General features: G+C 72.4%; 46 protein-coding genes and 1 pseudogene. 38 read left to right on the forward strand and 9 right to left on the reverse strand.

What is annotated here, in order from left to right; all coding sequences use genetic code 11:
- Positions 1-84 precede the first annotated feature (84 nt).
- From ACFXKZ_RS47050 to ACFXKZ_RS47065, 4 genes are all read right to left on the reverse strand, one after another.
- Positions 85-2538, reverse strand: coding sequence for a transglutaminaseTgpA domain-containing protein (locus ACFXKZ_RS47050; RefSeq protein ID WP_380012710.1), 2454 nt, complete (start codon positions 2536-2538; stop codon positions 85-87).
- Positions 2535-3944, reverse strand: coding sequence for a DUF58 domain-containing protein (locus ACFXKZ_RS47055; RefSeq protein WP_380012713.1), 1410 nt, complete (start codon positions 3942-3944; stop codon positions 2535-2537). The genes ACFXKZ_RS47050 and ACFXKZ_RS47055 overlap by 4 nt, the downstream gene beginning before the upstream one ends.
- 1 nt (position 3945) lies before the next feature.
- Positions 3946-5133, reverse strand: a complete 1188-nt coding sequence (locus ACFXKZ_RS47060; protein ID WP_380012716.1) for an AAA family ATPase — start codon at positions 5131-5133, stop codon at positions 3946-3948.
- 247 nt (positions 5134-5380) lie between these two features.
- A complete protein-coding gene (locus ACFXKZ_RS47065) occupies positions 5381-5905 on the reverse strand; it encodes a beta-class carbonic anhydrase (RefSeq protein ID WP_380012719.1) in 525 nt (174 codons plus the stop codon).
- A gap of 347 nt (positions 5906-6252) precedes the next feature.
- Between ACFXKZ_RS47065 and mraZ the strand changes: the two genes are divergently transcribed.
- The 17 genes from mraZ (at position 6253) to ACFXKZ_RS47150 (ending at position 26322) form a co-directional block, all read left to right on the forward strand.
- Entirely contained in the window at positions 6253-6693 is a 441-nt protein-coding gene (mraZ, locus tag ACFXKZ_RS47070) for a division/cell wall cluster transcriptional repressor MraZ (RefSeq protein ID WP_380012722.1), read from the forward strand.
- A 470-nt stretch (positions 6694-7163) separates the two neighbouring features.
- A complete protein-coding gene (gene rsmH, locus ACFXKZ_RS47075; protein ID WP_380012725.1) occupies positions 7164-8117 on the forward strand; it encodes a 16S rRNA (cytosine(1402)-N(4))-methyltransferase RsmH in 954 nt (317 codons plus the stop codon).
- Between the two features lie 25 nt (positions 8118-8142).
- Positions 8143-8742 carry a hypothetical protein gene (locus ACFXKZ_RS47080; protein ID WP_380012728.1) on the forward strand — a complete coding sequence of 200 codons (600 nt, stop codon included), beginning with the start codon at positions 8143-8145 and terminating at the stop codon, positions 8740-8742.
- A 1399-nt stretch (positions 8743-10141) separates the two neighbouring features.
- The gene (locus ACFXKZ_RS47085) at positions 10142-11905 is read left to right on the forward strand and encodes a peptidoglycan D,D-transpeptidase FtsI family protein (protein WP_380012731.1); all 1764 of its coding nucleotides are present in this window, start codon (positions 10142-10144) and stop codon (positions 11903-11905) included.
- A gap of 48 nt (positions 11906-11953) precedes the next feature.
- Complete coding sequence (locus ACFXKZ_RS47090) at positions 11954-13627, forward strand: UDP-N-acetylmuramoyl-L-alanyl-D-glutamate--2,6-diaminopimelate ligase (RefSeq protein ID WP_380012734.1); 1674 nt, start codon at positions 11954-11956, stop codon at positions 13625-13627.
- On the forward strand, positions 13624-15045 hold the full coding sequence (gene murF, locus ACFXKZ_RS47095) for a UDP-N-acetylmuramoyl-tripeptide--D-alanyl-D-alanine ligase (protein ID WP_380012737.1): 1422 nt from the start codon (positions 13624-13626) through the stop codon (positions 15043-15045). Before ACFXKZ_RS47090 ends, murF begins: the two co-directional genes overlap by 4 nt.
- On the forward strand, positions 15042-16100 hold the full coding sequence (gene mraY / locus ACFXKZ_RS47100; protein WP_078977595.1) for a phospho-N-acetylmuramoyl-pentapeptide-transferase: 1059 nt from the start codon (positions 15042-15044) through the stop codon (positions 16098-16100). Before murF ends, mraY begins: the two co-directional genes overlap by 4 nt.
- Positions 16101-16120: 20 nt before the next feature.
- Entirely contained in the window at positions 16121-17605 is a 1485-nt protein-coding gene (gene murD, locus ACFXKZ_RS47105) for a UDP-N-acetylmuramoyl-L-alanine--D-glutamate ligase (RefSeq protein ID WP_380012827.1), read from the forward strand.
- A gap of 9 nt (positions 17606-17614) precedes the next feature.
- Positions 17615-18934 (forward strand): putative lipid II flippase FtsW, encoded by a 1320-nt coding sequence (gene ftsW, locus ACFXKZ_RS47110; RefSeq protein WP_380012741.1) that lies wholly within the window; start codon positions 17615-17617, stop codon positions 18932-18934.
- A gap of 5 nt (positions 18935-18939) precedes the next feature.
- A complete protein-coding gene (gene murG, locus ACFXKZ_RS47115) occupies positions 18940-20034 on the forward strand; it encodes an undecaprenyldiphospho-muramoylpentapeptide beta-N-acetylglucosaminyltransferase (protein ID WP_078979537.1) in 1095 nt (364 codons plus the stop codon).
- Between the two features lie 21 nt (positions 20035-20055).
- Positions 20056-20880, forward strand: coding sequence for a cell division protein FtsQ/DivIB (locus ACFXKZ_RS47120; RefSeq protein ID WP_380012744.1), 825 nt, complete (start codon positions 20056-20058; stop codon positions 20878-20880).
- A gap of 290 nt (positions 20881-21170) precedes the next feature.
- Positions 21171-22346, forward strand: a complete 1176-nt coding sequence (gene ftsZ / locus ACFXKZ_RS47125) for a cell division protein FtsZ (RefSeq protein ID WP_380012830.1) — start codon at positions 21171-21173, stop codon at positions 22344-22346.
- A gap of 72 nt (positions 22347-22418) precedes the next feature.
- Positions 22419-23150: a peptidoglycan editing factor PgeF gene (pgeF, locus tag ACFXKZ_RS47130; RefSeq protein ID WP_380012747.1), complete on the forward strand. Its 732-nt coding sequence runs from the start codon at positions 22419-22421 to the stop codon at positions 23148-23150.
- A gap of 43 nt (positions 23151-23193) precedes the next feature.
- The gene (locus ACFXKZ_RS47135) at positions 23194-23919 is read left to right on the forward strand and encodes a YggS family pyridoxal phosphate-dependent enzyme (RefSeq protein WP_380012750.1); all 726 of its coding nucleotides are present in this window, start codon (positions 23194-23196) and stop codon (positions 23917-23919) included.
- 73 nt (positions 23920-23992) lie between these two features.
- Entirely contained in the window at positions 23993-24637 is a 645-nt protein-coding gene (locus ACFXKZ_RS47140; RefSeq protein WP_078977600.1) for a cell division protein SepF, read from the forward strand.
- 65 nt (positions 24638-24702) lie between these two features.
- Positions 24703-24987 carry a YggT family protein gene (locus ACFXKZ_RS47145; RefSeq protein ID WP_020552920.1) on the forward strand — a complete coding sequence of 95 codons (285 nt, stop codon included), beginning with the start codon at positions 24703-24705 and terminating at the stop codon, positions 24985-24987.
- Positions 24988-25032: 45 nt separating this feature from the next.
- Positions 25033-26322 (forward strand): DivIVA domain-containing protein, encoded by a 1290-nt coding sequence (locus tag ACFXKZ_RS47150; protein WP_380012753.1) that lies wholly within the window; start codon positions 25033-25035, stop codon positions 26320-26322.
- A 126-nt stretch (positions 26323-26448) separates the two neighbouring features.
- Here ACFXKZ_RS47150 and ileS read toward each other — a convergent pair whose 3' ends face one another.
- The gene (gene ileS / locus ACFXKZ_RS47155; protein WP_380012756.1) at positions 26449-29598 is read right to left on the reverse strand and encodes an isoleucine--tRNA ligase; all 3150 of its coding nucleotides are present in this window, start codon (positions 29596-29598) and stop codon (positions 26449-26451) included.
- 628 nt (positions 29599-30226) lie between these two features.
- Here ileS and ACFXKZ_RS47160 point away from each other — a divergent pair.
- The 5 genes and pseudogenes from ACFXKZ_RS47160 (at position 30227) to ACFXKZ_RS47180 (ending at position 35951) form a co-directional block, all read left to right on the forward strand.
- Positions 30227-30691, forward strand: a complete 465-nt coding sequence (locus tag ACFXKZ_RS47160; RefSeq protein WP_246126764.1) for a TraR/DksA family transcriptional regulator — start codon at positions 30227-30229, stop codon at positions 30689-30691.
- Positions 30692-30722: 31 nt separating this feature from the next.
- Positions 30723-31340 (forward strand): annotated as a pseudogene (gene lspA / locus ACFXKZ_RS47165) (signal peptidase II); the annotation flags it as partial.
- A gap of 239 nt (positions 31341-31579) precedes the next feature.
- Positions 31580-32524 carry an RluA family pseudouridine synthase gene (locus tag ACFXKZ_RS47170; RefSeq protein WP_380012761.1) on the forward strand — a complete coding sequence of 315 codons (945 nt, stop codon included), beginning with the start codon at positions 31580-31582 and terminating at the stop codon, positions 32522-32524.
- An 84-nt stretch (positions 32525-32608) separates the two neighbouring features.
- Positions 32609-34198 carry a Na+/H+ antiporter gene (locus ACFXKZ_RS47175; RefSeq protein ID WP_380012764.1) on the forward strand — a complete coding sequence of 530 codons (1590 nt, stop codon included), beginning with the start codon at positions 32609-32611 and terminating at the stop codon, positions 34196-34198.
- A gap of 1153 nt (positions 34199-35351) precedes the next feature.
- Positions 35352-35951 (forward strand): dienelactone hydrolase family protein, encoded by a 600-nt coding sequence (locus ACFXKZ_RS47180; RefSeq protein WP_380012767.1) that lies wholly within the window; start codon positions 35352-35354, stop codon positions 35949-35951.
- Here the strand turns inward: ACFXKZ_RS47180 and ACFXKZ_RS47185 are convergent.
- The gene (locus tag ACFXKZ_RS47185; protein ID WP_380012833.1) at positions 35855-37099 is read right to left on the reverse strand and encodes a mechanosensitive ion channel family protein; all 1245 of its coding nucleotides are present in this window, start codon (positions 37097-37099) and stop codon (positions 35855-35857) included. The genes ACFXKZ_RS47180 and ACFXKZ_RS47185 overlap by 97 nt on opposite strands.
- Positions 37100-37260: 161 nt before the next feature.
- On the opposite strand from ACFXKZ_RS47185, the gene ACFXKZ_RS47190 reads away from it, so the two are divergent.
- From ACFXKZ_RS47190 to ACFXKZ_RS47205, 4 genes are all read left to right on the forward strand, one after another.
- Positions 37261-37899 (forward strand): hypothetical protein, encoded by a 639-nt coding sequence (locus ACFXKZ_RS47190; protein ID WP_380012770.1) that lies wholly within the window; start codon positions 37261-37263, stop codon positions 37897-37899.
- 174 nt (positions 37900-38073) lie between these two features.
- The gene (locus ACFXKZ_RS47195) at positions 38074-39024 is read left to right on the forward strand and encodes an ABC transporter ATP-binding protein (protein WP_380012836.1); all 951 of its coding nucleotides are present in this window, start codon (positions 38074-38076) and stop codon (positions 39022-39024) included.
- Positions 39021-39842 (forward strand): ABC transporter permease, encoded by an 822-nt coding sequence (locus ACFXKZ_RS47200; protein ID WP_380012773.1) that lies wholly within the window; start codon positions 39021-39023, stop codon positions 39840-39842. Before ACFXKZ_RS47195 ends, ACFXKZ_RS47200 begins: the two co-directional genes overlap by 4 nt.
- An 80-nt stretch (positions 39843-39922) precedes the next feature.
- On the forward strand, positions 39923-40633 hold the full coding sequence (locus ACFXKZ_RS47205) for a hypothetical protein (protein ID WP_380012776.1): 711 nt from the start codon (positions 39923-39925) through the stop codon (positions 40631-40633).
- Positions 40634-40699: 66 nt separating this feature from the next.
- Here the strand turns inward: ACFXKZ_RS47205 and ybaK are convergent, their stop codons facing one another.
- The 3 genes from ybaK to ACFXKZ_RS47220 form a co-directional block, all read right to left on the reverse strand.
- Entirely contained in the window at positions 40700-41197 is a 498-nt protein-coding gene (gene ybaK, locus ACFXKZ_RS47210; protein ID WP_380012779.1) for a Cys-tRNA(Pro) deacylase, read from the reverse strand.
- Positions 41198-41263: 66 nt separating this feature from the next.
- Positions 41264-41950 carry an LON peptidase substrate-binding domain-containing protein gene (locus tag ACFXKZ_RS47215; protein ID WP_380012782.1) on the reverse strand — a complete coding sequence of 229 codons (687 nt, stop codon included), beginning with the start codon at positions 41948-41950 and terminating at the stop codon, positions 41264-41266.
- A gap of 39 nt (positions 41951-41989) precedes the next feature.
- Positions 41990-43480 (reverse strand): oxidoreductase, encoded by a 1491-nt coding sequence (locus ACFXKZ_RS47220; protein WP_380012785.1) that lies wholly within the window; start codon positions 43478-43480, stop codon positions 41990-41992.
- Between the two features lie 108 nt (positions 43481-43588).
- Between ACFXKZ_RS47220 and hisD the strand changes: the two genes are divergently transcribed.
- The 12 genes from hisD to ACFXKZ_RS47280 all read left to right on the forward strand — a co-directional run bounded on the left by hisD (position 43589) and on the right by ACFXKZ_RS47280 (position 53364).
- Positions 43589-44944: a histidinol dehydrogenase gene (gene hisD, locus ACFXKZ_RS47225; RefSeq protein ID WP_380012788.1), complete on the forward strand. Its 1356-nt coding sequence runs from the start codon at positions 43589-43591 to the stop codon at positions 44942-44944.
- On the forward strand, positions 44941-46053 hold the full coding sequence (locus ACFXKZ_RS47230) for a histidinol-phosphate transaminase (RefSeq protein WP_380012791.1): 1113 nt from the start codon (positions 44941-44943) through the stop codon (positions 46051-46053). The genes hisD and ACFXKZ_RS47230 overlap by 4 nt, the downstream gene beginning before the upstream one ends.
- 21 nt (positions 46054-46074) lie before the next feature.
- On the forward strand, positions 46075-46671 hold the full coding sequence (gene hisB, locus ACFXKZ_RS47235; RefSeq protein WP_380012794.1) for an imidazoleglycerol-phosphate dehydratase HisB: 597 nt from the start codon (positions 46075-46077) through the stop codon (positions 46669-46671).
- Entirely contained in the window at positions 46668-46823 is a 156-nt protein-coding gene (locus ACFXKZ_RS47240) for a hypothetical protein (RefSeq protein WP_380012797.1), read from the forward strand. The genes hisB and ACFXKZ_RS47240 overlap by 4 nt, the downstream gene beginning before the upstream one ends.
- Before the next feature lie 4 nt (positions 46824-46827).
- Positions 46828-47466 (forward strand): imidazole glycerol phosphate synthase subunit HisH, encoded by a 639-nt coding sequence (hisH, locus tag ACFXKZ_RS47245; RefSeq protein WP_380012800.1) that lies wholly within the window; start codon positions 46828-46830, stop codon positions 47464-47466.
- A 101-nt stretch (positions 47467-47567) separates the two neighbouring features.
- Complete coding sequence (priA, locus tag ACFXKZ_RS47250) at positions 47568-48302, forward strand: bifunctional 1-(5-phosphoribosyl)-5-((5-phosphoribosylamino)methylideneamino)imidazole-4-carboxamide isomerase/phosphoribosylanthranilate isomerase PriA (RefSeq protein WP_380012803.1); 735 nt, start codon at positions 47568-47570, stop codon at positions 48300-48302.
- A complete protein-coding gene (locus tag ACFXKZ_RS47255) occupies positions 48299-48730 on the forward strand; it encodes a RidA family protein (protein WP_380012806.1) in 432 nt (143 codons plus the stop codon). Before priA ends, ACFXKZ_RS47255 begins: the two co-directional genes overlap by 4 nt.
- Positions 48727-49488 (forward strand): imidazole glycerol phosphate synthase subunit HisF, encoded by a 762-nt coding sequence (hisF, locus tag ACFXKZ_RS47260; protein ID WP_078977617.1) that lies wholly within the window; start codon positions 48727-48729, stop codon positions 49486-49488. The genes ACFXKZ_RS47255 and hisF overlap by 4 nt, the downstream gene beginning before the upstream one ends.
- 119 nt (positions 49489-49607) lie before the next feature.
- A complete protein-coding gene (locus ACFXKZ_RS47265) occupies positions 49608-50174 on the forward strand; it encodes a helix-turn-helix domain-containing protein (protein WP_380012809.1) in 567 nt (188 codons plus the stop codon).
- Positions 50175-50244: 70 nt separating this feature from the next.
- On the forward strand, positions 50245-51483 hold the full coding sequence (locus ACFXKZ_RS47270; RefSeq protein ID WP_380012812.1) for an MFS transporter: 1239 nt from the start codon (positions 50245-50247) through the stop codon (positions 51481-51483).
- Between the two features lie 106 nt (positions 51484-51589).
- Positions 51590-52417 (forward strand): septum formation family protein, encoded by an 828-nt coding sequence (locus ACFXKZ_RS47275; RefSeq protein WP_380012815.1) that lies wholly within the window; start codon positions 51590-51592, stop codon positions 52415-52417.
- Between the two features lie 35 nt (positions 52418-52452).
- Positions 52453-53364 (forward strand): septum formation family protein, encoded by a 912-nt coding sequence (locus tag ACFXKZ_RS47280; protein WP_380012818.1) that lies wholly within the window; start codon positions 52453-52455, stop codon positions 53362-53364.
- Positions 53365-54049 lie beyond the last annotated feature (685 nt).

Consider the following 54049-nt stretch of genomic DNA (forward strand, 5'->3'; position numbering starts at 1 on the left):
CACCGCCACCGGCGTTTTGTCGTCGTGCCCCGTGCCCCGTGCCCCGTGCCCCGGGTCGGGCGGGCGGCCGGGGCCGCCCGCCGCTCAGCCGAGGTCGGCCGGCTTCGGCGTGCCACCCGGGCCATCGCCCCGGCGGCGCCGCGGCAGGCGGGGCCGGAACCGCTCGGCGAACGCGTACCGACGCTCGGCCCGGCTCGGCCCGCCCCGGCGGCGCAACGACGGCGGGAGCAGGCTCGCCCGCAACCGGCGACCGCGTCCGGCCCGGGCCAGCAGACCCCGGCGGACCGCCCGCACGTCCTCGCCGAGGCCCGGCTCGCGGACCGGCGGGGTGGCCGCGTACAACAGCCGTTCGGTGGCGAGCGCGATCCGCGGCAGCGCCTCGCGGGCGGCGAGCACGGCCGATCCCGCCGCGAGCCGCCCGGTGTCGTCGGCGTCCCCGGCACCCTCGGCGGCGGGGGCGTCGACCGCCAGCACGGCGAGCAGCCGTTCGGCGGCTTGGCGCGGGGTCTCCGCGTCCGGTGCCGGGTGGCCCAGGTCGCGGGCGGTGTCCAGCACCTCGGCCCACCCGCCGAGCACCGGCCCGGCGCGGTCGTCGGCATCGACGTCGGCCGCCACGTCCCGGGTGAGCGCCGCGAACCGGCGTCGGCGAACCCGGGTGCGGACCAGCATCGGCGCCACCACGAGCAGCACCGCCAGCAGCACGGCGCCGCCGATCAACAGCACCCGACCGGACAACCGCGGCCCGTCCGAGGAGGCGCCGACGGCGGCCGGCGCGCTGGTCGTGGCGGTCGACGGCCCGGCGCTCGGCACCGTCTGCGGCTGCTTGGTGGGCAGGTCGCCCGCACTGCCCGGGGTGGCCGACGGCGCGACCGGTGCCACGTCCTGCTGGGCGTAGGACGGCGAGTTGCCCCGGGAGGGGGTCGGCTCGAACCGGATCCAGCCCGCGCCGGAGAAGTACAACTCCGGCCACGCGTGCGCGTCGTGGCTGCTGACCTTGTAGCTCATGTCGGCCTGCTGCGTGCCGGGGATGAAACCGACCGCGATCCGCGCCGGGATGCCCAGGGTGCGGGCCATCACCGCCATCGCGGAGGAGAACTGTTCGCAGTAGCCGACCTTTTGCTCCAGGAAGTTCTCCAGCGCCGAGGCGCCGTTGCCGGGCGGGACCTTGGTGTCGTAGCGGAACTGGTTGGAGCGGGCGAACCACTCCTCCAGGTTGCGGGCCCGGTCGTAGGAGGTGCCGTTGCCGCCGATCCGCTGCGCCTGCTGGCGGATCCGGTTCACCATGTCGGGCGGCAGGTTCAGCGCCACGTAGGGCGCGAGCGCGGGCGGCGGCGGGCCGGCGGCCTTGAGCTGGGCGGGGGTCGGCTCGACGTCGAGGCTGGTCACCGTCCAGCCGAGGCCGCGCAGGCCCTGCTTGTTGTCGGCCAGCAGCAGGCGACCCTCGGGCTCGTAGCGCCAACTGCCCTTCACCTGGACCTGCGTCGCCGGGTAGGGCATCGGCAGCGAACCCTGGTCGTAGTCCCGGTCGGACTCGACCCGGGTGACCACCTCGGTGGTGCGCACCCCCTGGTCCAGGCCCGGCGGCTTGGGGAAGTCCTTCGGAACGTCGGTCAGTTGCCGCTCCGACGGCTGCCAGGAGCGGCCGTCGAACCGGTCGAGGGAGGAGATCCGCAGATAGATCGAGCCGGGCGAGGCGGAGCTGGTGCGATAGCGCATCAACTCCCGGTTCTCCGCCCGGTTCAACTCGTCGGAGAGCTTGACCACGGGGTTGATCGTGGTCAGCCGATGCGACTGCGGCCCGTTGTCGTTCTTGTCCAGGAGCCGGTTGGCGCTCAGCGGGATCAGCGCGGGCACCGCGACGGCCACCGCGAGCGCGGCCACGCCGATCCGGCCGCCGCCGCGGGCGGGTGGGCGGTACTGGCGCATCGGTGGATAGCCGGGCGGTATCGGCGGCGCCAGCGGCCTGCCCCAGCGCAGCAGCCGTTCGCGGCCCTCCGCGAGCAGCAGCAGGACGTAGGCCAGCGCCGCGATCAGGAAGACCGCCCAGCCGAGGCCGGACTGGGACAGCGCGGCGGGCACGCTGTAGAGCGCGAGCAGCGGCAGGCCCGCCGGCGCGGCCTGCGCGTAGGTCACCGCGATCATGTCCACGATCACGGCCACGCCGCCCATCACCGTGAGCAGGATCGCGACGATCCCGGGCGTGGCGGGCGCGGGCGTGCTGAACTCGCGAATGTCCTGTCCGCCGGTGCGCATCAACTCCACGAACGCGTCGACGCTGCCGGGGGTCGGGATCGGGCCGCTGGCGTCGGGGACGCAGACCAGGAGCAGGTAGGGCACCAGGGCGGCGAGCTGGGTCAATCCCACGATCGGGCGCGGCACCCGGATCCGCCGGGCCCCCTCGCCGACCAGGGCGACCAGCAGGATCGCGCCCAGTCCCTGGGCGATCCAACGGCCCGCGTCGACCAGCGGGAGCAGTGCGGACGAGGTCAGTGCGGTCGCGAGAGCCGCGACCAGGGCCAGACGCAGTCGGCCGGTCATGGCCGTTCCCCTCCGTCGACGGTGGAGCCCCCGATCGTGGGCGCCGCGCGAGGGCGCGGCGGCGGGCCCGAGGCGGCGGGCGTGGATACGGGCGCGGGGGCCGCGGGGGCGGCGGCGCGCGCGGTGCCGGCGTAGGACATCGAGCCGGCGGCGGCCGGGTCGCCCACCCGACCGGCCGAGCGCCACAGTTCGGACAGCCGGGAGCCGGCCCGGGCGGAGAGCACGCGCCAGCCGGCCTGGCGGAGCAGGCCCACCGCGCTGTCGTGCGGCAGCGCGCCGGGCACCCGGCCCCACGTGCTCACGTCCAGGACGATCGCGACCCCGCGCCCGGAGCGGTGCCGGGCCCGGCCGAGCCGCTTGACGTCGTCCTCGGTCAGCGCGCCGAGCACGGCGACGGTCAGCCCGCCGCCCGCCGGGTCGCGCAGCGCGGGCTCGGCCTGGTCCAGGGCGTTCACCGGCACCGTCTCCACCACCGCGAGCGCGTCGAGCAGGAAACCCTCCAGGTCGCCGGGCGCGGCCCGGATGCCCTCCAGGTCCCCGGCGAGCGCGTCGCCCTCGGCGTCGAGCAGGCGGGTGGTATAGCCGCGCCGGCACAGGTGTACGCCCACCGACGCGGCGGCCGAGACCACCCATTCGAAGGACGAGGCCGGTCCGTCGCCGACGTGCGCGCCGGCGCGGGTGTCGATCAGTACGGTGGCCCGGTTCTGCCAGGCCTGTTCCTCGCGGCGCACCATCAGTTCGCCGCGGCGGGCGGTGGAGCGCCAGTGCACCCGGCGCACGTCGTCGCCGTGCCGGTACTCGCGCGGGACCACGTCCTCCTCGCCGGACGCGGACACGTTGCGGGCGTGGCTGTCGCCGTAGCCGGTCCACTCGCCGCCCAGGTCCACTGCGGGCAGTGGCTGCACGGCCGGAGTGACCACGAGGGTGTCCCGGGCGGCGAAGGAACGAGTCAGCTCGCACATCCCGAACGGGTCGGCCATCCGCAGGCGCAGCGGCCCCACCGGGAAACGCCCGCGCAGATCCGAGCGCACCCGGTAGGACACGTGCCGGTTGCCGTGCGGCTCGATGCGGTCCAGCACGAAGCGGGGCCGCGAGCCGAGTACATAGGGCACGTGGTCCTCGAGCATCAGCAGACCGGTGGGGATGCGCGAGACGTTGTCCACGCGCAGCCGCACCTGGGATTCGTGGCCCGCCGCCACCCGGGGCGGCTCCAGCCCCCGGGCGCTGGTGACCAGGTGCCGGGTGCGGGCGACGATCAGGACCGCCACCAGCGGCAGCGCGGTGAGCAGGAAGCCGACCCGCAGCAGGTCGCGTTGGCCCAGGACCACCGCGCAGATGCTCGCGGCGATCCCCGCCGCGAGGAAGGAGCGCCCCCGGGTGGTCAGGCCCGACAGTGCGGTACGCACGTCAGCGCGCCGCCCCGGAGCCCGTGCCGCCGAGGCGACCGTCGGACGGCACCGGCGCGTAGCCCTCGTGCGCGGTCGGCGCCTGCGTCGGGTACGGCCGGCCGCCGTTGTGGTGCGGGACGCCGCCCGGGTAGGGCTGGTGGGCGGGCGGCACCGGCGGGGCGGGCACGATCTGCGGCGCGCCGACCGCCCGGCCCTGGGCCGGTTGCGGAGCCTGGCCGGTGGGGGCGCCGGGGACCGGGACCTGGCGCACGATGTCGGCGACGATCTGCTCCGGGGTACGCCGGGCCATCTGCGCGTCGGCGGTGGGCAGCAGGCGGTGGGCCAGCACCGAGACGGCCAGGGTCTGCAGGTCGTCCGGCAGGACGTAGTCGCGGTTGTCCAGGGCCGCCGCCGCCCGTGACGCGCGGACCAGGTGCAGGGTGGCGCGCGGCGAGGCGCCAAGGCGCAGTTCGGGCGAGCGGCGGGTGGCGTTGACCAGGTCGACCGCGTAGCGCGCGACGGCCGGGGACACGTGCACCCGGCGGACGGCGTCGGCGAGGCGGACCAGGTCGCGCGCGTCGGCGACCGGGGTCAGGTCGGTCAGCGGGGAGCCGGCGCTGTGGCCGCCGATCATCCGCAACTCGGCGTCGATCGCCGGGTATCCCATCGAGACGCGGGCCATGAACCGGTCCCGCTGCGCCTCGGGCAGAGGATACGTTCCCTCCATCTCCACCGGGTTCTGCGTCGCGATCACCATGAACGGCGCGCTCAACTCGTAGGTGGTGCCGTCGACGGTGACCTGACGCTCGGCCATGCACTCCAGGAGCGCGGATTGCGTCTTCGGCGAGGCCCGGTTGATCTCGTCGCCCACCACGATGTTGGCGAAGATGGCGCCCGGCTTGAACTCGAACTCGCGCTTCTCCTGGTCGAAGACGCTGACGCCGGTGATGTCCGAGGGCAGCAGGTCCGGGGTGAACTGGACCCGACGCATGTCGCAATCGACGGATCGCGCGAGGGCCTTCGCCAGCATCGTCTTGCCGACCCCCGGAACGTCCTCGACGAGCAGGTGGCCCTCGGCCAGCAGCACCGTCAAGGCGAGGCGGACGACCTCGGGCTTGCCCTCGATCACGGTCTCCATGGCCCCGCGGATCCGATCGGTGGTGACCGTCAGATCCCCCAGACCGGCCTGATCGTTGAACGTCGACACCCGTGCCCCTCCCTGGAACCGCGTTGTGCACGCCCTGGGTCAGGGCCACAGGCCGATTCTCCCGGTAGCGTGCGCTGCCGTCACCCCGTTGGACGGCCCGGACAACGCGCATTGCGACTCCGGACGGTAGCCGACGCGGCATGGAGGGCGATCCGGTCGGCGCAAAAGGCTTCGGCCGAGACGGGTCGATCCCCTCGATGGTGCCGCGCCGATCCGGAATTCGGGTCGGCGGGAGAGGCGACGGAGCCTATGACTGCGCGGAGGCGCCTTCCGGTTGCACGTCGGAGAGCGGGAAAACCTCGCGCAGCAGGCCGGTGGTGACGTCGTAGACGAAACCGCGCACGGTCTCCCGGTGCAGGAGGAACGGGGAGCGGAGCACCCGGTTCATCGACTGGCGCACGTCGCCGTCGAGATCGACGAACGCCTCGACCGCCCACTGCGGGCGCAGGCCCGTGTCGGCCTCGAGTTCGCGGCGGAAGTCCTCGGTGACGGTGAGCATGCCGCACTGGGTGTGGTGTATCAGTACCACCTGCGTGGTGCCCAGGTGCCGCTGACTGATCGTCAGCGAACGCACCACGTCATCGGTGACCACGCCGCCCGCGTTGCGGATCACGTGCGTGTCGCCCAGTTCCAGACCGAGCATCGCGTGCACGTCCAGGCGGGCGTCCATGCACGTGACGACCGCCGTGTGGCGGACCGGCATGGCGGACATACCGGGGTTCCGGTACTGCTCCGCGTAGAGGCGGTTGGCTGCGACAAGACGATCGACCATGGTCAGGACGTTAGCGATTGCCAGGCGGATCCGCTTCGTGGGGGGAGTCACACTGCCCACATGCAGATGATTCGTCGCAATTCTGACCTATGAGTGCTAATCCCCGAATGGGAGATTCGTACCGGGAGCCCAAGGGTGCAAAGGCCGAAACCTGCGCCCGATGCGGGGGAGTGGCGTGCGGGGGGCGCGCAATCGGGTGGTTCTTCTGCCTCACCCCTTCTGAGCTGGGCTTTTGTCATCAGTGGGAACAGAGTGACGCGCCCGAAAAGGGTTGACCGTGGGGTTTGGTGGAGTAGAGTGGCGGGAAATGGAGCCCACAAGCTCCTGACGGCGGCCGGAGGTGCTCGGTGTTTCTGGGCACATACGAGCCCCGGTTGGACGACAAGGGCCGGCTGATCCTGCCGGCGCGATTCCGGGACGAGCTGGCGGAGGGCCTTGTGATCACAAAGGGGCAGGAACGCTGCCTCTATGTGTGGCCCATCGCGGAGTTCACCCGGATCGCCGAGCAATTGGGTCGAGCCCCGGTGACCTCGAAGGCGGCACGCGACTACATGCGCGTGCTCTACGCCGGGGCCTCCGACGCGGTGCCGGACAAGCAGGGGCGAGTGCTGGTGCCGCAACCCCTGCGCGACTACGCGGGCCTGGACCGGGACAGTCGGGACTGCGTCGTCATCGGGACCAACACCCGGGTCGAGCTGTGGGCGGCCCGGACCTGGCACGACTACCTCGCGGAGCAGGAGCGGTCCTTCGCCGTGTTGTCCGAGGAGGTGCTGCCCGGTCTGATCTGAGCCGATCCGAGCGCGGCGACGCCCATCGCGTCTTCTCGGTTCCCGAGTCGCATCCTCACGAACGTGGTCTCGCCCGGCGCACCTGCGGCGAGGTCTCCACCCGCTCCGAGCTTTCTGGCACTCCTTCCCCGGTGCCAGAGGTCACTTCCCCAGACGAGCGGGCGGGGACCTGGCGGCACGGTTCGCGGCATGTTCCGCGAGAAGGTTGCACCTCGGCCTCCGGGCCCTGCCCGGCGGATCACGGCGGGTCCGCGCCGCCCGGCATCCGCCCTACGGGCTCCTCGCTGCGCTCACCTCGCCGCACCGGAGAAACAGCCGAATGGAACCACTATGCGGCTGCTCCTCCGGCACGCCGATGCACGGCACCGGACGACGCGGCCTGCTCCGCCAAGATCCGCCGGGCAGGGCCTAGACTGCGGGTTTCCGCACGACGAAGGGCCCGGAGTGAACGCGACGATGGTGGAGGGGCCGTGACGGCACCCGCCCACATTCCGGTCCTGCTGGAGCGGTGTGTCGACCTGCTGGCCCCCGCGTTGCGCGCACCCGGAGCGATCGTGGTGGACGCGACACTGGGCATGGGCGGACACAGCGAGGCCCTGCTCACCGCCTTCCCCGAGGTACGGCTGATCGGCCTCGACCGCGACCCCGAGGCGCTGGAGCGCTCGGCGGCCCGGCTCGCGGGGTTCGGCGAGCGGGCGACGCTGGTGCACGCGGTCTACGACGAACTGCCCGAGGTGCTGGATCGGCTCGGGATCGAGCGGATCAACGGCATCCTGTTCGACCTCGGCGTGTCCTCGCTGCAACTGGACCGGGCCGATCGCGGCTTCGCCTACGCGCAGGACGCGCCGCTCGACATGCGGATGGACCCGACCGTGGGCATCACCGCGGCCGACATCCTGAACGGCTACACCGCCGCGGAGTTGGCCCGGATCCTGCGCGACTTCGGCGAGGAGCGGTTCGCCCGCCGGGTGGCCGACGCGATCGTGCGCGAGCGGGAGAAGGAACCGTTCACCACGAGCGCGCGGCTGGTCGACGTGGTGCGCACCGCGATCCCGGCCGCGACGCGGCGTACCGGCGGCAATCCCGCCAAGCGCACCTTCCAGGCCCTGCGGATCGAGGTCAACGGGGAACTCGCGGTGCTGGAGCGGGCGTTGCCCGCCGCCGTGCGGGCGCTCGCGCTGCACGGGCGGATCGTGGTGATGTCCTACCACTCGCTGGAGGACCGGATGACCAAGCGCGTGTTCGCGGCCGGCGCACAGAGCAAGGCGCCGCCGGACCTGCCGGTGGTGCCGGAGGAGTTGCAGCCGCGGTTCAAACTGCTCACGCGCGGTTCGGAGCAGGCGAGCGAGCGGGAGAACGAGGCGAACCCGCGCGCGGCATCGGTGCGGTTGCGGGCCGCGGAGCGGGTGCGGGAAGACCGGTGAATCGACGCGGCGGACGGGGGAGCCGATGAGCGGCGCGGCGAAGACGATGACCCGGATCCGCCTGGCCGCGCGCCGGGCGAAGGGGACCACGCGCACGCCGTTCGTGGTGCTCGTGGTCGGTCTGCTCGGCGGCGGGCTGTTGTCCCTGTTGCTGCTGAACACCGCGCTCAACCAGGGCTCGTTCGAGGTGGGCCGGTTGCAAAAGCGCCAGGACCAGCTCACCGACGACCGCGAGGCGTTGCAGCGCGAGCTGGACGCCAGGGCCGCGCCCGGCGAACTCGCCCGACGGGCCCAGGAGCTGGGGCTGGTTCCGGGGGGCAGTCCGGTCTTCATCGACCCCGCGACCGGGCGAGTGCTCGGGGTGCCCAAGCCCGCAACGTCCAAGCCGCCGTTGGTACCGGAGGCCCCCGCGACACCGGCCGGTGCCACCGCCGCCCCGCCCGCCGGTGGGGGACCGGGCGTGCCGGTGGCCCAGGCCGGGGCCGATCCGGCCGGGGCTTCGGCGCCGGTGACTCCGGCGGCGCCGGCGGCGACCGCCGTCGAGACGCCGGCGACCACTGCCGCGCCTGTCGCCGAGACCCCGGCGGCCCCGGCGACGCCCGCCGCGCCGGAAGCGGCTCGTTGACGCGAGGCTCCGCCGATCGTGTCGCCCGCCCGGGTGCGCGGTCCACGGGCGGGTCCGGGCCGTGGGGCGCCGCACCGCGAGAGGGCGGCGCGATTCGACGTGTCGGGTCGGGGTGGCGGGCGGGTCGATGTGGTCGGGTGGAGGAGGGTGGGGTTTCGCCCGGCGCCGCGCGTTCGTCCGCTCGTTGTACGGGTGTGCCGCCGGGTGCGGTGCGCTGTCGCGTTCGCCCCGCTGTCGCGTTCGACTTGTTGTCACATTCGGCTTGCTGCCGCATTCGGCTTGAAGGGACCCCGCGTTGACCGACGGACGCCGTGACCCCCGTGATCCGCGTGATCCCGACGAGCCGCGTTCCGCCGGAAGGGGCCGCCGGGACGCCGGCGCCGACCCGGCCGGGTCCTCGGCGCGCCGACCCCGGCCGGCGGCCGACCGCACGGGTGCGCCGGACGCGCGCCGCCCGCGCCCGCGCGGTCAGGGCGACCCGACCGCGCCGCGTGGTGCGGGCACGCGCGACGGGGAGCGGGCGGAACCCGGCGCCCGGGCCGGCCGACCCGGGCGACCGCGCCGACCGGGCGACGAGTCCGATCCGCCCGCACGGCGCACCGGGCGACCCGCGAGCCCCGACGCGCCCCGCTCGGGCCGCCTGCGCGCCGGTGACGCCGGCTCCGGCGAGCGCGCGCCGCGCCCGGCCGGCGCGTCCCCCCGGGACGGCTCGGGCCGGTCGCGTGCGGACGGCGGGTCCTCCGGGGTCGGTTCGGGCCGGTCGCGGGGTGATGGCGCCTCGCCCCGGGCGGGGTCCGGGCGGGCGCGGGACGCGGACGGGGCCGTGCGTCGAGGGGCGGAGCGTGCTCGGGCCGAGGACGGCGCTGCGCGGCGCGATTCGGGTCGGTCGCGGGGTGATGGCGTGTCTTCCCGGGTGGAGTCCGGGCGTTCGCGGCGCGAGGACGAGTCCGCGCGTCGGGGTTCGGGGCGCGGCGAGAACGCGGTCCCTCGGGCCCAGGGTGCCTCGCCGGGCAGGCCGCGCGTGGACGGTGCGTCCTCCCGGGCCGACGGGCGGGCGCGGGCCGGGTCCGGGGAGGATCGTGGCCGGCTTCGGGCGTCGCGGGCGCGGGAGCGTGGTGGGGCGGAGAGTGGGCCCCGGCCCGTGCGGCGGGCCGGGGATGCCGCCGCCACGCGGGACGAGCGTTCGGCCGCCCGACGCCCCCGGCCGGTGGACGGCTCGGGAGACCGGGCCGGGTCGGAGCGGTCGAGGCCGCCTCGCACCGCCTCCGGTGAGGGCGCCGGGCGGCGGGTCCGCGAGGCTGCCCGGGCCGAGCGGGCCGGGGCTTCGGGGCGGGCGCGGCCGAGTGCCGCCCGGCCGGCTCGTCCCCCCGCCCCGCGTCGGCCCGTACGGCCCGCCCGGATGGGCGACCCGCGCAAGCGGCTGCGGATCGGGCTGATCGCGCTCGGCGTGGTGCTGACCCTGTTCGCCGGCCGACTGCTTCAACTCCAAGCCCTGGACGCGCCCGCGTACGCCGCGCAGGCCGCCGCCAAGCGCACCCAGACCGTCACCGTGCCCGCCGAGCGCGGCTCGCTCACCGACGCCTCCGGGGTGAGCCTGGCCAAGTCGGTGGACGCCTACGACGTCACCGCCGACCCCACCCAGGTGCAGAAGTACGACCCGCACGCCACCGCGCTGGCGCTGGCCCCGCTCGTGGGCGGCGACCCGGTGGCCATCGAGGCCAAACTGCGCACCCCCAAGTCCCGCTACGTCGTGCTCGCCCCACAGGTGGACCCCGCCGTGTGGAACACCATCCGCCAGGCGCAAAAGGACCTCGGCAAGGTGCGCCGCGACGACCTGGTCGGCATCTACTCGACCAAGCACAGCAAGCGGATCTACCCGGCCGGCCCGGTCGGCGCGAACCTGGTCGGCTTCGTCAACGCCACCGGCCACGGCGGCGGCGGCCTGGAGATGACCCTCGACGGCCAACTCGCGGGCAAGGACGGCCGCACCACGCAGGAGATGGTCTACGGCCGCCGAGTGCCCACCTCCGACCTCACCGGCACTCGGGCCGTGGCCGGCTCCGACGTGCAACTGACCGTCTCGCGCGACCTCCAGTGGTACGCCGAGCAGTTGATCGGCGCGAAGGTCGCCGAGACCAAGTCGGAATCCGGCACCGTGGTGGTCCAGGACGTGCGCAGCGGCCAGATCCTGGCGATGGCCACCGCACCCGGCTACGACCCCAACCACATCGGCCCGAACGACGTGCACAACCTGGGCAACCGGGCGGTGGAGGAGGCGTACGAGCCGGGCAGCACCGGCAAGGTGATGACCATGGCCGCGGTGATCCAGGAGGGCCGGGCCACCCCGGGCACCCACGTGACCGTGCCCAACCGGCTCGCCCGCGCCGACCAACTGTTCAAGGACGAGCACGACCACCCGACCCAGCAGCTCACCCTGGCCGGCGTCCTGGCCAAGTCCAGCAACATCGGCACCATCCTGGCCTCGGAACAGCTGGGGCCGAGCCGCGCCGAGGCCAACGCCAAGCTGCACGAGTACCTGACCCGGTTCGGCGTCGGGCAACCGTCGGGCCTGAAGTTTCCGGGCGAGACGCCGGGCATCCTGGCCCAGCCGCAGAAGTGGAGCGGGTCACAGCAGTACACGATCCCGTTCGGCCAGGGCCTGTCGGTCAACTCGGTCCAGGCCACCTCGGTGTTCCAGACCATCGCCAACGGCGGCGTGCGGATCGAGCCGAGCCTGGTCAAGGGCAGCACCGACGCGGACGGGAAGTTCAAGCCCGCCGCCGCGCCCAAGTCCACCGTCGTGGTCAGCCCGGAGACCGCCCGCCAGGTGAGCGACATGCTGGAGACCGTGGTCGCCGACGACGGCGGCACCGGCAAGAACGGTCGCATTCCCGGCTACCGCGTTGCGGGCAAGACCGGCACCGCCAACCGGTTCGACCCCAAGACCGGCCACTACAACGGCTACACCACGTCCTTCATCGGCTTCGCCCCGGCGGACAACCCGCAGGTCGTGGTGTCGGTGACGCTCCAGGCGCCGGGCATCGACGGCGGTGGCGGCAGCCTGTGCGCGCCGGTGTTCCAGCAGGTGATGACGTTCGCCCTGCAGAGCCGTCGGATCGCCCCGAGCGGCACCGCGCCGCTCGATCTCCCGATCGAGTGGTGATCGATGCCGGCACCAGGCGAGGGGTCAAAGCGCGGTAGCCTGCCCGCCGTGCCCAACCGTGATCTGCGCCGCCCTGCCGAGGTGCGCCCTCAACCGCTGACCGGCCTGGCCGGGTTTCTCGCCGTCCCGCTCACCGGGGGCCCGAGCGATCCGGAGGCGACGCTGACCGGCGTCACCCACGACTCGCGGGCCGTGCGCCCGGGCGATCTGTACGCCGGGTTGCAGGGCGAGCACGTACACGGCGCCGCGTTCGCCGCGCAGGCCGCGAAGGCGGGCGCGGCCGCGCTGCTCACCGACCCGGCCGGCGCGGCCTTGGCGGCCGACAGCGGCCTGCCCACCCTCGTGGTGGCCGATCCGCGCGGCCGACTGGGTGAGATCGCGGCCTGGGTGTACGGGCGGCCCGCCGAGCACCTGACCATGTACGGCGTCACCGGCACCAACGGCAAGACCACCACCGCCTACCTGCTCGACGGCGGGCTGCGCGCGGGCGGCGGCGTCACCGGGATGATCGGCACCGTCGAGACCCGGATCGGCGAGGAGGTGGTCCCCAGCGTGCGCACCACGCCGGAGGCCACCGACGTACAGGCGCTGCTCGCGTCGATGCTGGAGAGCGGCGTCACCGACGCGGTGATGGAGGTCTCCAGCCACGCGCTCGCGCTCGGCCGGGTCGACGGCACCGTCTACGACGTCGCACTGTTCACCAACCTGTCCCAGGACCACCTCGACTTCCATCCGTCGATGGAGGACTACTTCCTGACCAAGGCCGACCTGTTCACGCCGCGCCGCTCGCGACTGGGCGTGATCGACGTGGACGACGCGTACGGCCGCCGGCTCGCGAAGCTGGCGAGCGTGCCGGTGCTGACCGTGTCCGCGACGGGCGACCCGGACGCCGACTGGCGGGCCGAGAACGTCGAACTCGGCCCCGACGGCAGCCGCTTCACCGTGGTCGGGCCCGACGGGCACAAGGCCGAGGCGCGGGTGTGCCTGGCCGGCCCGTTCAACGTGTCCAACGCGCTGCTCGCGATCGTCGCGCTGACCGCCGGCGGCGTCTCGCTCGACGACGCCGTCGAGGGCGTGGGCCGCACGCCGGGCGTGCCCGGGCGGATGGAACGGGTCGACGTCGGCCAACCGTTCGAGGCCGTGGTCGACTTCGCGCACACCCCGGACGCGGTCGAGACGCTGCTGCGCGCGCTGCGCCCGGTGACCTCCGGCACGCTGACCATCGTGCTCGGCGCGGGCGGGGACCGGGACCGGGCCAAGCGCCCGCTGATGGCCGCGGCCGCCGCCCGGTTCGCCGACGCGGTCGTGCTCACCAGCGACAACCCGCGCTCGGAGGACCCGAACACGATCCTGGACGAGATGCTCGCCGGGATCGGTGCGGCCGACGCCTCGCCTGGTGCCGTGCTGGTCGAGCCGGATCGGGTCGCGGCGATCGCGCTCGCGGTGGACCGGGCCGCGCCGGGCGACACCGTGGTGATCGCGGGCAAGGGGCACGAACAGGGCCAGGAGTTCGCGAACGGGATCAAACACCCCTTCGACGACCGCGTCGAGCTGCGCGCGGCGTTGGCCAGAACCATGCACGCCGGCCCCGCGTCCCCCAAGCAGTCCACCGATGCGAGGATCGTGGCTCCCGCACCATCAACGCACACCCCGACGTCCGAGACCCCGAACCCAGGCGTCCCGGCGACCGGCACCTCGCGTGCCGAGGAGACGAACCAGTGATTTCCACCACTCTTGCCGAGATCGCCACCGCTCTCGGAGGGCGGCCGGCGGGCGGCGCGGATCCGCACGCGCACATCACCGCCGGGATGGTCGTGGACTCCCGCAAGGCCGGCCCCGGCACGCTGTTCGTGGCCGTACGCGGCGAGCACGTGGACGGGCACGACTACGCGCGCGCCGCGATCGAGGCCGGCGCGGTCGCGGTCCTCGCCGACCGCGAGACCGGCACCCCGGCGATCCTCGTCGACGACGTGGTCCGCGCGCTCGGCCGACTCTCCCGGACGATCCTGGACCGGCGTCCCGAGACCACGGTGATCGCGCTGACCGGCTCCTCCGGCAAGACGAGCACCAAGGACCTGCTCGGCCAGGTGCTCGCCCGCCGGGGCCCGACGATCGCCCCGAGCGGCAACTTCAACACCGACATCGGCCTGCCGATGACCGTCCTGGGGGTGACCGAGGAAACCCGTTACCTGGTCGCCGAGATGGGCGCGCGCCACGTCGGCGACATCGCCTACCTGTGCACGATCGCCCCGCCCCGGATCGGCCTGGTGCTCAACGTCGGCTCCGCGCACATGGGCGAGTTCGGCGGGCGCGAGGGCATCGCCAAGGCGAAGGGCGAACTGGTCGAGGCGCTGCCCGCCGACGGCGTGGCCGTGCTCAATCGGGACGACCCGTACGTGCGCGCGATGGCCGCGCGCACCAAGGCCCGCGTGGTCACCTTCGGCGAGAGCGCCGAGGCGGACGTACGGGCCGAGAACGTGACACTCGACGAGCAGGGACGGGCCTCGTTCACGCTGCGCGTGCCGGAGGGCAGTGCGCCGGTGATCTTGCGCCTGTACGGTGAGCACCACGTGGCGAACGCACTCGCGTGTGCCGCGGTGGCACGCGAAGTGGGCATGACCGTCGAGGACATCGCGGCCGCCCTCGGCGCGGCCGGTACGATCTCCCGCTGGCGGATGGAAGTCACCCGCAGGGACGACGGGGTGACCGTCGTGAACGACGCGTACAACGCCAACCCCGAGTCGATGCGGGCCGCACTCAAGGCCCTGGTCGCGATGGCGGGTGGCAATCGTACGTTCGCCGTGCTGGGCGCCATGCGGGAGTTGGGCGAGGAGTCGCTGACCGAGCACGACGCGATCGGGCGACTCGCGGTACGCCTGAACATCCACCGACTGGTGGCCGTGGGCGGCAGGGAGGCCGCCTGGATCGACATGGGCGCGAAGAACGAGGGTTCGTGGGGTGAGGAGTCGGTGCTGGTGCCCGACGTAGAGGCGGCCGTCGAACTACTCCGGGGCGAACTGGCCCCGGGCGACGTCGTACTGGTGAAGGCGTCCCGAGGGGTCGCCCTGGAACGGCTCGCGGACGCGCTGTTGGCGGACGCCGCCGGGGACGACGTGAGCAACGCGGAGGTGCACGGGTGAGGGCCATCCTCATCGCCGGCGGCATCGCCCTGGTGTTGTCGCTGATCGGTACGCCGCTCGCGATCCGGATCCTGGTCAAGCGCGGCTACGGCCAGCTGATCCGGGACGACGGTCCGGCCGGACACCACAGCAAGCGCGGTACGCCCACCATGGGCGGCGCGGTGATCATCCTGGCCGCGCTCATCGGCTACGGCGCCGCCAAGGCGATCACCCTGGAGACGCCGAGCGCGTCCGCGCTCCTGGTGCTGTATCTGATGGCGGGCCTGGGCCTGGTCGGCTTCGTCGACGACTTCATCAAGATCGTCAAGCAACGCAGCCTGGGTCTGCGGGCCAAGGCCAAACTGGCCGGACAGTCGTTCGTGGGCATCTCGTTCGCACTGCTCGCGATCCAGTTCAAGGACGCGCGCGGGTTCACCCCCGCGTCCACCCACCTGTCCTTCGTGCAGGACACCGCGCTCGACCTGACGCCGGTGTTCTTCGTGATCTGGGCCTACATCCTGATCGCCGGCCACTCCAACGGCGTGAACCTCACCGACGGTCTGGACGGTCTGGCGACCGGCGCCTCGGTGATCGTCTTCGGCGCGTACACCTTCATCGGCGTCTGGCAGTACGGCCAGTCGTGCCTGAACGCGCCCGGCGTGGGCTGCTACGACGTGCGCGATCCGCTCGACCTGGCGATCGTGTCCGCGGCGATGATGGGCTCGTGTTTCGGCTTCCTGTGGTGGAACACCTCGCCGGCCAAGATCTTCATGGGCGACACCGGTTCGCTCGCCCTGGGCGGCGCGCTCGCCGGGCTGGCCATCCTGACCCGCACCGAGTTGTTGTCCGCGCTCATCGGCGGCCTGTTCCTGATCATCTCGCTGTCGGTGATCATCCAGGTGGGCTACTTCAAGATGACCGGCAAACGGGTGTTCAAAATGGCGCCGCTCCAGCACCATTTCGAACTCAAGGGGTGGACCGAAGTACTCATCGTGGTTCGGTTCTGGATCATCGCCGGCCTGTGCGCCATTCTCGGGATCGGCATCTTCTACGCGGGCTGGGTTACGGGAACGTAAGAGACGTGAGTACGAAAGACCTGAGCACCTTCACCCATCACGGTGCGCCGTGGGCCGAGCTGTCGTTCTGCGTCGCGGGCACCGGGGTCACCGGCGCGTCCGCGGCGCGGGCGCTGCACGGCCTCGGCGCCCGGGTCGTGGCGATCGACGGCAGCGCCGACGACAACGCGCGGCGCCGCGCCGAGGAGTTGGGCGCGCTCGGCGTCGACGTGCGGCTGGGCGACGACGAGACGCTGCCCGAGAACACCGACGTGCTGATCACCTCGCCCGGACTGCCGCCCACCAAGCCGCTGTTCGCCGCCGCGCGCGCGGCCGGCGTACCGGTGTGGGGCGACGTGGAGTTGGCGTGGCGGTTGCGGCCGCGCGTGGACCCCGCGCCGTGGCTGGCGATCACCGGCACCAATGGCAAGACCACGACCGTGCGGATGCTCGCCTCGATCCTGGAGGCGTCCGGCAAGCGGGTTGCCGCCGCGGGCAACGTCGGCACACCCGTGGTGGACGCGGTGCTCGCCCGCGACGCCGACGGCGAACCGGCGTACGACGTGCTCGCCCTCGAACTGTCCAGCTTCCAACTGCACTGGCTGCCGACCTGGGAGGAAAGTCCCAAGGACGACGCCGGCGCGCCGCGGATGCTGGCCGCGGCGGTGCTCAACATCGCGCCGGACCACCTGGACTGGCACGGCTCGCCGGAGGCGTACGCGGCGGACAAGGGCCGGATCTACGGCGGTTGCCAGATCGCCTGCGTGTACAACCTGGCCGACCCGCAGACCGAACAGCTCGTGCACGAGGCCGAGGTCGAGGAGGGCTGCCGCGCGGTGGGCTTCGGGCTCGGGCCGCCGGGGCTGTCGAACTTCGGGGTGGTCGACGATCTGCTGGCCGATCGCGCGTTCGTGGCCGACCGGCACAGCACCGCGGCGGAGCTGGCCACCGTGGGCGACGTGAACCCGCCTGCGCCGCACAACGTGGCCAACGCGCTGGCCGCCGCCGCGCTGGCCCGCGCCTACGGCGTGCCGCCCGTGGCGGTGCGCGACGGGCTGCGCGCGTTCCGGCCCGACGCGCACCGCATCGCGCATGTGGCCACCGTGGCCGGCGTCGACTACGTGGACGACTCCAAGGCCACCAACGGACACGCCGCGGCGGCCTCGCTGGCCGCCTACCGGGACATCGTGTGGATCGCCGGCGGCCTGGCCAAGGGCGCGTCCTTCGACGACCTGGTCTCCGGCGCGAAGAGCCGGCTGCGCGCGGTGGTGCTGATGGGCGCCGACCGCGCGGTGATCCGGGACGCGCTCGCGCGACACGCCCCCGATGTCCCCGTGGTGGAGGTTGCCGCGACCGACACTGGGGCCATGGAACTGGTCGTGGGCGAGGCGGCGGCGCTGGCGCGTCCGGGTGACACCGTGCTGCTCGCGCCCGCGTGCGCCTCGATGGACATGTACGCCAACTACGGCAAGCGCGGCGACGCGTTCGCCGACGCGGTCCGCGGGCTCGGGCCGGCGGCGGGCTGACCGGGCGCGATGGCCGCCGGTCCGCAGACCCGCGAGGCACACCCCGCGCCCGCCGACGAGCGGCGGCCGCGGGGCGACTCGCGGCTGCCCGCGCCGCGTCCGGCCGCCGGGGCGCGCCGGGCCGGACCGGTGCGTCGGGAGTTGCGTCGGGCCATGGACAGCCCGCTGACCGCCTATTACCTGCTGCTCGGCTCCGGCCTGCTGCTCACCGTGCTCGGCCTGGTGATGGTGCTGTCCGCGTCGCAGATCACCTCGCGCACGATCTACGGTTCCTTCGACGAGATCTTCACCAAGCAGTTGATCGCGGTCGCGATGGGCTTCCCGCTGATGTGGATCGCGTCACGTCTGCCGCTGCGCTGGTACCGCCGGTTGGCCTATCCGTTCCTGCTCGGCTGCGTGGGCGCGCTGTGTCTGGTCCTGGTGCCCGGTCTGGGCATAGAGGTCAACGGCAACCGCAACTGGATCGGCTTCGGCTCGTTCCAGATCCAGCCCTCGGAGTTCGCCAAGCTGGGCCTGGTGTTGTGGGGGGCCGACGTGCTCACCCGCAAGCGCCGGTTGCTGGGCCAGTGGCGGCACATGTTCGTCCCGCTGCTGCCCGGCGCGCTGATCATCCTGTTTTTGGTGCTGCTCGGCGGCGACATGGGCACCGCGATGATCATCACCGTGCTGGTCCTGGCGCTGTTGTGGATCGCGGGTGCCCCGGGCCGGTTGTTCGCCATGGCGATCGCCGTGGTGAGCGTGCTGGCCACCGTGCTGATCGTGCTCAAGCCGCACCGGGCCGCCCGGTTCGCGGGTTTCCTCGACCCGTTCTCCGACCCCGACGGCAGTACGTTGCAGGCCGCCCAGGGCATCTATTCGCTGGCCACCGGCGGTTGGTTCGGCAGCGGAATCGGGACCAGCTATGGCAAATGGGGCACTTTGCCCGAGGCGCACACAGACTTCATCTTCGCTGTCATCGGCGAGGAATTGGGTCTGGTGGGGACGCTGTCCGTACTCACCCTCTTCGCGGCCCTAGGCTATGCAGGTATCCGCGTCGCGAGTCGGACGAAAGACCAGTTCGTACGGCTCGCCGCGGGTGGCGCGACCGCGTGGATCATGGCCCAGGTCATGATCAACGTCGGGGCGGTGCTCGGCCTGCTGCCGATCGCCGGAGTGCCGTTGCCATTGGTGTCCTACGGAGGTTCCGCCCTGCTTCCGACCATGTTCGCCGTGGGCATGCTGTTGTCCTTCGCCCGAGGTGAGCCAAAGGCCGAGGCGGCGCTCGCCGCACGCGGGCCCGGGGCGGTTCGTCGAGCGTTCGCGCGGATCCTGCCGCGCAGGGATGGGTGAATCAGGTGCATGTCGTCCTTGCCGGCGGAGGAACCGCCGGGCACATCGAGCCCGCTCTGGCCTTGGCGGACGCGCTGCGCCGCCAGAACCCGAACGTGGGTATCACGGCGCTCGGCACGGCCAAGGGCCTGGAGACCAAGCTCGTTCCCGCTCGCGGCTACGAACTGGCGTTGATCCCGGCCGTGCCGTTGCCGCGCAAGCCCACGCCCGAACTGATGACCGTGCCCGGCCGGCTGCGCGGCACGATCCGCGAGGCCGCGGCCGTGTTGGAGCGCACCCAGGCGTCCTGCCTGGTCGGCTTCGGCGGCTACGTCGCGCTGCCGGGCTATCTGGCGGCCAAACGCCAGGGTGTGCCGACCGTGGTGCACGAGGCCAACGCCCGTCCGGGCCTGGCCAACAAGATCGGTGCCCGCTACACCCGATTCGTCGCGGTGAGCACGCCGGACAGCAAGCTGCGCGGGGCCCGCTACATCGGCATCCCGCTGCGGCGCGCGATCGCCACCCTGGACCGCAACGCGCTGCGCGACGAGGCCCGGGCGATGTTCGGCCTGGACCCGATGCGGCCCACGCTGCTCGTGTTCGGCGGCTCGCAGGGCGCCCGGCGGCTGAACGAGACGCTGGCCGCGACCGCTCGGCAACTGCTCGCCGAGGGGGTCCAGGTGCTGCACGCGGCCGGCCCCAACAACGAGCTGAAGATCGACTCGCCGCCCGGTGGACCGGCCTACGTCGTGGTGCCCTACCTCGACCGGATGGACTTGGCCTACGCGGCGGCCGACATGGTGCTGTGCCGGGCCGGCGCGATGACCTGCGCCGAGTTGGCCGCGGTCGGGCTGCCCGCGGCCTACGTACCGCTGCCCATCGGCAACGGCGAGCAGCGGCTGAACGCCCAGCCGGTGGTCAAGGCGGGCGGCGGTCTGCTGGTGGACGACGCCGACCTGACCCCCGACTGGATCCGCTCCTCGGTGCTGCCGGTGCTCACCGACGCGCGTCGCCTGCACGACATGGGCAAGGCCGCGGCCGAGTTCGGTCGGCGCGACGCCGACGAGGAACTGGTCCGGATGGTCCACGAGGCGATCGCCGCCGCGCGGTTGCCCCAGTAGCCGCCGGCCCGAGGAGCGTCCTTGCCCGACACGAAGGAGCGCGCGCCGGCGCGCCCGGCCAGGCCCGGCCGCGCGCCGCGGCGGCGCTGGACCAATCTGCGCCCGCTCCTCGTCCTGGTGTTGCTCCTGGTGCTCGCGGGCGCCGGGTGGGGGATCGTCTACCACTCGCCGCTGTTGGACGCCCGGACGGTGTCCGTCGGCGGGCCGGTCGTGCTGCCCAAGGACCAGGTCGCCAAGGTCGCCGCGGTGCCGGTCGGCGAGCCGCTGGCCGGGATCGACCTCGACGCGATCCGGGCCCGGGTGGCCGCGATCCCGCGTGTGGCCTCGGTCCACGTGGAACGCGACTGGCCGCACACGGTGCGGATCACGGTCCGCGAACGCACCACCGCCCTGGTGGTGCCGGACGCGGACCGCTACGCGGAGATCGACAAGGACGGCGTACGGTTCGGTACGGTGGATGCCGCGCCCGCCGGGGTGCCGATCGTCAAGGTCGACGCCAATACGGTGAGTCGGGAAACGCTACGGGGGGTGGTCCAGGTGGTCTCGGCACTGCCGCCGCCGATCGCCCAGCGGGTACGGGACATCACCGCCCGGACGCGTGACGACATCGTGCTGGTGCTGGACAAGGGCGAGACCGTGTCGTGGGGCGGGGCGGAGGCGTCGGATCGCAAGGCGCTCGTGCTCGCGGTGCTGTTGACGCGGCCGGCGAAGTTCTACGACGTCAGCGCGCCCGACGCGCCGGTGACCCGAACCCAACCGTTTCCCTCGCTCGCGCCGCCGGCGCCCGCGCAGTCGTTGGCTCCGGGGGCGTCCGGCGCGGTGGTTTCGACCCCGAGCACGCCGTGACCGGGGGCGGAAGCACTCGGCCACTGCGATAAAACAATAGGGACAGGTTCGGCGTGTTCGTTGAACCGCGTCCGATGGGGACCTAGTGTCGGCCTAGCCCCAGGTTGACAAAGCAGTTATCCGCACTGTTCGGATCGGCGGTGTTCGATGCGAACGGGGCTGACTCTATACCTGAGGGTGAGGGTTTTGGTGGCTCGCGGAAATCGCGTCCCGACCTCCCCAAGTCGGCAAATGTCGGCATGCCGGAACCACGGCACGCCGACCGGAACTCGAGGCGAGAGGCCTTCGACGTGGCAGCACCCCAGAACTACCTCGCAGTCATCAAGGTGGTCGGTATCGGCGGTGGCGGGGTCAACGCCATCAACCGGATGATCGAGGTCGGTCTCAAGGGCGTCGAGTTCATCGCGATCAACACCGACGCCCAAGCCCTCCTCATGAGCGATGCCGACGTCAAGCTCGACGTCGGCCGCGAACTCACCCGCGGCCTGGGGGCCGGGGCGAATCCCGATGTCGGGCGCAAGGCCGCCGAGGACCACCGCGAGGAGATCGAGGAGGTCCTCAAGGGGGCCGACATGGTCTTCGTCACGGCGGGCGAGGGCGGCGGCACCGGCACCGGCGGCGCCCCCGTGGTGGCCAACATCGCCCGCTCGCTCGGCGCGCTCACCATCGGCGTGGTCACGCGCCCGTTCACCTTCGAGGGACGGCGCCGCGCGAACCAGGCCGAGGACGGCATCGCGCAACTGCGCGACGAGGTCGACACGCTGATCGTGATCCCGAACGACCGACTGCTGTCCATCTCCGACCGGCAGGTCAGCGTCCTGGACGCGTTCCGATCGGCCGACCAGGTGCTGCTGTCCGGTGTCCAGGGCATCACCGACCTGATCACCACGCCCGGCCTGATCAACCTCGACTTCGCCGACGTCAAGTCGGTGATGTCGGAGGCGGGTTCCGCGCTGATGGGGATCGGCTCGGCGCGCGGCGACGATCGCGCGGTGGCGGCGGCCGAGATGGCCATCTCCAGCCCGCTCCTGGAGGCGTCGATCGACGGTGCCCGGGGCGTGCTGCTGTCCATCTCCGGCGGCTCCGACCTCGGTCTGTTCGAGATCAACGAGGCAGCGCAGCTGGTCAGCGAGGCGGCGCACCCCGAGGCCAACATCATCTTCGGCGCGGTGATCGACGATGCGCTCGGCGACGAGGTCCGGGTCACCGTGATCGCGGCCGGCTTCGACGGCGGGCAACCGCCGTCCAAGAGCGAGTTGGGCAAGCCGGCGGTGGCGCCGCCGCAGCCGCCCGTCCGCCCCGAACCGACCGGTCGCCAGGGCGGCTCGGGCATCGGGCAGGGCGTGCTCAACGACCCGCCGCAGACGACGTACCAGACCCCGACCACGCCGGGTCCGCGCACCCCGCTGGTGCCGGAACCGATCAAGGACGATCTGGATCTCGACATCCCGCCGTTCATGAAGTAGAAGGAAAACGTCGCCGGCAGTCGGCGACGCAAGAGTTCGAAACAATTCGACAGACCACGAGGTGGCCCGCACGTGTTCACGCGAAGGGCCGCTTCCGGCGGCGCCCGTTTCGCCTTCACCGACCGGTGGGGCGGCACGGGCGCCGCGCCGTATGACGAGTTGAACCTCGGCGACCATGTGGGCGACGACCCGGAGGTGGTGGCCGTCAACCGGGCGCGTACCGCCGAGGCGTTGGGGCTGTCGGCCGATCGGGTGGTGTGGATGAACCAGGTGCACGGCGACACGGTGGCCGTGCTGACCGGTCCGAGCGCCGAGCCGGTGCCCGGCACCGACGCCGTGGTCACCGTGACCCGCGGCCTCGCGCTCGCGGTGCTGGTCGCCGACTGCACCCCGGTACTGCTCGCCGATCCGCACGCCGGCGTGATCGGCGCCGCGCACGCGGGCCGTCCGGGGCTGGCCGCCGGTGTGGTGCCCGCCACGATCGAGGCGATGCGCGGCCTCGGCGCCGACCCCGCGCGGATCGAGGCGTGGACCGGACCGGCCGTCTGCGGCGCCTGTTACGAGGTTCCCGAGGCGATGTGCGACGAAGTGTCCGCACTCGTCCCCGCGGCCCGCGCACGTACCCGCCAGGGCACGCCCGGGCTCGATATACCGGCCGGAGTGTGGGCGCAACTCGCCGCGCAGGGGGTCGTGTCGGGTGAGAAATCGCACATCTGCACGCGCGAGTCGGCCGACCATTTCTCCTATCGGCGCGACCGCGCCACGGGTCGGATCGCCGGCTACGTGTGGCTCGCCGAGGACTGACCCCGCCCGGGCGCGGCGGGCCGGCGTCGGCGACGATGGGCCCATGGACACGCCCGATTCAGCGACCGCCACGACCGCCCACCGGCGGGCCGAGCTAGCCGCCAACCTGGCCGACGTCCGGGCCCGGATCGCCGCCGCGTGCACCGCGGCCGGCCGCTCGCCCGAGGACGTCACCCTCGTCGTGGTGACCAAGACCCACCCCGCGAGCGACGTGCGCCTGCTCGCCGAACTCGGCGTCCGCGACGTCGGCGAGAACCGCGACCAGGAGGCCGCGCCGAAGGCGGCGGCCACGAACGATCTCGACCTTCGTTGGCACTATGTCGGCCAGTTGCAGACCAACAAGGCCAAATCGGTGGCCGGTTACGCCGATGTGGTGCACTCGCTCGACCGGATTCGGCTCGCCCACGCGCTGTCCGCGGCGGCCGAGCGGCAACAACGTTCGATCACCGCGCTGTTGCAGGTCAGCCTGGACGAAGACCCCGCCCGCGGTGGGGTGTCCGCGACCGACCTGGCCGAACTCGCCGACGCCGTGGCCGCGGCGCCGCGGCTGACCCTCGGCGGAGTGATGGCGGTGGCCCCGCTCGGCGTCGAACCCGCCCGCGCGTTCGCCCGGTTGCGAGAAATCGCAACCCGCCTACGCGAAGCCCATCCGGCTGCGAACATGGTTTCCGCGGGGATGAGCAACGACCTCGAAGCGGCCATCGAGGCCGGGGCGACACATGTACGCATCGGTACTGCGGTGCTCGGAGTCCGGCCCTCCCTCCGGTAGCGTCGCCGTGAAGTGGATCGCACGACCCACGGTGACCTCAGCCGATCCACCGTGAGACCGGAGGAAGCGGAACATGGCCGGCGCAATGCGCAAGATGGCGGTCTACCTCGGCCTCGTGGAGGACGATGTCTACGAGTATGACGATTACGATGAGGACGACATCGGCCAGGACGGCCGCGACCGGGTCGAGCGCACCGATCGTCGCGAGGAGCGACGGGACGAGCGTCGTGAGGAGCCACGTGAAGTACGCGAACCGCGTGGGGAATCGCGGGAACGTCGCGACGATCCCGTTCGTGGAGCTACTGCCCTCCGCGAAGCGGGGGCCCTTCGCGACGAAGGCCGCCTCGAAGAACACCGCGCAACAGTGTCCGCCATGCCCGAACGCCGTCCCGAGAGCAGCACACCGGTGACCGTACACAAAGTCGTCAGCGAACGTGAGCCCTACCGCATCACGACGCTGCACCCGCGTACCTACAACGAAGCCCGCACGATCGGCGAGCACTTTCGCGAGAGCACGCCCGTGATCATGAACCTGACCGAAATGGAGGACACCGACGCCAAGCGCCTGGTGGACTTCGCCGCGGGGCTCGTGTTCGGCCTGCACGGCAGCATCGAACGGGTCACCCAAAAAGTCTTCCTCCTATCGCCTGCTAACGTCGATGTGACAGCCGAGGACAAGGCCCGCATCGCTGAGGGCGGGTTCTTCAATCAGAGCTGAGGTGTGCGAAAACTGAGGCTAGGTGCGGTCCTGACCAGAGGGACGGCACACGAGGGGGCAGGTAAATGAGCATCGCGCTGGAGATCATCCGCATCGTGCTCTACTGCTTTTTGATCGTGTTGTTCTTCCGCTTGGTGATGGACTACGTGTTCCAGTTCGCGCGGTCGTACGAGCCGCGCGGGGCCATGGTGGTACTGCTGGAGGCGACGTACTCCATCACCGATCCACCGTTGAAGTTGCTGCGCAGGTTCATTCCTCCGCTGCGCCTCGGGGGTGTAGCACTCGACCTGTCCTTCTTCGTACTGATGATCATCGTCTACATCCTGATCTCCGTCGTGGGCAGGCTGTAAGCGGTACCGTCTGTCCGATGCCGACGATCACGCTGAGGTGAAGAGATGCCGTTGACCCCCGAAGACGTGCGTAACAAGCAGTTCACGACCGTCCGTCTCCGCGAGGGCTATGACGAGGACGAGGTCGATGCGTTCCTCGATGAGGTCGAGGGCGAACTGACCCGACTTCTCCGGGAAAACGAGGATCTGCGAGCGAAACTCGCGGCGGCGACCAGGGCCGCCGCGCAGAGTCAGCAGCAGGCCCAGCAGCGCAAGGAGCGCGAACGCCCCGACGCACCCGTCCCGGCAGCCATATCCGGGCCGACCCCGGTTCCCCCGCCGCCCCAGATGGGTGGGCCGCAGGGAATGCAGGGCGGCCAGCATCCGATGCAGGGCGGCCCGCAGCAGCTCGGTCCCGGTGGACCGCAGCAGCACCCCATGGGGGGACCGCAGCAGCTCGGTCCCGGCATGAGCGGTCAGCACCAGCTGCAGGGTCCGCCGCAGCACCAGTTGCAGGGCGGCCCCGGCATGCAGAGCGGTCAGCACCAGCTGCCCGGTCAGCAGCAGCACCAACTGCAGCCCGGTCAGCATCAATTGCAGGGCGGCCCCGGCATGGGCGGTCCCGGCATGAGCGGCCAGCACCAGCTCCAGGGCCCGCCGCAGCACCAGCAGCAGCTTCAGCAGCACCAGCTGCAGGGTGGCCCGCCGCAGCTCGGTCCGGGTGGACCGCAGCAGCAGATGGGCAACCCCGGTGGCGACAGCGCCGCCCGAGTGCTCGCGCTGGCGCAGCAGACGGCCGACCAGGCGATCGCCGAGGCCCGCTCCGAGGCGAACAAGATAGTGGGCGAGGCGCGCACCCGGGCCGAGGGCATGGAGCGCGACGCGCGGTCCAAGGCCGACGCCCTGGAGCGTGACGCGCAGGAGAAGCACCGCGTCGCGATGGGCTCGCTGGAGAGTGCCCGCGCCACGCTCGAGCGCAAGGTCGACGACCTGCGCGCGTTCGAGCGCGAGTACCGCACGCGGCTGAAGTCGTACCTGGAGAGCCAGCTGCGTCAGCTGGAGTCGCAGGCCGACGACTCGCTCGCGCCGCCGCGGACCCCGGCCACGGCCTCGTTGCCGCCGGCCATGTCGTCCGCGCCGGTACCGATGTCGCAGGCGATGGCTCCGTCCATGGGCCAGTCGATGTCCCAGCCGTCGTCGATGTCGCCGGCCATGACGCCGTCGATCGGGCAGCAGATGAGCCCGGCGATGACGCAGCAGATGTCGCCGGTGCGTCCGCAGGCTCCGCAGCCGCAGCAGATGCAGCAGCCGTCGCCGATGCGCGGGTTCCTGATCGACGAGGACCCCGACAACTGACCGGCCACTGAGCGTCGGTCGGTCATCCGAGAAGCGCCCGCCCCCTCCGGGGGGACGGGCGCTTCTCGGTTTTCCCGGTCCGGGTACGACACGGGCGGGGCGACCCGAGCCGCCCCGCCCGGCCGGTCAGACCTTGCGCAGCCAGAACCGCAGACCGAGCGCGGGGTCGCCGTGCTCGAACAACTCCTCGTCCTCCGGGGAGCCCTGGGCGAACTGCGTCGCCAGCACCTCCTCGGCGACCTGGCCGCCGTGCGCGAGCAGCGCCGACGTGGTCTCCTCCGACTCGTCCGCGGCCCACCACACCAGGATCCGGTCGGACACCTCCAGGCCGCTGTTCTTGCGCGCCTCCTGGATCAGCCGGACCACGTCCCGGGCCAGACCCGCGAGCCGCAGTTCGGGGGTGATGGTCAGGTCGAGCGCCACGGTCGCGCCGTCCTGGCCGGCCACCGTCCAGCCCTCGCGCGGGGTTTCGGTGACGATGACCTCCTCGGCCACCACCTCCACCGGCTCGCCCTCGACCTCGACCACCGCGGTGCCCGAGGTACGCAGCGCCGCCGCCAGGGCCGCCGCGTCGGCCGCCGCGATGGCACCGGCCACCACCGGGGTGCGCTTGGCGAACCGCTTGCCCAGGGCCCGGAAGTTGCCCTTCGCGCTGTACTCGACCAGGTCGCCGCCCGCCTCGGACAGCGCCGCCACCGAGACCACGTTCAGCTCCTCGGCGATCTGCGCGCGCAGTTCGTCGGACAATTCGTCCCAGCCGCTCGCGCCGATCAGCGCCCGGCCCAGCGGCTGCCGGGTCTTGACGCCGGAGTCCGCCCGGGTGGCCCGGCCCAACTCGACCAGGCGCCGCACCAGCGCCATCTGCCGCCCCAGTTCGGGCTGTACGAGGGCCGCGTCCGTGCTCGGCCAGGTCGCCATGTGCACCGACTCGGGGGCGTCGGCGGTGACCGGACGCACCAGGTCCTGCCAGACCCGCTCGGTGATGAACGGCACCAGCGGCGCCATCAGCTTCGTCACCGTGACCAACGCCTCGTGCAGCGTGGCCAGCGCGGCCGGGTCCGCGTTCCAGAACCGCCGCCGGGACCGGCGCACGTACCAGTTCGACAGGTCGTCCACGAACGCGGTGAGCGCCTTGCCCGCGCGCTGCGTGTCGTAGGCCTCCAGGGCCGCGTCCACGTCGCCCACGAGGGTGTTCAGCTCGGACAGCAGCCACCGGTCGAGCAGCGGGCGGTCGGCCGGGGCCGGGTCGCTCGCGCTCGGCGTCCAGCCGCCGGTGCGCGCGTACAGGGCCTGGAAGCTGACCGTGTTCCAGTAGGTCAGCAGCGTCTTGCGGACCACCTCCTGGATGGTGCCGTGCCCGACCCGGCGGGCCGACCACGGCGAGCCGCCCGCGGCCATGAACCAGCGCACCGCGTCGGCGCCGTGCCGGTCCATCAGCGGGATCGGCTCCAGGATGTTGCCCAGGTGCTTGGACATCTTGCGGCCGTCCTCGGCCAGGATGTGCCCCAGGCAGACCACGTTCTCGTAGGACGACCTGTCGAACACCAGCGTGCCGACCGCCATCAGCGTGTAGAACCAGCCGCGGGTCTGGTCGATCGCCTCGGAGATGAACTGCGCCGGGTAGGACTGCTCGAACAACTCGCGGTTGCGGTACGGGTAGCCGAACTGGGCGAACGGCATCGACCCCGAGTCGTACCAGGCGTCGATCACCTCGGGCACCCGGGTCGCCTGCTCGCCGCACGCGGTGCCGTCGGCCGCCTTGGCCGGGCAGCCGAAGACGACCTCGTCGATGTACGGCCGGTGCGGGTCCAGGCCCGACAGGTCGCGCCCGGTCAGCTCGGAGAGTTCGGCCAGCGAGCCGGCGCAGGTCAGGTGCCCCTCCTCGCACCGCCAGATGGGCAGCGGGGTGCCCCAGAAGCGGTTGCGCGAGAGCGCCCAGTCGATGTTGTTGTTCAGCCAGTCGCCGTAGCGGCCCCACTTGACCGTGTCCGGGTGCCAGTTGGTCCGCTCGTTCTCGCGCAGCAGCGCGTCCTTGACCGCGGTGGTGCGCACGTACCAGGACGGCTGCGCGTAGTAGAGCAGCGCGGTGTGGCAGCGCCAGCAGTGCGGGTAGCTGTGCTCGTACTCCAGGTGCCGGAACAGCAGCCCGCGGGCCCGCAGATCGGCCACCAGGGCCTCGTCGGCCTTCTTGAAGAACTGTCCGCCGACCAGCGGCAGCTCGGCCTCGAAGGTGCCGTCGGGGCGCACCGGGTTGACCACCGGCAGGCCGTACGCGCGGCAGGTCTCCAGGTCGTCCGCGCCGAACGCGGGCGCCTGGTGCACGACACCGGAGCCGTCCTCGGTGGTGACGTACTCCGCGAGCACCACGAAGTTCGCGTCCTCCAGCGGCAGCAGGTCGAACGGGCGCCGGTAGGCCCAGCGTTCCATCTCGCGGCCGGTGAAGCGCTCGCCGGTGGCCGCCCAGCCCTCGCCGAGCGCCTTCGCCAGGAGCGGCTCGGCGACCACGAGACGTTCGTTGCCGTCGGTGGCCACCACGTAGGTCACGTCGGGGTGCACCGCGGCGGCGGTGTTGGACACCAGCGTCCACGGCGTGGTCGTCCACACGAGCAGCGCCGCCTGCCCGGCCAGCGGCCCGGAGGTGAGCGGGAAGCGCACGTAGACCGAGGGGTCGACGACCGTCTCGTAGCCCTGCGCCAGTTCGTGGTCGGACAGCCCGGTGCCGCAGCGCGGGCACCACGGCGCGACCCGGTAGTCCTGGGTCAGCAGGCCCTTGTCGAAGATCTGCTTGAGCGACCACCAGACCGACTCGACGTACTCCGGATCCATCGTCCGGTACGCCTTGGACATGTCGACCCAGTAGCCCATCCGGGTGGTCAGTTCCTCGAACGCGCCCACGTGCGTCATCACCGACTCGCGGCACTTCGCGTTGAACTCGGCGATCCCGTAGCGCTCGATGTCCGGCTTGCCGGAGAAGCCCAACTGCTTCTCCACGGCCAGCTCGACGGGCAGGCCGTGGCAGTCCCACCCGGCCTTGCGCGGCACGTTGTAGCCGCGCATCGTGCGGTAGCGCGGGAACACGTCCTTGAACACGCGCGCCTCGATGTGGTGCGCCCCCGGCATGCCGTTGGCCGTCGGCGGGCCCTCGTAGAAGACCCAGCGGGGGCCGTCGGCGTTCTGCGCGAGGGAGCGCTCGAAGATGTCGTTGTCCCGCCAGAACGCGAGGACCTCGTGCTCCATGGCGGGCAGGTCGACCTGCGCCGGTACCGGGCGGTACATGTGGCTTCCTTCCGCGGGCTGTGATGCGTGCCTACCGAAGGGACGAGACGGCCGTCGGCCGATCCCGCGGTACCACCCTTCTTGGCCGCGCGCCGCCCGATTTGCCTACCGTGCCCGGGCGGGCACAACCCTCTCATCTGCGCGAGGGTCGGTTCTACGGGTCGCTCCGCAACCGGACCGACCTTTCCTCCGACAGCTCCGGGGTGATCTTCACCTCGCGCACACCCCCGGGCTCACACCGTCCCCGGGTCGCTGGCGGCTGCGTGCGACGCTACTCGTCCCCATCGACACCGTCTCGCTCTGCGGATTGTACGACCCGCGCGGACCCTCGCGCCTCCGAGTTCACCCGCCCCCAGGTGCATAACGATCCGCTCGGGAACCGGTAACGAACGGGACACGTAGAAGAGGGATAAGCGTGGTTGCGTCTGGGCACAACCGATTTACGTCGCCGCCCCGGCGCACTCTGTGACGGGACGGCGCGTCCGGTTGTCCGGGGCGACCCATCCCTAAGCGAAACAAGGGGGCCGTGAACATGACGGATACAGAGAAGGCGAGTGGCGGGCGGACGCGTCGTGCGACCACGACGGCCGCGCCGCGAGCCTCGGTACGGGGAGGAACGGGACGCACCGTGAAGGCACCTGCACACGTGACCACCTCGACCGCGACGCTCCCGACACCGCCGAGCGGGTTCCATGAGCCGACGATGTACATCGTCCGGCCGGGGGAGGACCCCTGGGACGACGCGGAGCTGCGCGAGGTGCGCGAGGGTCTGATCGAGACCGCGCACGAGTTGCGCGCCGAGATCGCCGTGTCGGAGAACGGCATCGCCGATCTGCTGCGCGACTCGGGGGAGGGCGCGGGCGACGATCAGGCGGACACCGGGACCAAGAACTTCGAGCGCGAGCACGAGATGTCCCTGACCAACAACGCGCGTGGCATGCTGCTCCAGTCGGAGAAGGCGCTGCGGCGCCTCGCCGACGGGACATACGGGGCCTGCGAGTCGTGTGGCTCGGCCATCGGCAAGGCGCGCCTGCAGGCGTTCCCGCGTGCGACCCTGTGTGTGACCTGCAAGCAGCGCGAAGAGCGCCGGTAGCCGCCGCGGCCGCCGGCGGCGCGTCCGAGGACTGGAGCACGCCATCGGCACCGGAGCGGAACGACGGGAAGACGCGGAGTCGCAGGCCCCCGCGGGGGAGCCGGACACCGGGGCGACCGGGGGCGGGGCGGACGGCGACGAGCCGACCGTGCCCGCCGGTTCGCGTACCCGTCGCTACATCCTGGTCCTGCTCGGGGTCGCGGCCGTCGCCTACGCCCTGGACCTGATCAGCAAGCTGATCGTGGTGAAGAAGCTCGAATACCACGCCCCGATCGACATCCTCGGCGACTGGCTTCAGTTCCGGGCCACCCGCAACGCGGGCGCGGCGTTCGGCATGGGCCAGGGGCTGACCATCGTGCTCACGGTGATCGCCAGCGCGGTGATCGTGGTGATCCTGCGGCTGGCCCGCAAGCTGAACAGCCTGCCCTGGGCGATCGCCCTGGGCCTGCTGCTCGGCGGTGCGCTCGGCAACCTCACCGACCGGATCTTCCGCTCGCCCAGCGTGTTCGAGGGCCACGTGGTGGACTTCATCGCGCCCAAGCACTTCGCGATCTTCAACCTGGCCGACTCGGCGATCGTGGTGGGTGGCTGCCTGATCGTGCTGCTGTCGTTCCTGGGCCTGCAGCCGGACGGTACGCGGGAGGGTGACGACGAGGGCGGGGACGAGGACGAGGGCGCGGACGAGGCGACGCCGGCGGACGGGGACGAGCGCGCGGACGGGGGCAGGCGCTCGGACGCGGAGGCCGGGAACGGGGTCGCCGACGCGCCTGCCGGGGCCACTCGGGCGCCCGCGGCGGCGTCCTCCGGGACCGCCGAGCGGGCCGCCGGGGACCGGGACGGCGACCACGCCGTCGAGTCCGGTCCGGATGCCGGGCATACTCGTATCTCGTGACTGTCAATCCCGGCTCCCCCGAAATCCGCACGCTTCCCGTTCCCGACGGCCTCGAAGGCGAGCGGGTCGATGCCGCGCTCTCGCGGATGTTCGGCTTCTCGCGCACCAAGGCGGCCGAGCTGGCCGCCGCCGGGAAGGTGCAGCTCGACGGCCGGGCGGCGGGCAAGTCCGACCGGGTGGTCGGCGGAGCCTGGATCGAGGTCGAGATGCCGGGCGCGCCCCGGCCGGTGCAACTCGTCGCCGAACCCGTGCCCGGCATGCGGATCGTGCACGACGACGACCACATCGTGGTGATCGACAAGCCGATCGGCGTCGCCGCGCACCCCAGCCCCGGCTGGACCGGCACCACCGTGGTCGGCGGCCTCGCGGCTGCCGGCTACCGGATCTCCACCTCCGGCGCGGCCGAGCGCCAGGGCGTGGTGCACCGCCTGGACGTGGGCACCTCGGGGCTGATGGTGGTGGCCAAGTCGGAGCGCGCCTACACGCTGCTCAAGCAGCAGTTCCGCGACCGCACGGTGGACAAGCGCTACCACGCGCTGGTCCAGGGCCACCCGGACCCGCACACCGGCACCATCGACGCGCCGATCGACCGGCACCCCACGCACGACTACAAGTGGGCCGTGGTGACGGGCGGCAAGCCCAGCGTCACGCACTACGACACGATCGAGGCGTTCCGCGCCGCGAGTCTGCTGTCGATCAAGCTGGAGACCGGGCGCACCCACCAGATCCGGGTGCACATGGCGGCGCTGCGGCACCCGTGCGTGGGCGACCTGACCTATGGCGCGGACCCGACGCTGTCCAAGCGGCTGGGCCTGGAGCGGCAGTGGCTGCACGCGGTGAGCCTGGCCTTCGAGCACCCCGGCGACGGCACGTGGGTGCAGTACGAGAGCGGCTACCCGGCCGACCTGACCGCGACCCTGGAGCGGGTCACCGACAGGTGAGGCAATTGCCCGCCGGTCGGTGATTCGGCGGAGATTCGGGGAAGCCTCCAAGATCGAATCGCGCTCGATCGGTCTGGGGGTGGAGTGGGTCAGCTCACGCTGCTGTTCCTGTTGATGTTCGGCACGGTCTTGGTGGTGCCGCTCGCGGGCCGATTGCGGCTGCCGTTTCCGGTGTTGCTGACGCTGTACGGCGTGCTGCTCGGGTGGCTGCCGTTCGTGCCGAACCTGCGGATCGACCCCGACCTGCTGCTGCCGCTGCTGTTGCCGCCGCTGTTGTACGCGGCGGCGCAGCGGTCGAGTTGGCGCGAGTTCGCGGCCAACGCCCGGCCGATCACGCTGCTCGCGGTCGCACTCGTGCTGGTGACCACGGCGGCGGTGGCGGCCGTGGCGGACGCGATGGTCCCCGGGCTGCCGCTCGCGGGCGCGGTCGCGCTGGGCGCGCTGGTGGCGCCGCCGGATCCGGTGGCGGCGACGGCGGTGGCCGGGAGTCTGCGGCTGCCGCGGCGGCTGGTGGCGATCCTGGAGGGCGAGGGGCTGTTCAACGACGTCACCTCGCTCGTGCTCTACCAGGTCGCGGTCGCGGCGGTGGTCGGCGGTACGTTCTCGCCCGTCGGGGCGGCGGGCATGTTGGCGTTGTCCGCGGTGGTCGGCGTCGGGATCGGCTTCGCGGTCGGGCTGGCCGGGCGGTTGTTGCTCGCCCGGCTGGACGAGCCCACGCTGCAGACGTTGCTCACGCTCCTGGTGCCGTTCCTGGCCTACGTGGTCGCCGACGAACTGCACGGCTCCGGCGTGCTCGCGGTGTTGACCACCGCGTTCTACCTGGGCTCGGTCGCCGAGGACGCGGACAACGTGGTCGGCCGGCTCACCGGGCGCTCGTTCTGGGAGGTCGTCGACCTGGTCGTGACCGGTGTCGCGTTCGGGGTGATCGGCCTGGAGATGTGGGAGATCTTCCACGACCTGCGGGGCGATCGGGGCCGGCTGTTCCTGGAGGCCGGCGCGGTGGTGTTGACCCTGATCGTGGTGCGGGGCCTGTGGTTGTTCCCGGTTGCGGCGCTGGCCCGGCGGCTGCACGCGCGGCTGCCGACCACCGGCGAGACCCAGACCCCGGATCCGCGCGAGACCGTGGTGGTGTGGTGGGCCGGGATGCGCGGCGTGGTGACGATCGCGCTCGCGCTGGCGCTGCCGCTGAGCACCGACGCGGGTGGGGCCTTCCCCGAGCGGCAACGGCTGATCGCGATCGCGTTCTGCGTGATCGTGGTGACGCTGCTGCTCCAGGGGGTCAGCCTGCCGTGGCTGGTGCGCCGGCTCGGGGTCTCGGAGACGGACGACGCGGAGAGCCACGAGGAGCGCCGGATCGCGGCGGCGGCGACGAAGGCCGCACTGCATCGGCTGCGCGAACTGGACGAGCAGCGCGACCTCCCGGACGAGATGGTGCAGCGGCTGCGGGCCCGGCAGAAGGCGCTGCTGGCCGAGCTGAAGCCGGAGGGCGCGGGCGAGGAACTGGCCGACGCGGTGGTCGAGCGCTCACGACGGATCAAGCTCCTGCACGAGATCGAGGCCGAGATGACGGCGGCGGCGCGACGCGAGGTGATTGCGGCCCGGGGGCGCCGAGGGGTCGACCCGGCGGCGGCCGACCGCGTCCTGCGGCGACTGGACCTACGCAGCGTGCGGTGAGGCGGGGGCCGCCTCGGAGGGCCTTTTCGCCGAACTTGGCCGCTGTGAGTGGGGCCGTCCTCAAACGCCGGACGGGCTGGGTTTTCGGTTGGGTCCGGCGACCGGCGCTGCGGTCCGCAGGCGTCTGCGGCGAGTTGTCCTCAAACGCCGGACGGGCTGGGTTTTCGGTTGCGTTCGGCGATGGGCGCTGCGGTCCGCAGGCGTCTGCGGCGAGTTGTCCTCAAACGCCGGACGGGCTGGGGGCGGCTGGGCCCGGGAGGCCGCTCGGGGCTGCTGTGCTTCGGTTGGGTGCGGGCTGCGCCTTGCTTGCGGGCGGCCGGTGCGGGGCCGGCCGGAGCCGGCAGCGGCCCACCACCGACTCGGACCGGCCCCGCACCAGCCACCCGCAACCACAAGCGCAACGTGCGCCGGAAGCACCCGACCCACTCGGGAACGCACGCCCGGCGAACCCGACCCGAGCGCCCTCCCTGCCCGCCGCTGCCGGCCGCTTTTTCACCGACCAATGCGCCCGTATCGTCGGGAGCCATGCGTCTAGCCCCGCACCAGCCACCCGCAACCCAAAGCGCAACCCCCGCCGGAAGCACCCGACCCATCGGGAACGCACGCCCGGCGAACCCGACCCGAGCGCCCGCCCCGCCCGCCGCTGCCGGCCGCTTTTTCGCCGACCGACACACCCGCCTCGTCGGGAGTCCCAGGTCTCGGAGCCCCGCACGCCCGCGGCGGCCAACCCGCCGACGCAGACCGGCCCCGCACCAGCCACCGGCAACCCCACAAGCGCAACCTCCGCCGGAAGCACCCGACCCATTCGGGAACGCACGCCCGGCGAACTCGACCCGAGCGCCCGCCCCGCCCGCCGCTGCCGGTCGCTTTTTCGCCGAGCAACACGCCCGCCTCGTCGAGAGCGCCAAGTCTTGGAGCCCCGCACGCCGGGGCGGCCCATTGCCGACTCGGGCAGGTTCCTGACCGGCCCTCCGTAGCCGAAGCGCGACTCTCGCCGAAAGCACTCGGAGGCTCCTCGGCGGACTCGACTCGGCTCGATCATCCTCCGGCCCCGCGCGTCGGCGACCAGTCGGGCCTGTCGGGGTACGCCGTGTGGGCGGGTACCGTTGGGGGTTTGTTGTGTGGGGATTGGTCTTCGGAAGGATTTGTTGTCGTGGCCCGCATTGTGTTGTTGCACTCGGCCTATGGGCTGCGGCCCGCTGTTCAGGATGCGGCCGGGTGGTTGCGGGGGCTCGGGCATGAGGTGGTGGTGCCTGATTTGTATGACGGGCGTTGCACCGAGTCGATCGAGGAAGGCATGGAGATCAAGGATGAGATCGGTGCGGACGAGTTGATCCGGCGGGCCGTGAAGGTGGCGGCCGGGCTGGGGGAGGGGCTTGTTTATGCGGGGTTTTCGCTGGGGGCCTCGATTGCGCAGAATGCCGTGTTCGCCGATCGCACCGCGGCCGGGCTCTTGATGTTCCACGGCACCTCCGACCTGCGTGAGGATGCCGTGACGGAGGTGCCGGTGCAGTTGCATGTGGCCGAGCCCGATCCGTTCGAGACCGAGGACTGGCTGGGGACCTGGTATCTGGGCATGCGCCGCGCCGGGGCCGATGTGGAGATCCACCGCTACCGGGGCGCCGGTCACCTGTTCACCGATCCCGGGCTGCCGGACTACGACCGCGAGGCCGCCGCGCGGGCCTGGGCGATCGCCTCGGACTTCCTCAACGAGATCGACTCGGCCGCGGCGGCCGCGGCGGCCAGCGACTGAGGCTTCTTGGCCAGGCTCACGTACTTGCGCGGGCCGGTCTGCGCGGGCACCTGCGGGGTCGGGCGCGCCTTCGCGAAGCGCCCGTTGCCGCTGTACGGGCCCACGGCCTCGTTGCCCAGCGGCGCGGGCGCGGTGGCGATGCGGGGCAGTGCGTACGGGTGTTCGCGGCGCAGGTAGTCGAGCAGCTTCTCGCGGACCTCGCAGCGCAGCGTCCACAGGTCGTCGGAGTCGCGGGCGGTGACCACCGCGCGGATCAGGATCGTGGTCGGCGTGGTGTCGGTGACGTACAGGCTCCAGCCCTGGCCGTCCCACAGGCCGGTGTCCTTGAGGATCCGGTGCAGTTCCTCGCGCAGTTCGCTCACCGGCGCCGAGTGGTCCAGGTGCAGGAACACCGTCCCGGTCATCCGGGTGTCGGTGCGCGACCAGTTCTCGAACGGCCGCGAGGTGAAGTAGGACACCGGCATCACGATCCGGCGCTGGTCCCACGTGTTGACCACCAGGTAGGTCAGGGTGATCTCCTCGATCGTGCCCATCTCCTGGTTGACCACCACCGAGTCGCCGATCCGGACCATGTCGCTGAACGCGATCTGCAACCCGGCGAACAGGTTGGCCAGTGCGCTCTGCGCGGCCAGACCGGCCACCACGCCGAGCAGGCCGGCGGAGGCGAGCAGGCTGGTTCCGATCGTCTTCATGCCCGGGAAGGTCATGATCATCGCCGCGAAGGTGATGATCCCGACGATCGCCACCGCCGTGCGTCGGATCAGCGCGATCTGGGTTTGTATCCGGCGTACCCGGCCGGTGTCCGTCGCGTTCGCCGCGTAGCGCTCGAACGAGGTGTTCACCAGCAGGGTGACCGCGTGCACGATCAGCCACGAGCAGGCCGCGATCACCGAGAGCACCAGGATGTGCCGGAGCATCCCCCGGCTGCGCTCGGGCAGCGCGGCGGCGGGCTCGGCGAGCAACAACATCGAGGTGCCGAGGGTCGCCACGATCGAGGCGCGGCCGCGCCGCGCCATCGACCACAGTGGTCCGGTCAGTGGTTTGCGGGTCTGAACTTCGCGGGCCAGGCGAGCCATTCCCCAGGTCACCAGGCCCGTGAAGGCGATCACCGAGACGAGCACGATCAGCGGGCGAAGTATGTGCCACACGTCCACGTCGAAGGCCTCCCAGGGGCTTGCGGTCAAACCCGTACGGTACCCGAGCCCGCCGAGGTCACCCATCGCCTCGCGGGGCGCGCGGGAAGCGCCCCGGGGGTTCGCGGGGGCGATAACGTGCGAGTTCGGGTGGTGCACGGCACGGAGGACGCGCGATGTCCAAATGGACCAGGATCGGCAGGGCCGGCTTCGGCGCGATGCGGCGCGGACAGCGGTTCCGCACCGCCTCCCGGGCCGCGGAGCAGCGCTCCGCCGAGGCCGGCGCGACCGCCTTCGACCCGGACGTGGACACCCGGCTCACCGCGCGCCAGACCGCCCTGCTGATCCGCTACCTGGTGGGCAAGGTGGTGCTGGGCCGGCTGGAATTCGTCTTTCTGGTCAAGTATCTGCTGGTGGTCATCGGCCTTCCGGCGCTGTTCCTGTTTCCGCCCCTGGGGATCGCGCTGCTGGTGCTGTTCGGCCTCGCCGCGCTGGTCCAGTGGGTGATCTCGCGGGCGATCGGGCGGCTCGCCGCCTTTCGCCGACTGGGTGCCGCCGAGGGGGAGTTGACCGACGCGGCGACCGTGTGGTGGCCCAACCTCAAGCGCGAGACCGCCCGGGTGGGCCTGCCGACCCGGCCGCTCCCGCTGCTGCGCCTGGCCGCCGCGCGGGCGACCCGACGGTTGGGCCCCGAGCGCGAGGCGGCGTTCGCGGCGATCGACTGGCGGGCGGTGCTGCCGCGCGACCAGTGGCGGCGGGCCCGGGTGCTGCTCGCCGAGGAGGCGGGCGGCGGACCGGCCGGGCGGACCGCGTAGAGTCGTCTGGTCGTGTGTCACCCCGCGCGCGCAACCTGACGCGCGTCGCGGGCCGCACGCCGTCACCACCACCTTCAGGACGACGCGCGGGGTCGGATGTACAAGCTGCCCGGAACGGACGAGCGGAGCGTGACCATTCCCGGCGAGCGCGCGAACGCCGACCCGTGCTTCACGGTGCGCGGCCTGACCCGGACCTATCGCACCGGGCGCCGGCGCGATCGGCACGTGGTCACCGCCAACGACACGATCGACCTGGACGTGCGCCGGGGCGAGATCTTCGGCCTGCTCGGGCCCAACGGCGCGGGCAAGTCCACCCTGGTCCGCCAGCTCACCGGCCTGCTCCGGCCCGACTCCGGCAGCATCGACCTGCTCGGCCACGACCTGGTGCGCCGCCCCGACGTGGCCGCCCGACTCGTCGCCTACCTCGGCCAGGAGTCCGGCGCTCTGGACGAGTTGACCGTCGCCCTCGCGATCGAGACCACCGCCCGGCTGCGCGCGCTCGACGCCCATCGGGCCCGGGTCGAGCGCGACGCGGTGCTCGACGAACTCGAACTCGGCCCGATCGCGGACCGCCCGCTGAAGAAACTCTCCGGCGGCCAGCGCCGACTGGCCTGCGTGGCCACCGCACTGGTGGGCGATCGGCCCGTGCTGGTCCTGGACGAGCCGACCACCGGCATGGACCCGGTCGCGCGCCGCGCGGTGTGGGCCGCAGTGGATCGCCGCCGGGCCGACAGCGGCGCCACCGTGCTCCTGGTCACCCACAACGTGATCGAGGCGGAGACCGTGCTCGACCGGGTCGCGGTGCTCGACGAGGGCCGGGTGATCGCGTGCGACACCCCCGGGGGTCTGAAGGCCATGGTCGGCGACGAGGTCCGGCTCGACCTGGTCTGGCGGGCCGACCCACCGATGGACGACCCGGCCGTCGGTATGCTCGCGCGCAGCGCGGTGCGCACGGGCCGACGCTGGAGCACCCGGATGGAACCGGGAATGGCCCGCGAGCTGCTCGCCGGTGTCACCTCCGGGCCCGCGTTCGAGGCGCTCGACGACTTCACGCTGTCCACGCCGAGCCTGGAGGACGTCTACCTCGCGCTCGGCGGCCGCCACCAGGGACTGGTCAAGGGATGAGGGTGTCGACCCCAGTGAGTGCAGCGAGCATCGAGACCGCGCCGCCGCGTCCGGTTGAACCGGTCGCCCCGGCGGCGGGCACGCCGCTCGGCGCCGGGCTGCTGACCGTCTACCGCGCGCAGTTGTCCCGGGTGCGGGTCTCCCGGGTGCCGCTGCTGTTCGTCGCGGTGTTCCAGTCGGTGGGCATCATGATCCTGATGCGCGGCGTGGTGGACACCGGCAGCGACAGCGCCCGCGAGGCGGTGGTGGCCGGGTCCAGTGTGCTCGTGGTCGCCTTCGTCGCGCTCAACCTGCTCGCCCAGCACTTCGGTAACCTGCGCGCGGCCAACGCGCTCGACTACTACCTGACGCTGCCGGTGCGCCCGGCCGCCGTGGTGCTCGGCATCGCCGCCGCGTACGCGTCCTTCACGCTGCCCGGCACGGTGGCCACCGCGGTGATCGGCGCGCTGATGTTCCAGTTGCCGCTGGCCAACCTGTGGGTGCTGCTGCTGGTCGTACCGCTGTCCGGTGCGGCCCTCGCGGGCATCGGCGCGGTCTTCGGGCTGCTCGCCCCGCGCCCGGAACTGGCCACGCTCCTCGGCCAGTTGGGCATGTCGGCGGCGCTGCTGCTCGGCGTGCTGCCGGAGGACCGGATGCCCGAGGTGATCGTGCTCGCCCGGGATGTGCTGCCGTCCTCCTACGGGGTGGACGCGTTCATCGCGAGCTATGGCGACCCGAACTGGGCGGTGGTGGCCGGCAACCTGGCGGTCTGCGCGGGGGTCGGCGTGGTGATGCTCTCGCTGGCCACCTGGGCCTTCCGGCGCAGTACCCGGGCGTAGCCGACGCCCCTTCGACCACCGGACACATCGCCGCGCGGGGCCGACCCGCGGGCTCGAGCCGTACATGGGACGCTGACCAGATGACGTCTGCCGGGGATATCGACCCCTACCCGTCGCCCGAGGGCGCGCACGTGGGCTTCGCGCCCGGGTACGACGCGCCTCCCTCGTTGTGGCGGCGCTACCGCACCGACGTGCTCGCGTTCGCCGCGGTGGTCGCGACCTGCCTGGTGGTGGGCGCGATCGTGGGCGTGGTCTGGGAGCAGATCACCCCCAGGGTGCCGCTGATGGCCACCAAGGAGGGCGTTTTCCAGGTCTCGCCCGAGACCGAGACCTCGATCGCCCTGGACGGCTGGTTCGCGGTGTGCGGCGTGGTGGCCGGCATCGTGCTCGCGCCGCTCGCGTTCTGGCGCTTTCGCCGACAGGGCGTGGCGACCGCGCTCGGGCTCACCGTCGGCGGGATCGCCGGCGCGTATCTGGCCTTCAAGGTCGGCGTGGCGCTCGGGCCGGACGGGATCGCCGACGAGGTGCGTCGGGTCGGCCTGGGCAAGCGCTTCGACCAGGAGCTGGACCTGAAGGCCAAGGGCGTGTTGCTGCTGTGGCCGATCGCGTCGATGGTGATCTTCCTCGGCCTGTCCGCGGGATTCGCCCCCGCCGAGCGCCGCGAGACGTTCCAGGGGCCGTGGCCGTGGGCGCCCCAGGGCCCGGGCCGCGACCACGAGCCCGGCCCGTTCCCGGGTTCGACCGTGTCCGCCCCGGTCGACCTCACCAAGCACGGGTCCGACGAGAGCTGACCCCGCGGGGCAGTCCACGCGGCCGACCCCTGCGGGGCAAAGGCCGACCCCTGCGGGGCAAAGGCCCTAGACCCGCCCCACCGGAGCCGTCACCGCGCCCGTGAGCCGGATCAGGTCCGCCGGGGCCAGCTCGATCTCCAGGCCCCGGCGGCCGGCCGACACGTACACCGTCTCCAGCGCGAGCACCGAGGCGTCCACCACGGTGGGGTGCCGGCGCTTTTGGCCGAGGGGGCTGATCCCGCCGAGCACGTAGCCCGTGGCCCGCTCGGCCGCCGCCGGGTCGGCCATCGCCGCGCGTTTGCCGCCGACCGCGGCGGCCAGCGCCTTGAGGTCGAGCCTGCCCGCCACCGGGACCACCGCGACGGTGAGCGCGCCGTCCACGTCCGCGAGCAGCGTCTTGAACACCCGCGCGGCCGGCACACCGAGCACCGTCGCGGCCTCCTCGCCGTACGAGGCCGCGTCCGGGTCGTGGGTGTACGCGTGCGTCGTGAACGCCACGCCCTCGCGGGTCAGCGCCACCGTCGCCGGGGTGCCCTGTCCGCCCTTGGTCCTGCCCTTCGCCATGCCGGCGCGCCCTTCGGTCGGGTCGGTCGGACCCGAGGCGATCGGGGCCGCCCCGGCCGGTCCGTGTCAGTTGGGTTCGATGTTCTGCCGCAACAACTCGATCGCCGGCAACGACGGCAGGTGGTCGAGCAGCGCCGCCTCGCGGCGCAGCAGTTCCACCTCGGCGGTCAGCCGGACGGTCGCGTCCTCCGCCTCCAGAAGCCGCTGCTTGTCGTGCGGGTCGAGCACCACCGCGGCGGCCACCAGGTAGGACAACACGACCGGGTCGTCGGGCAGCTCCGGCAGGCTCATCGGGGTGCGCTGCTGGGCGGTGAGCAGCCGACGCTGATACTCGGCGAAAGCCCGGGTCGCGGCCAGCCCGAGAACGTCGGCCCGCTCGCCGGGCGGATCGGCCAGGTATTCGACCTCGGCGTACAGATACGGCCCCGAGTCGTCCACCGAGACCAGCTCGAACCGGGTCGCACCCGTGGCCACCAGGTCGTAGCGGCCGTCCTCGTGCGTCTTGATCGTGGCGATCTCCGCCGTGCAGCCCACCGGGTGCAGCACCGCGAGCGGATCGCCCTGGATGTCGCCGACCTCACGCCCGGTGCGCAGCGCCACCACGCCGAAGCGCTGCTCCGCCTGGGGCAGCGCCTCCAGATCCCGGACCAGCGCGCGGTATCGCTCCTCGAAGATGTGCAGGGGCAGCACCAGACCCGGATAGAGCACCGAGTTGAGCGGGAAGAGCGGAAGCCGGTCGGTCACGGTGACCAAGAGTAGGCCCTGACCGCCGGAGCGCGCCGATCATTGATCTCACCCACGATTGAGCACCCGCGTCGCGCCCGCCGCCGCGGCCCCGGCGAGGATCCAACCGAGCAGGATCAGCGAGTAGGCGAGCCACTGGCCGAGCCCGGTCGGCTTCCACGCGCCGTCCTGACCGAGCGTCACCACCGGCAGGAGCAGGTCGAGGGTGTACCAGAACGGGTTCCAGTGCGGCGCCTCGTCCGCCTTCAACGGGGCCGGCGGATCGGCCGCGAACACCGCCGTGCCGATCGCCACCAGCGTGACCAGCCAGCCGACGGCGCGCGCCGGCCGGTAGCCGTAGCCGATCGCCACGTCCTGCACATGGCCCCAGAGCCGGCCCGCCGGGCCCAACCCGGCGCGCCGCCGGCGCTGCTTGGCCAGCAACACGGTCCGGGCCTGCTCGTCCTCGCCCGCCGCGCGGTAGGCGGCGGCGAGCTGGTCGTAGGGCTGGGGGGTGTACTCGGCGGTGCCCCGCTCCACCCAGTCCACCCGCTGTCGCACGGTCAGCGCAGGCTCGGCGCGCAGTGTCGTGTACCGCGTGCCGGCCAGCACCAGGTCGCCGCGCGCGGGCCAGGAGCCCGGTCCGTCGGTGAGCGTGCCGAAGGTCGCGTCGGTGAGGACGATCCGTCCGCGCGGCGGCCGGACCGGCTTCATGTGCAGGTCTTGCGCGACCACCCGCGACATGGTCAACTCCTCGCCGGGATTCGCGCAGATCACCGCCCGCCCGAGCACCAGTCCGCCACCCAGGCGCGCGTCGTTGAGCCGGATCGAGCCGGTCGCGGCGAAGCCCGCGCTCAGGTGCAGCGAGTGCTCCACCGTGATCCGCCCGAGATCCATCGCCGACTCCCCCGGGCGCTCGACACTCGCCCCGTACAGCGTGACCCGCCCGCCGAACCGGCCGCCGTACAGGCTCACCTGCCCGCGGAAGACGCTGCGGTCCATCGACGAGTCCGCGCCCACATGCAGGCCGTTGGCCATCAACGCCACCCCGCGCCGGTCCGGACCGACCACGCAGTCGTCGATCCGCAGGTCGTTGTCCACACGCGAGTCCAGGATCCGCAGACCGCCCGCCACCTCGCAGCGGCACAGCGAGAGGTCGCCGTCCACCCGCATGTTGCGGCCCTGGATCTCGGTCAGCACGCAGTCGAGCAGATTCAGCGTCCGCGTGCTCGCCACGTTCAACACGATCGGGCCCTCGAAGCGGCAGCCGATCACCGAGACGTAGACGTCGAGCCGCGCGCCGCCCAATTCCAGGTCGCCCACCACCCGGGCGCCGCTCAGCCGCAGTGCGGTGGTGTGACCGGGCTCGGCCTCCGGCGGCTGGAGCAGCAGCCGGGCGAGCACTTGGGCCCGGATCGTGCGGTCCGGCCCCCACGTCGCGCCCGTGCGCGGATCGTCGTCCGCCGGCACGCCCGTGCCCAGATCCAGCCGCTCGCCGCGCCGATACGCCTCCCACAGGCGGATCTCGGTCGCACTCAGATGCCCCGGCGGTGTGCTCATCCGTGGTCCCCCGACACTGGAAGGCTGCTGCGTCCCACCCATGATCGCGCGTCTCACTGTCCGACACACGAGGACGTACGGTTCGGCGCCGTCTCTACACTGGGGCAGGTGATCTCCCGTATCGACCTGCGCGGTCCCGCCTCGCGGGCTGTCCTGGACAGCCCCGCCGCACTGCGCGACGTGTTGCCCCGAGCCGAACTCGACGTCGAGGCGGCCCTGGAGAAGGTCCGCCCCCTCTGTGAGGACGTCAGGCATCGCGGCGTCGAGGCGCTGATCGAGATCACCGAGCGCTTCGACGGTGTGCGACTGACCGACATTCGGGTGCCCGCCGAGGCGATCGCCGCGGCCCTGGACACGCTCGCGCCCAAGGTGCGCGCGGCCCTGGAGGAGTCGATCCGCCGGGCCCGCGCGGTGCACCGCGAGCAGCGCCGGCAGGACGTCGCCGTGCAGGTCGTGCCCGGCGGCACGGTCACCGAGCGGTGGGTGCCGGTCGAGCGGGTCGGGCTTTACGTACCGGGCGGCAACGCCGTCTACCCGTCGTCCGTGGTGATGAACGTGGTCCCCGCCCAGGAGGCCGGCGTCGCCTCGATGGCGGTCGCCTCGCCGCCGCAGGCCGGGTTCGGTGGGCTGCCGCACCCGACCATCCTGGCCGCGTGCGCGCTGCTCGGCGTGGACGAGGTCTACGCCGTGGGCGGGGCCCAGGCGATCGCGATGTTCGCGTACGGCGCGGGCTCGTGCGCGCCGGTGCACCTGGTCACCGGTCCCGGCAACATCTGGGTCGCCGCCGCCAAGCGGCTGCTCAAGGGCCGGATCGGGATCGACGCCGAGGCCGGGCCGACCGAGATCGCGGTGCTCGCCGACGACACCGCCGACGCCGGGCACGTCGCGGCCGACCTGATCAGCCAGGCCGAGCACGACACGCTGGCCGCGTCGATCCTGGTCACCGACTCCGAGGCGCTGGCCGACGCGGTCGTGGAGGAGTTGAAGGTGCGGGTGGACGCCACCCGGCACCGCGAGCGGGTCACCGAGGCGCTGGCCGGCCGGCAGTCCGGGATCGTGCTGGTGGACTCGGTCGACGACGGCCTCGCCGTGGTGGACGCCTACGCCGCCGAGCACCTGGAGATCCAGACCGCCGACGCGGGCGCGGTCGCCGCCCGGGTGCGCAACGCCGGCGCGATCTTCGTCGGCGCGTTCGCCCCCGTATCGCTCGGCGACTACTGCGCCGGGTCCAACCACGTGCTGCCCACCGGCGGCTGCGCCTGCCACTCCTCGGGCCTGTCCGTGCAGTCCTTCCTGCGCGGGATCCACGTCGTGGACTACTCGCGCGCGGCGCTCGCCGACGTCGCCGAGCACGTCAGCGTGCTGGCCGACGCGGAGGACCTGCCCGCGCACGGCGCGGCCGTGCGGGCCCGCTTCGCGACCGGCGAGCTGTCCGGCCTCGCGGCGTGGGAGGAGGGCGCGTGAGCGACCTGGACCGGCTGCCGATCCGCGCCGAGCTGCGCGGGCAATCGCCGTACGGCGCCCCGCAGTTGGATGTCCCGGTGCGGCTCAACACGAACGAGAACCCGTACCCGCTGCCGGCCGCGCTGGTGGCCCGGATCGCCGAGCGGGTCGCCGCCGCGGCCCGCGACCTGAACCGCTATCCGGACCGGGACGCGGTCGAACTGCGCACCGCGCTGGCCGACTACCTGTCCCGGACCGGCGGCTACCCGCTGGGCCCGGAGCGGGTCTGGGCGGCCAACGGCTCCAACGAGGTGCTGCAACAGCTGCTCCAGGCGTTCGGCGGCCCCGGGCGCACGGCGCTGGGTTTCGACCCGTCCTACTCGATGCACGCGCTGATCGCGCGCGGCACCGGCACCGGGTGGATCTCCGGCGCGCGCGGCGCCGACTACACGATCGACCTCGACGAGGCGCTGGCGCAGATCGCCGAACACCGCCCGAACGTGGTGTTCCTGTGCTCGCCGAACAACCCCACCGGCACCGCGCTCGCCGGCGACGTGGTCGAGCGGGTGTACGACGCCGCGCAGGCCGCCCGGCCGTCGCTGGTGATCGTCGACGAGGCGTACGTCGAGTTCGCGCACACCGCGTCGCTGCTGCCGCTGCTGGAGGGCCGGCCGCACCTGGTGGTGAGTCGGACCATGTCCAAGGCGTTCGGCGCGGCGGGCCTGCGGCTCGGCTACCTCGCGGCGGACGCCGCGGTGGTGGACGCGGTGCAACTGGTCCGCCTGCCGTACCACCTCTCCGCGGTCAACCAGGCCACCGCGCTGGCCTGCCTGGAGTTCGAGGACACCCTGCTGGGCTATGTGCGCGAACTCAAGGAACAGCGCGACCGGCTGGTCGAGGAACTGCGCGCGCTCGGGTGCGAGGTGACCGACTCCGACGCCAACTTCGTGCAGTTCGGCCGATTCGAGGACCCGCACGCGATCTGGGCGCGGATCCTCGAACACGGGGTGCTGGTCCGCGACAACGGGGTCCCGGGCATGCTGCGGGTGACCGCCGGCACGGACGCCGAGAACACGGCCTTCCTGGACGCGATGCGGCACGTTCTCAAAAGCGCGCGTCCGAAGGACTGAGAGAAAGTCGAAATCACCGCCATGGCAAGAACCGGTCGCGTCGAACGCGCCACGAAGGAAACCTCCGTCGAGGTCGAAATCGACCTGGACGGCTCAGGGAAGGTCGACGTCGCCACCGGCGTCGGCTTCTTCGACCACATGCTCGACCAGCTCGGCAAGCACGGCCTGTTCGACCTGACCGTCAAGACCCGGGGCGACCTGCACATCGACGCGCACCACACGATCGAGGACACCGCCCTCGCGCTCGGCGCCGCGTTCCGCCAGGCCCTCGGCGACAAGAAGGGCATCCGCCGCTTCGCGGACGCCTCCGTGCCGCTGGACGAGGCGCTGGCCCAGGTCACCGTGGACCTGTCCGGCCGGCCGTACCTGGTGCACTCCGAGCCGGAGCACATGGCGCCGATGATCGGCCCCGACTACGACACCACGCTGACCCGGCACATCCTGGAGTCGTTCGTCGCCCAGGCGCAGATCTGCCTGCACGTACACGTGCCGTACGGGCGCAACGCGCACCACATCGTCGAGGCGCAGTTCAAGGCGCTCGCCCGGGCGCTGTCGGACGCGTGCGTGCTCGACCCGCGCCGGGCCGGCGTGATCCCCTCGACGAAGGGCGCGCTGTGAGCACCGGCGCGATGGTCCTGATCGTGTTCGGGCTCTTCCTGGTCGGCGGGTGCATCTCGTTCGTCAAGCAGGGCCTGCCCAAGAGTGTGATCGCCCTGCTCGCCATCGGCGCGTTCTTCTCGATCGCGGCCGGCGTCCTGAAGATCGGATAGGCGCGTGCCCAAGAAGGTCATCGTCCTCGACTACGGATTCGGGAACGTGCGTTCGGCCGAGCGGGCGCTCGCGCACGCCGGCGCCGACGTCGAGATCAGCGCGGACCAGCACGCCGCGCTGAACGCCGACGGGCTGCTCGTGCCCGGCGTCGGCGCGTTCGCGGCGTGCATGGAGGGCCTGCGCGCGGTCCGCGGCGACACCATCGTGGACAAGCGCCTCGCCGGCGGCCGGCCGGTGCTCGGCATCTGCGTCGGCATGCAGATCCTGTTCACGCGCGGCGTCGAGCACGGGGTGGCCACCGAGGGCTGCGCCCAGTGGCCGGGCACGGTCGAGCGGCTGGCCGCCCCCGTGGTGCCGCACATGGGCTGGAACACCGTCGAGCCGCCCGCGGACAGTGTGCTCTTCCGCGACGCCGCGCCCGACACGCGCTACTACTTCGTGCACTCCTACGCGGTGCGCACGTGGGAGATGCCGGTGGTCCAGGACGGCCCGCACATCCCGCCCGGCGTCACCTGGAGCACGCACGGCACGCCGTTCGTGGCCGCCGTGGAGAACGGCGCGCTCAGCGCCACCCAGTTCCACCCGGAGAAGTCCGGCGAGGCCGGCGCGCACTTGCTGCGCAACTGGCTCGAGACGCTGTAGCCCGTGCGGCGCGCGTGCCGCGCCGCACCGCGATCGCCCCCGATCGCCCCGACCGCACCCCGCCCGAACTTCCGACCGAACTGCTGAGGATCCCAAGCGTCATGACCGAGACCCACCGCCTCGAACTGCTGCCCGCCGTCGACGTCGCCGACGGCCAGGCCGTCCGCCTGGTCAAGGGCGAGGCCGGGTCGGAGACCCCCTACGGCGACCCGCTGGCCGCCGCCTTGGCCTGGCAGAGCGCCGGCGCCGAGTGGATCCACCTGGTCGACCTGGACGCCGCGTTCGGCAAGGGCAGCAACCGCGAACTGCTCGCCGAGGTGGTCGGCAAGCTCGACGTCAAGGTCGAGCTGTCCGGCGGCATCCGCGACGACGCCTCCCTGGAGGCCGCGCTCGGCACCGGCTGCCGCCGGGTGAACCTGGGCACCGCCGCGCTGGAGACGCCGGACTGGGTGCGCTCCGCGATCGCCCGGCACGGCGACCGGATCGCGGTGGGCCTGGACGTGCGCGGCACCACGCTGGCCGGGCGCGGCTGGACCCGCGAGGGGGGCGAGCTGTTCGAGACGCTGGCCCGGTTGGACGCCGACGGCTGCGCCCGCTACGTGGTCACCGACGTGAACAAGGACGGCACCCTCGCGGGCCCGAACCTGCAACTGCTGCGCGACGTCTGCGCGGCCACCGACCGCCCGGTGGTGGCCTCGGGCGGGGTGTCCTCGCTGGCGGATCTGCGCGCCATCGCCGAACTGGTGCCGCTGGGTGTGGAAGGCTCGATCGTCGGCAAGGCGCTGTACGCCCAGGCGTTCACCCTCGAAGAGGCGTTGGAGGCGGTGTCCCGGTGACGGGAAGCGACAATTCGGCCGGGTCCGGTAGCTCGGCCGGCATCGAGCGGTACTCGTCCGGCGGCCCGTGGGAGGAGACGTTCGGCTACTCGCGCGCGGTCGCCGTCGGCGACTACGTGCACGTGTCGGGCTGTACCGCGATCGTCGAGGGCAATCTGGCCCACGAGGGCGATCCGCACCACCAGACGCTCGCCGCCTTCCGGATCGCGCTGGACGCGCTCGCGCACTTCGGGCTCGACGCGGCGGACGTGGTGCGCACCCGGATGTACATCACCCACTCGCGCGACTCGGACGACGTCGGGCGTGCGCACGGCGAACTGTTCGGCGAGGTGCGACCGGCCGCCACGATGGTCGTGGTGGCCGGGCTGATCGACTCGCGGATGCTCGTCGAGGTCGAGGTGGACGCGTACCGGGGGAGGGCGTCGTGACGTTGGCCGTACGGGTGATCCCGTGTCTGGACGTGGACGCCGGCCGGGTGGTCAAGGGTGTCAACTTCGAGAACCTGCGGGACGCGGGCGATCCGGTCGAGATGGCCCGGGTGTACGACGCCGAGGGCGCGGACGAGTTGGTCTTCCTCGACATCACCGCCTCCTCGGGCAATCGCGAGACGACGTACGACGTGGTCCGGCGCACCGCCGAGCAGGTGTTCATCCCGCTCACCGTCGGCGGCGGGGTGCGCGCGGTCGAGGACGTGGACCGGCTGCTGCGGGCCGGCGCGGACAAGGTGGGCGTGAACACCGCGGCGATCGCGCGGCCGGAGTTGATCGCCGAGATCGCCGACCGCTTCGGCTCCCAGGTGCTGGTGCTCTCGGTGGACGCGCGGCGGCGCCGCGACGGCGCGCCGGGCTTCGAGGTGACCACGCACGGCGGGCGCACCGGGACCGGCATCGACGCGGTCGCCTGGGCGGCGCGGGCGGCCGGGTTGGGCGCGGGCGAGATTCTGCTCAACTCGATGGACGCCGACGGCACCAAGGACGGCTACGACCTGGAGTTGATCCGCCTGGTCCGGGCCGAGGTGGGCATCCCGGTGATCGCCTCCGGTGGCGCGGGCGCCCTGGGTGACTTCGTCCCGGCCGTGGAGGCGGGCGCCGACGCGGTGCTCGCGGCCAGCGTGTTCCACTTCGGCATGTTGCGGATTCCGCAGGTCAAGGACGTATTGCGGGAGGCGGGGCAGCCGGTGCGCTGAGCCGCGAACCGGGCGAGGGAGCCGACCGCGGGTGCGGTCGGCTTTTTCGTGACCGAATGTGCAATTTTTATTGCGAAAGATTTATTGCGAAAGAACTCTTTCACATCTATCGTGGGGTGATGAGCGAGCAGCCTCCGCCCCGACGGATGATCAAGGACGTACAGACCCTCAAGGTGTTCACCCACCCGCTGCGGATCTCGCTGCTGCGGATGCTGCACGCCGGCGGCCCGGCCACCGCGTCGATGCTGGCCAAGCGGGTCGACGCGACCCCGGCCCTGGTCAGCTACCACGTGCGCACGCTGGCCGCGCACGGCTTCGTGGTCGAGGACCCCGAGCACGCCGAGGACGGGCGCGAGCGCTGGTGGAAGGTGGTCGAGGACCTGACCTTCTCGCTCGGCGACTTCGCCGAGGACCGGGTCGGCCGGGACCTGTCCACCGGCATCGTGCGGGTGCTCGGCTCGCAGTCCGAGGACCGCTACCGCCGGTTCCTGGACGAGGTCGAGTCGTGGGGCCCGGAATGGGCGGGCGCTGCTTTCAGCGGTGCGCCGACGCTCCGGCTGACCGCCGACGACCTGCGCGAACTGGGCGAGGAACTGCAGGAGTTGGTGGCCCGATACCGGGACCGGCAGACCCCGGGCGCGGAGCATGTCGAGGTCTACATCCGAGGTTTCCCGTACCGCATGTGAGCGCCGGGCGCCGTGCCCGCCGCCCTCGCCGTCCGCCGCCGCCCCATCGAGTACCGGAACGGGGAGCATCATGGCCGTACGCAACACCGCGACCGGAGTCGCGACCACGACGCCCCGACCCGCGCACCGCGACCCGCGCGTGCTGGCCTGGCTCGGCGCCTTCACCGCGTCGCTGATCGGCGACCAGATCTGGTTTCTGGCGCTGTCCTGGACGGCGGTACGCGGCGGCGACGGCACGCAGACCGGCCTGGTGCTGGCCGCCGGATCGTTGCCCCGGGCACTGCTGATGTTGCCCGGCGGGGCGATCGCCGACCGGTACGGGCCGCGCCGCGTGCTGATCGGCAGCGACCTGGTGCGCTGCGTGGTGATGATGATCGCGGCGTTCGCGGTGGCGGCGAGCAGTCCGACGATCTGGCTGCTGATCACGATCGCGCTGGTGTTCGGCGCGGTGGACGCGCTGTTCATGCCCGCCGTCGGGGCGCTGCCGGTGCGGCTGACCGACCGCTCGCAACTGGTCCGGGTCCAGGGCATGCGCTCGTTGTCGCAGCGGGTGGCCACCGTGGTGTCCGCGCCGATCGGCGGCGCGGTGCTCGCCTGGGGCGACGCCGAACTCGCCTTCACGCTCAACGCGGCCCTGTTCGGGCTCTCCCTCGCGCTGCTGTGGCGGCTGCGCCCGGGGCCCGCGCCCGAGCCGGAACCGGGCACCGGGGAGCCGGAATTGGGCCTGCGGGCCGGGCTGCGCCACGTGTTCGGGCACGAGTTCTTGCGCCCGCTCCTGATCACGGTCGCGCTGATGGAGCTGGGCTTCACCATCCCGATGAACGTCGGCATCGTGCTGCTCGCCGACGACGCGGGCTGGGGGCCGGGCGGGATGGGCGCGGTGCTGGGCGGGTGGGGGATCGGTGCGGCGATCGGCGCGTTGGGGCTGACCGTTGCCGGGCGGGTGCCGCGACCGGTGTTCGTGCTGCCGGTGGGGATGCTGGTGATGGCCGGCGGTCTGGTCGGCCTCGGTTACGCGCCCGGGGTCGGCGTCGCGGTGGCCTGCGCGGCGGTCCTGGGTGTGGGCACCGGCGTGGTGGGCGGGGCCGGGAGCGCGCTGGTGCAGACCACATGCGCGCCGAGTGCGCTGGGCCGGGTGACCGCGTTGCAGATGATGTTCGCGGTCGGCCTGATCCCGCTGCTGTACCCCGTCGGCGGCCTGGTCGCCACGGAGTTCGGGCCCTCGGCCGTGTTCGCCGGCGGCGGTGCGGCGATGCTCGCGGGCATCCTGGTGGCACTGGGCAGCGGACCCTTTCGGCGTCGGGCCTGACTTCGGGTCACGGAAGGATTCCGGTCGCACAACGATCATCTGACTCGAAGTCAAGTAGTTGGGCCCGGTCGAGCGCGAGGTTCACCCGATCGGGCAGGCTAGGCACATGACGATGCCGCCATCACCCGGACAGGGTGGCTACCCCGGATACGGGCAGCAGCCAGGCCAGGGTTATCCGAGCAACCAGCCGTACCCCGGGCAGCAATACCCCCAGGGCGGACAGCAGTACCCGCCGCCGCAGAACCCGTACGGCGGCGGCGGACCGCAGTATCCCGGCAACTACGGCGGCGGCGGGGGCTATGGCGGCGGCATGCCGCCGGGTCCCAACCAGGGCGGCTCCGGCAAGGGGCCGTTGATCGCCGTGGTGATCGCCGCGATCGTCGTGGTCGGCGGGATCATCGCCACCCTCGTGGTGGTCCTGGGCGGGGACGACAAGAAGAAGTCGGCGTCGCCCACGCCCGCTCCGACCACCTCGGCCGTGTCCTCGCCGAGCGCCACGCAGAGCGCGCCGCCCACGACCCGCCCGACCACCAGCCGCCCGACCGCGCCGCGCACCACCGCGTCCGGCGGCACGGACCCGACCATGCCCTCCGAGGTGCAGTACGTCGACCTGTCCAAGGGCGACTGCGTGACCCTGGACACCACCTCGGGCACCATCGACAAGAAGACGTGCACCAGCACGCACAACGGCGAGGTCATCATGACCTACGAACTGACCGGCAGCACCTACCCGGGCGAGTCGGCGATCACCGACCAGACCGAGACCAAGTGCACCCCGGCGCTGACCTCGGCGGTGAGCGGGCGCTCCGACGCCTCGCAGTTCACCTTCACCTACACCTTCCCGAAGCAGCCGGGCTGGGACATCGGTCGGCGCAAGGTGACCTGCATCGCGAAGTACAAGTCGGGGCAGACACTCACCAAGCCCCTGCGCTGACCGAGCGCTCGGCCCTTGGGGGAGGGATCGACGTGATGAGCAGTCCCGGCGGATACCCAGGCGGTGACCAGGGCGGTGGCAACCCGGGCGCCGGGGGCTACGGCAACTACGGCGGGGGAGGATACGGCGGCGGCTCCGGCGGTGGTTATCCGGGCGGCCCGGCGGGACCCCCGCCCGCGAACCCGCCTCCGTCCCCGCCCTATGACGGTCCGACGATCGGCGGCCCGCCCTATCGCGCGGGCCCGCCCTACGGAGGCGGCGGCCCGCCGTACGGCGGAGGTCCGCCCTACGGCCCGCCCACCGGGCCGCCCGCGGGGCCGCCCGGCGGCGGTCGCAGCGGTCGGGTGGTGGCGATCGTGGTGGTCGTCGCGTTGGTGATCGCCGGCGGCGTGATCGCCCTGGTGGTGAGCCTGGGCGACGACGGCAAAAGCGACAAGGCCGGCCCGACGACGAGTGCGACCCGGCCCACGAGCGCGCGGTCGAGCGAGACCGCGTCGCCCACGGACTCGCCCGAGCCGCCCACGAGCGAGCCGCCCACGAGCGGGGCGCCGGCCACGGAAGCCGCCGGCTCGCCGCCGGCGACCAACCCCAACGGCAGCGTCGCGGTCCGCAAGGTCCCGCTCAGTCCGGGCGACTGCATCTCGTTCGCGGCCGGCAGCACCGACGTGAACAAGGTCGGGTGCACCACGCCGCACGACGGGCAGCACATCGAGAACGTCGCGCTGCCGGACGGCGCGTGGCCCGGCGACGGGGCGATGGACACCAAGGCGTCGGAGGTGTGCAAGCCGATCACCGAACCTGTGATCAACCGTCAGCCCGACGCCGCGCAGTTGACCTGGCTCTACATCTATCCGAAGGAATCGGGCTGGGCCTCCGGCGATCGTGAGGTCCAGTGCCTGGTGTCCTACTCGGACGAGACCAAGAAGCTGACGGCACCCCTGCAATAGCCTTTCGGCCGCGCACGATGCGGGGCGCGCACGATGCCGGCCGCGATGCACGGTGGCCGGCCTCCGGCCCGGTTGGCCTCATGCGCCGGCCGGGCTGTTTGGCCTCATGCGCCGGCCGGGCTGTTTGGCCTCATGCGCCGGCCGGGCTGCTTGGCCTCATGCGCCGGCCGGGCTGAAGGTGGGCTTGTGCGGGCTTGGAGGTTGCGGTTGGGCGCGGGTGTTGGACGGGTCGGGTGGTCTACGGTTCATCCGGCGTTCGAGGGCGACCCGGCCCGAGGCCGGCCTCCACGTGAGCGGGGTGCGTGATGTCTGGCCGTCGGCGACGTTCGTTGCCGAACGTGGCCGGAATCCCAGCCTGTCCGGCGTTTGAGGACAACCGGGCCGGAGGCCGGTTTCCGTGTGAGTCGGGTGCGTGGTGGTCGGCCTGTGGGTGACCTTCGTTGCCGAACGCGGCCGAAAATCCGGCCTGTGCGGCGTTTGAGGACGGCTGTGCCGGCGGGCCTCCGGGGGTGCGTGATGCATAGCTGGTACCAGGCACGTATTCGAACCCTGCGGTATTCGCCGGCCGAAGGCTACGAAAGCGGACGACGCCTACCGTCCGGGGAAACCCGCCGGAGGGCGGGCTCGGTAGCTGTTCATTGTCCGCGTCGCCGTCTCTTCCCGAGACTTGATCATGGTTGTGGCC

It is taken from the genome of Embleya sp. NPDC059237 (assembly GCF_042754105.1).
Classification (GTDB): domain Bacteria; phylum Actinomycetota; class Actinomycetes; order Streptomycetales; family Streptomycetaceae; genus Embleya.

Excerpts from the sequence above, each read along its gene's own strand:
- ACFXKZ_RS47050 (WP_380012710.1), bottom strand. The coding sequence starts at position 2,538 with ATGACCGGCCGACTGCGTCTGGCCCTGGTCGCGGCTCTCGCGACCGCA.
- ACFXKZ_RS47065 (WP_380012719.1), bottom strand. The coding sequence starts at position 5,905 with ATGGTCGATCGTCTTGTCGCAGCCAACCGCCTCTACGCGGAGCAGTAC.
- ACFXKZ_RS47080 (WP_380012728.1), top strand. The coding sequence starts at position 8,143 with ATGAGCGGCGCGGCGAAGACGATGACCCGGATCCGCCTGGCCGCGCGC.
- ACFXKZ_RS47085 (WP_380012731.1), top strand. The coding sequence starts at position 10,142 with ATGGGCGACCCGCGCAAGCGGCTGCGGATCGGGCTGATCGCGCTCGGC.
- ftsW (WP_380012741.1), top strand. The coding sequence starts at position 17,615 with ATGGCCGCCGGTCCGCAGACCCGCGAGGCACACCCCGCGCCCGCCGAC.
- ACFXKZ_RS47135 (WP_380012750.1), top strand. The coding sequence starts at position 23,194 with ATGGACACGCCCGATTCAGCGACCGCCACGACCGCCCACCGGCGGGCC.
- ACFXKZ_RS47140 (WP_078977600.1), top strand. The coding sequence starts at position 23,993 with ATGGCCGGCGCAATGCGCAAGATGGCGGTCTACCTCGGCCTCGTGGAG.
- ACFXKZ_RS47145 (WP_020552920.1), top strand. The coding sequence starts at position 24,703 with ATGAGCATCGCGCTGGAGATCATCCGCATCGTGCTCTACTGCTTTTTG.
- ACFXKZ_RS47150 (WP_380012753.1), top strand. The coding sequence starts at position 25,033 with ATGCCGTTGACCCCCGAAGACGTGCGTAACAAGCAGTTCACGACCGTC.
- ileS (WP_380012756.1), bottom strand. The coding sequence starts at position 29,598 with ATGTACCGCCCGGTACCGGCGCAGGTCGACCTGCCCGCCATGGAGCAC.
- ACFXKZ_RS47190 (WP_380012770.1), top strand. The coding sequence starts at position 37,261 with ATGTCCAAATGGACCAGGATCGGCAGGGCCGGCTTCGGCGCGATGCGG.
- ACFXKZ_RS47200 (WP_380012773.1), top strand. The coding sequence starts at position 39,021 with ATGAGGGTGTCGACCCCAGTGAGTGCAGCGAGCATCGAGACCGCGCCG.
- ACFXKZ_RS47205 (WP_380012776.1), top strand. The coding sequence starts at position 39,923 with ATGACGTCTGCCGGGGATATCGACCCCTACCCGTCGCCCGAGGGCGCG.
- ybaK (WP_380012779.1), bottom strand. The coding sequence starts at position 41,197 with ATGGCGAAGGGCAGGACCAAGGGCGGACAGGGCACCCCGGCGACGGTG.
- ACFXKZ_RS47220 (WP_380012785.1), bottom strand. The coding sequence starts at position 43,480 with ATGAGCACACCGCCGGGGCATCTGAGTGCGACCGAGATCCGCCTGTGG.
- hisB (WP_380012794.1), top strand. The coding sequence starts at position 46,075 with ATGGCAAGAACCGGTCGCGTCGAACGCGCCACGAAGGAAACCTCCGTC.
- priA (WP_380012803.1), top strand. The coding sequence starts at position 47,568 with ATGACCGAGACCCACCGCCTCGAACTGCTGCCCGCCGTCGACGTCGCC.
- ACFXKZ_RS47265 (WP_380012809.1), top strand. The coding sequence starts at position 49,608 with ATGAGCGAGCAGCCTCCGCCCCGACGGATGATCAAGGACGTACAGACC.
- ACFXKZ_RS47270 (WP_380012812.1), top strand. The coding sequence starts at position 50,245 with ATGGCCGTACGCAACACCGCGACCGGAGTCGCGACCACGACGCCCCGA.
- ACFXKZ_RS47275 (WP_380012815.1), top strand. The coding sequence starts at position 51,590 with ATGACGATGCCGCCATCACCCGGACAGGGTGGCTACCCCGGATACGGG.
- ACFXKZ_RS47280 (WP_380012818.1), top strand. The coding sequence starts at position 52,453 with ATGAGCAGTCCCGGCGGATACCCAGGCGGTGACCAGGGCGGTGGCAAC.